Annotated in this window: 48 protein-coding genes, 2 pseudogenes and 1 riboswitch (1 of these 51 running past the window's edge); of the genes and pseudogenes, 25 read left to right on the top strand and 25 right to left on the bottom strand. The window is 58.1% G+C overall.

Annotated elements, in window-relative coordinates; all coding sequences use genetic code 11:
* Positions 1-951: the 5' portion of an alanine--tRNA ligase gene (gene alaS / locus J1G18_RS19130; RefSeq protein WP_223008280.1), read on the bottom strand. 1,668 nt of this gene lie to the left of the window's left edge; the window shows 951 of its 2,619 coding nt (coding positions 1-951); the start codon lies at positions 949-951; the stop codon falls past the left edge of the window.
* A gap of 146 nt (positions 952-1,097) precedes the next feature.
* Positions 1,098-2,102: a low-specificity L-threonine aldolase gene (ltaE, locus tag J1G18_RS19125; RefSeq protein WP_223008279.1), complete on the bottom strand. Its 1,005-nt coding sequence runs from the start codon at positions 2,100-2,102 to the stop codon at positions 1,098-1,100.
* Positions 2,103-2,392: 290 nt separating this feature from the next.
* Positions 2,393-2,564: riboswitch (FMN riboswitch) on the top strand.
* A gap of 101 nt (positions 2,565-2,665) precedes the next feature.
* Between ltaE and J1G18_RS19120 the strand changes: the two genes are divergently transcribed.
* Positions 2,666-3,175 carry a 6,7-dimethyl-8-ribityllumazine synthase gene (locus J1G18_RS19120; RefSeq protein ID WP_041066540.1) on the top strand — a complete coding sequence of 170 codons (510 nt, stop codon included), beginning with the start codon at positions 2,666-2,668 and terminating at the stop codon, positions 3,173-3,175.
* A 155-nt stretch (positions 3,176-3,330) separates the two neighbouring features.
* Here J1G18_RS19120 and astE read toward each other — a convergent pair whose 3' ends face one another.
* The 7 genes from astE to J1G18_RS19085 all read right to left on the bottom strand — a co-directional run bounded on the left by astE (position 3,331) and on the right by J1G18_RS19085 (position 11,235).
* On the bottom strand, positions 3,331-4,341 hold the full coding sequence (gene astE / locus J1G18_RS19115) for a succinylglutamate desuccinylase (RefSeq protein ID WP_223008278.1): 1,011 nt from the start codon (positions 4,339-4,341) through the stop codon (positions 3,331-3,333).
* Between the two features lie 12 nt (positions 4,342-4,353).
* A complete protein-coding gene (locus tag J1G18_RS19110; RefSeq protein ID WP_134787124.1) occupies positions 4,354-4,644 on the bottom strand; it encodes a topoisomerase II in 291 nt (96 codons plus the stop codon).
* Positions 4,645-4,701: 57 nt separating this feature from the next.
* Positions 4,702-6,048: an N-succinylarginine dihydrolase gene (gene astB, locus J1G18_RS19105; RefSeq protein ID WP_115984193.1), complete on the bottom strand. Its 1,347-nt coding sequence runs from the start codon at positions 6,046-6,048 to the stop codon at positions 4,702-4,704.
* A 163-nt stretch (positions 6,049-6,211) separates the two neighbouring features.
* Positions 6,212-7,681, bottom strand: coding sequence for a succinylglutamate-semialdehyde dehydrogenase (astD, locus tag J1G18_RS19100; RefSeq protein ID WP_167797104.1), 1,470 nt, complete (start codon positions 7,679-7,681; stop codon positions 6,212-6,214).
* The gene (gene astA / locus J1G18_RS19095) at positions 7,678-8,703 is read right to left on the bottom strand and encodes an arginine N-succinyltransferase (protein WP_027612638.1); all 1,026 of its coding nucleotides are present in this window, start codon (positions 8,701-8,703) and stop codon (positions 7,678-7,680) included. The genes astD and astA overlap by 4 nt, the downstream gene beginning before the upstream one ends.
* Before the next feature lie 51 nt (positions 8,704-8,754).
* Entirely contained in the window at positions 8,755-9,774 is a 1,020-nt protein-coding gene (gene aruF, locus J1G18_RS19090; RefSeq protein WP_025112905.1) for an arginine/ornithine succinyltransferase subunit alpha, read from the bottom strand.
* Between the two features lie 240 nt (positions 9,775-10,014).
* Positions 10,015-11,235: an aspartate aminotransferase family protein gene (locus tag J1G18_RS19085; RefSeq protein ID WP_097085830.1), complete on the bottom strand. Its 1,221-nt coding sequence runs from the start codon at positions 11,233-11,235 to the stop codon at positions 10,015-10,017.
* A gap of 310 nt (positions 11,236-11,545) precedes the next feature.
* On the opposite strand from J1G18_RS19085, the gene J1G18_RS19080 reads away from it, so the two are divergent.
* Positions 11,546-16,591, top strand: coding sequence for a dermonecrotic toxin domain-containing protein (locus J1G18_RS19080; RefSeq protein ID WP_223008277.1), 5,046 nt, complete (start codon positions 11,546-11,548; stop codon positions 16,589-16,591).
* 26 nt (positions 16,592-16,617) lie between these two features.
* On the opposite strand, the gene argR is transcribed toward J1G18_RS19080, so the two are convergent.
* The 7 genes from argR to acs form a co-directional block, all read right to left on the bottom strand.
* A complete protein-coding gene (gene argR, locus J1G18_RS19075) occupies positions 16,618-17,610 on the bottom strand; it encodes a transcriptional regulator ArgR (protein ID WP_027612635.1) in 993 nt (330 codons plus the stop codon).
* A 231-nt stretch (positions 17,611-17,841) separates the two neighbouring features.
* Positions 17,842-18,606, bottom strand: coding sequence for an ABC transporter ATP-binding protein (locus tag J1G18_RS19070; protein WP_003227281.1), 765 nt, complete (start codon positions 18,604-18,606; stop codon positions 17,842-17,844).
* Between the two features lie 27 nt (positions 18,607-18,633).
* Complete coding sequence (locus J1G18_RS19065; RefSeq protein WP_223008276.1) at positions 18,634-19,746, bottom strand: M14 family metallopeptidase; 1,113 nt, start codon at positions 19,744-19,746, stop codon at positions 18,634-18,636.
* A gap of 1 nt (position 19,747) precedes the next feature.
* Entirely contained in the window at positions 19,748-20,446 is a 699-nt protein-coding gene (locus J1G18_RS19060) for an ABC transporter permease (RefSeq protein ID WP_003227285.1), read from the bottom strand.
* Positions 20,443-21,132: an ABC transporter permease gene (locus J1G18_RS19055; RefSeq protein ID WP_003227287.1), complete on the bottom strand. Its 690-nt coding sequence runs from the start codon at positions 21,130-21,132 to the stop codon at positions 20,443-20,445. The genes J1G18_RS19060 and J1G18_RS19055 overlap by 4 nt, the downstream gene beginning before the upstream one ends.
* A gap of 91 nt (positions 21,133-21,223) precedes the next feature.
* Entirely contained in the window at positions 21,224-21,997 is a 774-nt protein-coding gene (locus J1G18_RS19050; protein WP_027612633.1) for an ABC transporter substrate-binding protein, read from the bottom strand.
* A 709-nt stretch (positions 21,998-22,706) separates the two neighbouring features.
* Positions 22,707-24,662, bottom strand: a complete 1,956-nt coding sequence (acs, locus tag J1G18_RS19045; RefSeq protein WP_047599664.1) for an acetate--CoA ligase — start codon at positions 24,660-24,662, stop codon at positions 22,707-22,709.
* 475 nt (positions 24,663-25,137) lie between these two features.
* Between acs and J1G18_RS19040 the strand changes: the two genes are divergently transcribed.
* The 9 genes from J1G18_RS19040 to J1G18_RS19000 all read left to right on the top strand — a co-directional run bounded on the left by J1G18_RS19040 (position 25,138) and on the right by J1G18_RS19000 (position 35,793).
* A complete protein-coding gene (locus tag J1G18_RS19040) occupies positions 25,138-25,398 on the top strand; it encodes a DUF2790 domain-containing protein (RefSeq protein ID WP_223008275.1) in 261 nt (86 codons plus the stop codon).
* Positions 25,399-25,963: 565 nt separating this feature from the next.
* Positions 25,964-27,214, top strand: coding sequence for a ribonucleotide-diphosphate reductase subunit beta (locus J1G18_RS19035; protein ID WP_003227292.1), 1,251 nt, complete (start codon positions 25,964-25,966; stop codon positions 27,212-27,214).
* Positions 27,215-27,402: 188 nt separating this feature from the next.
* Positions 27,403-28,461 (top strand): DNA cytosine methyltransferase, encoded by a 1,059-nt coding sequence (locus tag J1G18_RS19030; RefSeq protein WP_316851789.1) that lies wholly within the window; start codon positions 27,403-27,405, stop codon positions 28,459-28,461.
* Entirely contained in the window at positions 28,458-29,552 is a 1,095-nt protein-coding gene (locus J1G18_RS19025) for a hypothetical protein (protein ID WP_223008273.1), read from the top strand. Before J1G18_RS19030 ends, J1G18_RS19025 begins: the two co-directional genes overlap by 4 nt.
* Positions 29,542-31,374: a hypothetical protein gene (locus J1G18_RS19020; RefSeq protein ID WP_223008272.1), complete on the top strand. Its 1,833-nt coding sequence runs from the start codon at positions 29,542-29,544 to the stop codon at positions 31,372-31,374. Before J1G18_RS19025 ends, J1G18_RS19020 begins: the two co-directional genes overlap by 11 nt.
* Entirely contained in the window at positions 31,367-32,332 is a 966-nt protein-coding gene (locus tag J1G18_RS19015; protein ID WP_223008271.1) for a hypothetical protein, read from the top strand. The genes J1G18_RS19020 and J1G18_RS19015 overlap by 8 nt, the downstream gene beginning before the upstream one ends.
* Before the next feature lie 864 nt (positions 32,333-33,196).
* Positions 33,197-33,730 (top strand): Bro-N domain-containing protein, encoded by a 534-nt coding sequence (locus J1G18_RS19010; protein ID WP_223008270.1) that lies wholly within the window; start codon positions 33,197-33,199, stop codon positions 33,728-33,730.
* Positions 33,731-33,843: 113 nt separating this feature from the next.
* Positions 33,844-34,557 (top strand): HNH endonuclease signature motif containing protein, encoded by a 714-nt coding sequence (locus J1G18_RS19005; RefSeq protein ID WP_223008269.1) that lies wholly within the window; start codon positions 33,844-33,846, stop codon positions 34,555-34,557.
* A 252-nt stretch (positions 34,558-34,809) separates the two neighbouring features.
* On the top strand, positions 34,810-35,793 hold the full coding sequence (locus J1G18_RS19000; RefSeq protein ID WP_223008268.1) for a hypothetical protein: 984 nt from the start codon (positions 34,810-34,812) through the stop codon (positions 35,791-35,793).
* Between the two features lie 3 nt (positions 35,794-35,796).
* Here J1G18_RS19000 and J1G18_RS18995 read toward each other — a convergent pair whose 3' ends face one another.
* Both J1G18_RS18995 and J1G18_RS18990 read right to left on the bottom strand, forming a co-directional pair.
* Complete coding sequence (locus J1G18_RS18995) at positions 35,797-36,933, bottom strand: hypothetical protein (protein WP_223008267.1); 1,137 nt, start codon at positions 36,931-36,933, stop codon at positions 35,797-35,799.
* Between the two features lie 63 nt (positions 36,934-36,996).
* The gene (locus J1G18_RS18990) at positions 36,997-37,812 is read right to left on the bottom strand and encodes a sulfite exporter TauE/SafE family protein (protein ID WP_223008266.1); all 816 of its coding nucleotides are present in this window, start codon (positions 37,810-37,812) and stop codon (positions 36,997-36,999) included.
* A gap of 112 nt (positions 37,813-37,924) precedes the next feature.
* Here J1G18_RS18990 and J1G18_RS18985 point away from each other — a divergent pair, with 112 nt between their 5' ends.
* The gene (locus tag J1G18_RS18985; protein WP_223008265.1) at positions 37,925-38,692 is read left to right on the top strand and encodes an AraC family transcriptional regulator; all 768 of its coding nucleotides are present in this window, start codon (positions 37,925-37,927) and stop codon (positions 38,690-38,692) included.
* Positions 38,693-38,785: 93 nt separating this feature from the next.
* On the top strand, positions 38,786-39,094 hold the full coding sequence (locus tag J1G18_RS18980; protein WP_027612618.1) for a hypothetical protein: 309 nt from the start codon (positions 38,786-38,788) through the stop codon (positions 39,092-39,094).
* Between the two features lie 9 nt (positions 39,095-39,103).
* Here the strand turns inward: J1G18_RS18980 and J1G18_RS18975 are convergent, their stop codons facing one another.
* Complete coding sequence (locus J1G18_RS18975; protein WP_223008264.1) at positions 39,104-40,621, bottom strand: amidase family protein; 1,518 nt, start codon at positions 40,619-40,621, stop codon at positions 39,104-39,106.
* Positions 40,622-40,733: 112 nt separating this feature from the next.
* Positions 40,734-41,810, bottom strand: a complete 1,077-nt coding sequence (locus tag J1G18_RS18970; protein ID WP_027612616.1) for an MBL fold metallo-hydrolase — start codon at positions 41,808-41,810, stop codon at positions 40,734-40,736.
* A 215-nt stretch (positions 41,811-42,025) separates the two neighbouring features.
* Between J1G18_RS18970 and J1G18_RS18965 the strand changes: the two genes are divergently transcribed.
* The 5 genes and pseudogenes from J1G18_RS18965 to J1G18_RS18950 all read left to right on the top strand — a co-directional run bounded on the left by J1G18_RS18965 (position 42,026) and on the right by J1G18_RS18950 (position 46,079).
* Positions 42,026-42,634 carry a TetR/AcrR family transcriptional regulator gene (locus J1G18_RS18965; RefSeq protein ID WP_027612615.1) on the top strand — a complete coding sequence of 203 codons (609 nt, stop codon included), beginning with the start codon at positions 42,026-42,028 and terminating at the stop codon, positions 42,632-42,634.
* A gap of 156 nt (positions 42,635-42,790) precedes the next feature.
* Entirely contained in the window at positions 42,791-43,840 is a 1,050-nt protein-coding gene (locus J1G18_RS18960; protein WP_135296947.1) for a diguanylate cyclase, read from the top strand.
* A gap of 112 nt (positions 43,841-43,952) precedes the next feature.
* Positions 43,953-44,813 (top strand): annotated as a pseudogene (locus J1G18_RS28485) (PAS domain-containing protein); the annotation flags it as partial.
* A gap of 51 nt (positions 44,814-44,864) precedes the next feature.
* Entirely contained in the window at positions 44,865-45,359 is a 495-nt protein-coding gene (locus J1G18_RS28480; RefSeq protein WP_371260358.1) for a methyl-accepting chemotaxis protein, read from the top strand.
* A gap of 186 nt (positions 45,360-45,545) precedes the next feature.
* Complete coding sequence (locus tag J1G18_RS18950; protein ID WP_223008263.1) at positions 45,546-46,079, top strand: DUF1003 domain-containing protein; 534 nt, start codon at positions 45,546-45,548, stop codon at positions 46,077-46,079.
* On the opposite strand, the gene J1G18_RS18945 is transcribed toward J1G18_RS18950, so the two are convergent.
* Positions 46,080-47,021 (bottom strand): LysR family transcriptional regulator, encoded by a 942-nt coding sequence (locus tag J1G18_RS18945; RefSeq protein WP_115990497.1) that lies wholly within the window; start codon positions 47,019-47,021, stop codon positions 46,080-46,082. It lies immediately after the preceding gene.
* A gap of 52 nt (positions 47,022-47,073) precedes the next feature.
* Here J1G18_RS18945 and J1G18_RS18940 point away from each other — a divergent pair, with 52 nt between their 5' ends.
* Both J1G18_RS18940 and J1G18_RS18935 read left to right on the top strand, forming a co-directional pair.
* Entirely contained in the window at positions 47,074-47,775 is a 702-nt protein-coding gene (locus J1G18_RS18940) for a CTP synthase (RefSeq protein ID WP_098965187.1), read from the top strand.
* A complete protein-coding gene (locus J1G18_RS18935) occupies positions 47,772-48,086 on the top strand; it encodes an antibiotic biosynthesis monooxygenase family protein (RefSeq protein ID WP_027612609.1) in 315 nt (104 codons plus the stop codon). Before J1G18_RS18940 ends, J1G18_RS18935 begins: the two co-directional genes overlap by 4 nt.
* A gap of 204 nt (positions 48,087-48,290) precedes the next feature.
* Here the strand turns inward: J1G18_RS18935 and J1G18_RS18930 are convergent, their stop codons facing one another.
* Positions 48,291-48,617: a DUF2025 family protein gene (locus tag J1G18_RS18930; protein WP_223008262.1), complete on the bottom strand. Its 327-nt coding sequence runs from the start codon at positions 48,615-48,617 to the stop codon at positions 48,291-48,293.
* A 222-nt stretch (positions 48,618-48,839) separates the two neighbouring features.
* Here J1G18_RS18930 and J1G18_RS18925 point away from each other — a divergent pair, with 222 nt between their 5' ends.
* The 3 genes from J1G18_RS18925 (at position 48,840) to J1G18_RS18915 (ending at position 51,745) form a co-directional block, all read left to right on the top strand.
* The gene (locus J1G18_RS18925) at positions 48,840-49,964 is read left to right on the top strand and encodes a glycerophosphodiester phosphodiesterase (protein WP_223008261.1); all 1,125 of its coding nucleotides are present in this window, start codon (positions 48,840-48,842) and stop codon (positions 49,962-49,964) included.
* A 138-nt stretch (positions 49,965-50,102) separates the two neighbouring features.
* Positions 50,103-50,408 (top strand): PepSY domain-containing protein, encoded by a 306-nt coding sequence (locus tag J1G18_RS18920; RefSeq protein ID WP_007917758.1) that lies wholly within the window; start codon positions 50,103-50,105, stop codon positions 50,406-50,408.
* A gap of 161 nt (positions 50,409-50,569) precedes the next feature.
* Positions 50,570-51,745, top strand: coding sequence for a GAF domain-containing sensor histidine kinase (locus J1G18_RS18915; protein WP_223008260.1), 1,176 nt, complete (start codon positions 50,570-50,572; stop codon positions 51,743-51,745).
* A 126-nt stretch (positions 51,746-51,871) separates the two neighbouring features.
* On the opposite strand, the gene J1G18_RS18910 is transcribed toward J1G18_RS18915, so the two are convergent.
* From J1G18_RS18910 to J1G18_RS28470, 3 genes and pseudogenes are all read right to left on the bottom strand, one after another.
* Positions 51,872-52,318, bottom strand: a complete 447-nt coding sequence (locus tag J1G18_RS18910; RefSeq protein WP_096795042.1) for a hypothetical protein — start codon at positions 52,316-52,318, stop codon at positions 51,872-51,874.
* A gap of 110 nt (positions 52,319-52,428) precedes the next feature.
* Positions 52,429-53,133 carry a methyl-accepting chemotaxis protein gene (locus J1G18_RS28475; RefSeq protein ID WP_410477716.1) on the bottom strand — a complete coding sequence of 235 codons (705 nt, stop codon included), beginning with the start codon at positions 53,131-53,133 and terminating at the stop codon, positions 52,429-52,431.
* A gap of 228 nt (positions 53,134-53,361) precedes the next feature.
* Positions 53,362-53,472: pseudogene (locus J1G18_RS28470) on the bottom strand (hypothetical protein); the annotation flags it as partial.
* 992 nt (positions 53,473-54,464) lie between these two features.
* On the opposite strand from J1G18_RS28470, the gene J1G18_RS18900 reads away from it, so the two are divergent.
* Together J1G18_RS18900 and J1G18_RS18895 are read left to right on the top strand one after the other, a co-directional pair.
* A complete protein-coding gene (locus J1G18_RS18900; protein ID WP_183784307.1) occupies positions 54,465-55,487 on the top strand; it encodes a transporter in 1,023 nt (340 codons plus the stop codon).
* Positions 55,488-55,820: 333 nt separating this feature from the next.
* Positions 55,821-57,437 (top strand): inorganic phosphate transporter, encoded by a 1,617-nt coding sequence (locus tag J1G18_RS18895; RefSeq protein WP_115989069.1) that lies wholly within the window; start codon positions 55,821-55,823, stop codon positions 57,435-57,437.
* The last annotated feature ends 234 nt before the right edge of the window (positions 57,438-57,671 follow it).

The raw sequence follows: 57,671 nt of genomic DNA, 5'->3' as shown, positions 1-57,671 counted from the left end.
GCCGTGACGGCAGGCGCGACGAATGATCCGGCGCAGCACGTAGCCGCGGCCTTCGTTGGACGGCAGCACGCCGTCGGCGATCAGGAAACCGCACGAACGAATGTGGTCGGACACCACTTTCAGCGACGACTGATCGCCATTTTCGCAGCCGATGGCTTCAGCCGAGGCCTTCAGCAGGTTCTTGAACAGGTCGATGTCGTAGTTGGAATTGACGTGCTGCATCACCGCACTGATCCGCTCCAGGCCCATGCCGGTGTCGACCGACGGCGCTGGCAACGGATGCAACACACCATCGGCGGTGCGGTTGAACTGCATGAACACGTTGTTCCAGATCTCGATGTAACGGTCGCCGTCTTCTTCCGGCGAACCCGGTGGGCCGCCCCAGATGTGGTCGCCGTGATCGTAGAAAATCTCGGTGCATGGGCCGCACGGGCCGGTATCGCCCATGGTCCAGAAGTTGTCGGAGGCGTAAGGCGCGCCTTTGTTGTCGCCGATGCGGATCATGCGCTCGACCGGCACGCCGATCTGCTTGGTCCAGATGTCATACGCTTCGTCATCGGAGGCGTAGACGGTGACCCAGAGTTTTTCCTTCGGCAGTTTCAGGACGCCGGTCAGGAAGGTCCAGGCGAAGGTAATCGCGTCGTGCTTGAAATAATCACCGAAGCTGAAGTTACCGAGCATTTCGAAGAAGGTGTGGTGACGAGCGGTATAACCGACGTTTTCCAGGTCGCTGTTCTTGCCACCGGCACGCACGCACTTCTGGCTGCTGGTTGCGCGGGTGTACGCGCGCTTTTCCTGGCCCAGGAAGCAGTCCTTGAACTGGTTCATCCCCGCGTTGGTGAACAGCAGGGTTGGGTCGTTGCCCGGAATCAAAGAGCTGGAGGCTACACGGGTGTGGCCTTGCTCTTCGAAGAAGCGAAGGAAGGCTTCACGGATTTCTGCGCTTTTCATTAGGTTCTTCCACGGAGGCTGCGGCCAAAGGCCTGTACGAAACGTCAACAGACGAAACGACGGCAAAGGGCCGCATTATATCGGCCCTTCGCGCGGGGTACAGCGTGTTTATACGATAGTAACGGTCAATTGGACGGCTAACGCTGTCACTTGCGCGAAAACTCGACGAATGTCGCGATCACTTGCTCGATTTGCGAGCGACTGACGTCCATGTGCGTGACCATGCGCAAGCGCGCGGCGGCGCTCAACTTGATCCCGCGTTCGGCGGCAAACACCTTGAGCGCTTCGGCCTGATCGCCCATTTGCACGTAGACCATGTTGGTCTGCACCGGCTCGACGCTGAACCCGGCCTCGCGCAAGCCTTCGGCCAAAAACTGTGCGTTGGCATGGTCATCCGCCAGGCGCTCGACGTGGTGATCCAGCGCATACAGCCCCGCCGCCGCGAGCAACCCGGCCTGACGCATGCCGCCGCCGACCATTTTGCGCAGACGCCGGGCCTTGCCGATCATCTGCTCAGTACCACACAGCACCGAACCGACCGGCGCGCCGAGGCCCTTGGACAGGCACACCGATACCGAATCGAAATGTTGCGTAATCTCGCGGGCATCCACCCCAAGCTTGACTGCCGCGTTGTACAGCCGCGCGCCGTCCAGATGCAGGGCCAGACCGTGCTCCCGCGTGAATTGGCGCGCGCGGGCCAGATACTCCAGCGGTAACACTTTGCCCTGCATGGTGTTTTCCAGCGCCAGCAGCCGGGTACGGGCGAAGTGAAAGTCATCGGGCTTGATCGCCGCTGCTACCTGATCCAGATCCAGCGAACCGTCGGCCTGCACTTCCAGCGGCTGCGGCTGGATCGAGCCGAGTACCGCCGCGCCACCCCCTTCGTACTTATAGGTGTGCGCCTGCTGGCCGACGATGTATTCGTCGCCACGTTCGCAGTGCGCCATCAGGCCCAGCAGATTGCTCATGGTGCCAGTCGGCACAAACAGCGCAGCGGCGAACCCCAGGCGACTTGCCAGTTCCGCCTCCAGACGATTGACCGTCGGATCTTCGCCGTACACATCGTCACCGGTGGCCGCCGCCGTCATCGCGTCGAGCATGGCAGGAGTCGGTTGGGTGACGGTGTCGCTGCGAAGATCGATAACGCTCATGAACCTGGCCTCTGGTCAGCAGGGGAAATCCCTTTTCGAAGGTGAATTACTGCGGTCATGGCGCCGATTAATCAACCCTTGAGTGAGAAAAAGCACATTACTTATTGAAAGGACGCAACCCAATGTGGGAGCGGGCTTGCTCGCGAAAGCGGTGTGTCAACCAATCAATTTGCTGACTGACACACCGCCTTCGTCGGAACGCCGCCCGGAGCAAGCCCGCTCCCACAGGTTCTGTGCAAGGCCGGAAAATATGTGATAAAAACGCTGCGCCGCCCGAGAAAGGGCGGCAAAAACGTTCTCAGGGCGGGGTGCAATTCCCCACCGGCGGTAATTGCGCGCAATGCGCATAGCCCGCGAGCGCTTGGCGACGAACACGGCAAAGGCTGTGATCGGCGGCAAGGTCAGCAGACCCGGTGTGATTCCGGGGCCGACGGTCATAGTCCGGATGAAGAGAGAACGGGATTGACACCAAAGGGCCGCCCGCGCGCTTGTGTGCTCGTGCGTACCCTTGAATCCCTTTCAATTCATAACGCCCTGTTTTTCACACAAACAGGAGTCAGAACATGCAACCCACCGCTATCGACAGCAAAAGCAAACACCCTCACGGCGAGCGCGTTGCGTTCATCCAGGCCTGCTGGCACAAGGAAATCGTCGACCAGAGCCGTAAGGGCTTCGTCGCCGAAATGCTGGTTCAGGGTTATCAGGAATCGGACATCGATTTCTTCGAAGTCGGCGGCGCCTTTGAAATGCCCCTGCACGCCAAGCTGCTGGCCAAAACCGGCCGTTATGCCGGCATCGTCGCGGCCGCTCTGGTGGTGGACGGCGGCATCTACCGTCACGAGTTCGTTGCCCAGTCAGTGGTCAGCGGCCTGATGCAGGTGCAGCTGGAAACCGAAGTGCCAGTGTTCTCGGTGTCCCTGACCCCGCATCACTTCCATGCCGGTGAAGAGCATCAGAAATTCTTCTTCGAGCATTTCGTGCACAAGGGTCAGGAAGCGGCGCGGACTTGCGCGGATACGCTGCAGAAGGTTCGTGCGTTGCGTCGCAGTGAGCCGCGTGCGGTCGCCGTCTGATAGACCATGAGTGAGGCTTTTGGTCTCACTCATTCCCCTGTGGGAGCGAGCTTGCTCGCGAAAGCGGACTGACAGCCAACTCAAATGTTGAATGCCAGATTGCATTCGCGAGCAAGCTCGCTCCCACAGGGTTATATATCAGACCGAAAATTGCGTCAGGCGAGATGTTCGTCGGTGGCCGGCACGATCAGGATGCCCGCACGCAAGCCGTTCTTGACCTTGGGATTAGGGAAGATGATCCGCGCACCCGCTTCCTCGATGACCCAGCGGGTATTGGCCAGATCTTCGGCCAGCACATAACCCACATCCAGTTCGGAAAAGTTTTCGATGTCCGCTGGCAGGTTCAGGCGGAACGCATCGCTGTGCTTGATGATTTCCCGGGCGACGCTGAACAACTGCAAACCATCCAGACCCTCTGCAGCCAGATCCGGCTCATTGCCTTCGATGATCTGCTTCAGACGCGTTTCCAGACGTGAAACATCCACCCCTTCGTTCTGCCCGAACGGCCGCGCCTTGCCCAGTTCGAGGGTGAAAGCCTCGGCACCGAGCTTGTCGTAGGTGTAGGAACTGAACACGATCGACGGCTTGTTCTGCAGCAGCACCGCTTCCATCCCGGCGGCGCGCAGACGCGCCAGTTCGCGGCGCGAATGCTGGCGACCTTCCTTCCACGGATACAGCGCGAACTGCTCGATCTTCGAACCACGAATCGCGGTGTGCAGGTCGTAGTGCAGGCGCTGCCGATCCGGCAGGCTGAAGAAGCTCGCCGCCAGCCGTTCCAGCTCGCAGGCGCGGATGGCTTCGGAACCGCTGGTTTGTTCATGCCGGCCGTTGAACAGCCGATTGACGTCCTGCTCGACGAAGCGCTCGCCCTTGCGGATCGCTTCGGGGTTGCCGAACAGGAACAGAATGCGTGCACGCGGCTTCAGATCGCCGCGAGCGATGTCATGCAGCAGCCGATCGAGCAACTCGATCGGCGCTGTTTCATTGCCGTGGATACCTGCCGACAGCAGCAGGTCCAGGCCATTGTCACGCGCTTCGGGTGGCCGGACTTCCAGCGCACCCTCGCTCAACCAGCGCATGCGCACGCCTTCGACAGTCAGTTGAGTCTTCTCCGCCGGTTCGCGGCCGGCGAGGGTCAGTTCAAGCAGTTTGCCGAGGGCGAGCATAGAGCGGTTTCCTTAGTGATCGTGGTTGCAATCCGGGCCGTGCACGTGGTCTTCGTCGTCGCCGACTTCAGCCGGTTCCATTTCCAGTTGCAGACTTACCAGATTAGTTGCCAATGGGCGCAGCAGCAGGTTGGCGTACTCTTCGTCACCTTCCTCGACGTCCACGCCGATCAGCAGTTGGCCACGGCCGTCCTGCTGGATCCACAGCTCTTTGCCTTGCCACATGACCGCGACGCGGGTGCACGAGGTTTGCAGTTGCGTGCCGTCGGTGTCTTCAAGGATCAGCTGCAGGGAATCGCTCATGTTTTTACTCTCTTGGGGAGACAAGCCGCGCGCCGCGTTCAGGCAACGCGCCGGCCATCAATTGATCTGGAATGGATAAACCGCGCCCAGTTTAAGGATTTGCGTCAGTTCATCCAGTGCCGTCCGGCATTCAAGCAGCAACTGCGGGTCCGCCAGATCGGTTTCGCTCAGGCGGTCGCGGTAGTGCTTTTCAACCCATGCGGTCAACGAACCGTACAACGGGGCCGTCATGATAACCCCTGGGTTGACGGCCGCCAGCTCGGTTTCGTTGAGCGCGACGCGCAGTCGCAGGCACGCCGGGCCACCGCCGTTCTGCATGCTCTGCTTGAGGTCGAAGACTTTGACTTCGCGGATCAGCCCGCCGGAGCTGGTCAGACCTTGCAGGTAGTTCCACACGCGCTCGTTGCCACGGCATTCTTCCGGCACGATCAGCAGCATCGAGCCATCAGGACGCGACAGCAACTGGCTGTTGAACAGGTAGGAGCGCACCGCATCGTCCACGGTGACCGCCGAACGCGGCACGCAGACCGACTGGAACTTGCCGCCGACCTTGGCCAGTTTGCCCTGCAACTCGGCCAGCATCTGTTCGGTGTCGAGGAACGCGTCCTCGTGATAGAACAGCACCTCGCCGTTACCCACCGCGATCACGTCGTTGTGGAATACGCCCTGGTCGATCACCGCCGGGTTCTGCTGCGCGTAAACCACGCCTTCGTCACGCAGACCGTGCAGACGCGCTACCGCTTGCGAGGCTTCCAGAGTCTGGCGCGCCGGGTACTTCTGTGGCGCCGGGTAGCGAGTGTCGAACGCACTGCGACCGAACACGAAGAACTCGACACCGGCCTCGCCGTACTCACGGCAGAAACGCGTGTGGTTGGCCGCGCCTTCGTCACCGAACTGCGCCACCGCCGGCAACGCGGCGTGGTGGGCGAAGTGTTGCTGATCGGCGAACATCGCACCGAGCACGCGGCTAGTGGTCGGGTGTTCGATGCTGCGGTGGTATTTGCAGTTGAGGTTGGCGGCGGTGAAATGCACGCGACCGTCAGCGGTGTCGGCACTCGGGCTGACAGTCGCAGCGTTGGCCACCCACATGCTCGATGCCGAGCAACTGGCGACCAGCAACGGCATGGCTTCCTTCGCTGCACGCTCGATCACTTGCGCGTCGGTGCCGCTGAAACCCAGACGGCGCAACGCGGCCACGTCCGGACGCTCCTGCGGCGCCAGCACGCCTTGCTGAAAGCCCATTTCCATCAGCGCTTTCATTTTCGCCAGACCTTGCAGCGCCGCTTCCTTCGGGTTCGAAGACTGCTGGCTGTTGCTCTGGGACGCGACGTTGCCGTAGGACAGACCACCGTAGTTATGGGTCGGCCCCACTAGACCGTCAAAATTGACTTCATAGGATTTCATCAGCGAGGCTCCACGAGAATCTGTTGTTATAGGCTTCAAGTAACAATTCAGTCAGACCGCGTCGCGGCTATCGCGAGCAGGCTCACTCCTACAGGTTTGGCGGTGTTCACACATGCTATGTTCGACACAAATCCTGTAGGAGTGAGCCTGCTCGCGATGGCCGTTACGCCATCTTCACGCCAGGCGTCAGGGCCGCAGGCAACACCAGGCTCGGTGTTTCCAGCGACGCCACCGGGTACGCGCAGTAATCCGCCGCGTAGTAGGCGCTGGCTCGATGGTTGCCCGAAGCCCCGACACCGCCGAACGGCGCGCTGCTCGCCGCACCGGTCAGCTGTTTGTTCCAGTTGACGATACCGGCGCGGCTTTCCAGCCAGAACTGCTGATAACGATCTTCGGAATCCGACAGCAAACCAGCCGCCAAGCCATAAGCGGTGTCGTTGGCCTCAGCGATCGCCGCAGCGAAATCGGCGTAGCGAATCACCTGCAGCAACGGGCCGAACAGTTCTTCGTCCGGGCGCTTGGCCACGGCGGTCACATCCAGAATGCCCGGAGTCAGCAACGCCGATTGCGCTTGCGGCTGAGTCATCGCCAGCAGCGACACCGCGCCATTGGCCAGCAGGTGTTGCTGGGCATCCATCAGCGCTTTCGCCGCGCCAAGGGAAATCACCGAGCCCATGAACGGCGCGGGTTGCTGATCGAACGCACCGACCTCGATGGTCGCGCTGACTTCCACCAGACGCTTGAGCAGGCTGTCGCCCCACGCGCCTTGCGGCACCAGCAGACGACGGGCGCAGGTGCAACGCTGACCGGCGGAGATGAACGCCGACTGAATGATCGTGTACACCGCCGCGTCCAGATCAGCCACCTGATCGACCACCAGCGGGTTGTTGCCACCCATTTCCAAAGCAAGAATCTTGTCCGGACGCCCGGCGAACTGCTGGTGCAGGTGATTGCCGGTGCGGCTCGAACCGGTGAAGAACAGTCCGTCGATGCCCGGGTTCGCCGCCAGCGCGATACCGGTTTCGCGAGCACCTTGCAGCAGGTTCAACACGCCGGCCGGAAGACCGGCTTCGATCCAGCACTTGACCGTCAGCTCGGCGACTTTCGGCGTCAGCTCGCTTGGCTTGAACAGCACGCTGTTACCGGCCAGCAGCGCCGGCACGATGTGCCCGTTCGGCAAATGACCCGGGAAGTTGTAAGGGCCGAACACCGCCACCACACCGTGTGGCTTGTGGCGCAGCACGGCGGTGGCGTCGCCCAGCGGGCCGCTCTTCTCGCCGGTGCGTTCGCGGTAGCTCTGCACCGAGATCGCGATCTTGTTGACCATGCTGGTGACTTCGGTCGCGGCCTCCCACAGGGGCTTGCCGGTTTCCTCACCGATGGTGCGGGCCAGTTCGTCGCTGTGGTTTTTCAGGGCGGCGGCGAAGGCTTCGAGCACGCTGATGCGCTCGTCCAGCGAACGCCGCGCCCAACCCGGAAAGGCCTGACGCGCTGCCTGCACGGCGGACTCGACCTGAGCGGCGGTAGCGCCCTCCCCCGACCACAGCACCTGCTGGGTCACCGGGTTCAGCGACTGAAAGGCTTCGCCCTGACCGGCGAGCCATTCACCTGCGATGTATAGCGAATTCATTATTTCGACTCCCGAGCAGCAGACAACGCCACGGCGCGCACTTGATCGCCGGCGTTGAGTTGAAGACGTTTGGCGGTCAGCGGATCGACCACCAGCGTGCCAGCGGCCAGACGGGCCGGGGCAGCGGTGATGCGGCAGTCTTCGCGCTTGCGGTTATGGATGATGAACGGCGTGGCGTCATCGCCCGGCGTACCGATCGCCAACACCAGCGCTTCGCTGTCGCGGACTGCGCGGATCTTGCTGGTTTCGCACTCGATGGCCGGGCCGGCGTCGAAGATATCGACGTAACCCTGATAGCTGAAACCTTCGCTCTTGAGCATCGCCAGCGCTGGCTCGGTGTCGGGGTGTACCTGACCGATGACGTTGCGCGCATCCGGCGACAGGAAGCAGGTGTACAGCGGGAATTTCGGCATCAGTTCGGCGATGAACGCCTTGTTGCCAACGCCGGTCAGGTAATCGGCCTGACTGAATTCCATCTTGAAGAAGTGCCGACCGAGGCTCTCCCAGAACGGCGAGCGTCCGGCTTCATCGGAGACGCCGCGCATCTCGGCGATGATCTTGTTGCCGAACAGCTCAGGGAACTCGGCGATGAACAGCATGCGCGCCTTGGACAGCATGCGGCCGTTCAGACCGGTGCGGTAATCGGCATGCAGGAACAGCGAGCACAGCTCGGAGTTGCCGGTCAGGTCGTTGGCGAGGAACAGCGTCGGAATCTCGCGATAGATGTTCAGCTCTTGCGAGGCGCTGACGGTCAGGCCGACGCGGAAGTTGTACCACGGCTCACGCAGACCGACCGCGCCGGCGATAGCGGAAATCCCCACCACGCGACCGTTGTCGTCTTCGAGCACGAACAGGTAGTCCGCATCGCCACGGCCGGCTTCGCCGCGAAAGGTCTTCTCGGCCCAGCCGACCCGATGGGTCAGGCGCTCTTCGTTGGCCGGCAAGGTGGTCAGGCCGGTGCCGGTGCTGCGGGCCAGGTCGATCAGCGCGGATAAATCGCTGCTGCGTACGGGACGAACAATCATGCTATCTCCTCAAACGGGCCGCCTTCGCCACCCGTGAAACTCGCTAAGGCGTTAAACCGCCACCAGGCGCACGCTGGCACCTTCACCGACGCCCAGGGCTTCGGCTGCTTCCAGATCCAGGGTCACCGGTTTGCCCGGCGCGTAATCGAGTTCCAGCAGCACCGCGCGGTAATCCTGCAACTGCGCGTTGGCCACCAGATACTGGCGCCCGGCGCCTTTGACCGGCTCGCCGATCTTCACCGGCACTACACGGCTCTGGGCGATCGAACGGATCCCCGAAACACGCGCATGCAGGGTCGGGCCACCGTCGAAAATGTCGATGTAGTGATCGGTCTCGAAGCCTTCGCGCATCAGGATGTCGAAAGTGATCTGCGCACGCGGGTGCACCTGGCCCATCGCTTCTTGAGCGGAATCCGGCAGCAGCGGCACGTAGATCGGGTAATGCGGCATCAGTTCGGCGAGGAACGTGCGGCTCTTCAGGCCACACAGGCGTTCGGCCTCGGCGTAGTTGAGGTCGAAGAAGTTGCGCCCGATCGCGTCCCAGAATGGCGAGTCACCGTTTTCGTCGCTGTAGCCGACGATCTCGGTCACCACCGAATCGGCGAAACGCTCCGGGTGGCTGGCGACGAACAGCAGGCGGCCACGGGAGTTGAGCTCGGCCCACGGCGACCCCACCAGCTCACGCTGCACGTAGAAACTGGTCAGCAAGCTGTTGCCGGTCAGGTCGTGGCATTGCGAAAGCACGTGGATCTTGTTGTGGATTTTCAGCTCGCGGGACGCGTGGACAAAGGTCTCGTTGCGGAAGCTGTAGAACGGCTCGGAGTAACCGGCCGAGGCAACGATGGCCGAGCAGCCGACCAGTTTGCCGGTGGCGGTGTCTTCGAGGACGAAAAAGTAGCTCTCCTCCCCGTTGAAACTCACTTCGGCAGCGAACGAGGCTTCGCTCGCGGCGATCTTGTCGCTCAGACGTTCCACGTCATCCGGCAAGGAAGTGACACCAATCGGACTGTCCGCAGCCAGACGCTGTACCTCGCCCAGATCAGCCATTTGCGCAGGGCGCATCACCAGCATGGTGTCACTCCTTTCTCTTATAAAAATTTACTGAAGAAATAGCCGGGCCTTGTAGGAGTGAGCCCTGTGGTGAGGGGATTTATCCCCGATGGGTTGCGCAGCAGCCCCAAGATTTTGGGGGCCGCTTCGCTGCCCATCGGGGATAAATCCCCTCACCACTAAGGCTGACTCCGACAGTTAAATCTGTCCGGTATCAAAAATTGGGTTCGACGCCCGAATCCTCAGGCGTCGAAGGGTCTATCAGGCTTGCGTCAGTGCTGCTGCCGCGCGTTCGAAGCGGTCTAGGCCGGCATCGATATCGGCGTCTTCCACCACCAGGCTCGGGGCGAAACGGATCACGTCCGGGCCGGCCTGCAGAATCATCAGGCCTTCTTTTTCAGCGGCGTTGAAGATGTCCTTGGCCTTGCCTTTCCAGGCATCGCTCAGCACGCAGCCGATCAACAGACCGAGGCCACGCACCTGAGTGAACAGGCCGTACTTCTCGCCGATCTGCTGCAGGCGGGTCTTGAACTTGTCGTGCTTGGCGTTGACGCCGCTCAGCACCTCGGGGGTGTTGATCACGTCGATCACTGCTTCGGCGACGGCGCACGCCAGCGGGTTACCACCGTAAGTGGTGCCGTGGGTGCCGACGACCAGATGTTTGGCCAGCGCTTCAGTGGTCAGCATCGCGGCGATCGGGAAACCACCGCCCAGGCTCTTGGCGCTGGTCAGGATGTCCGGGGTTACGCCGTAATGCTGATAGGCGAACAGGTGGCCGGTACGGCCCATGCCGGTTTGCACTTCGTCGAACACCAGCAGCGCGTTGTGCGCGTCGCACAGTTCACGGGCACCTTGCAGGTAAGCCAGTTCGGCCGGCAGTACACCGCCCTCGCCCTGGATAGGTTCGAGCACGACCGCACAGGTCTTGTCGGACACCGCCGCTTTCAGCGCGGCCAGATCGTTGTAAGGAACGTGGGTGATGCCGGTGATTTTCGGACCGAAACCGTCGGAGTACTTCGACTGGCCACCGACGTTAACGGTGAACAGGGTACGACCGTGGAAGCTGTTGAGCGCGGCGATGATCTCGTACTTCTCGCTGCCGAAACGGTCGAACGCCACGCGACGGGCCAGCTTGAACGCGGCCTCGTTGGCTTCGGCGCCCGAGTTGCAGAAGAACACGCGCTCGGCGAACGTGGCGTCGATCAGCTTGTGCGCCAGGCGCAGGGCCGGCTCATTGGTGAACACGTTAGACACGTGCCACAGCTTGTTCGCCTGCTCGGTCAAGGCACCGACCAGCGCCGGATGCGCGTGGCCCAATACGTTTACGGCAATCCCGCCGGCGAAGTCGATCAGCTCGCGACCGCTCTGGTCCCAGACGCGGGAACCGGCGCCACGCACCGGAATGAAAGCGGCAGGCGCGTAGTTGGGAACCATTACCTGGTCGAAATCGGCGCGTTGTACCGCAGCGTGCTCAACGGACATCGGAGTCTCCTGAAGAGGAACACCCGCCTGAAACTGGCGAGCGATGGGGGGATTGTAAGGACAGTTTTCAGCCCGGCCTTGCCGCCAAGCGACAACTTCTTATAGCGCAAACCCCGGATTTTCCCGGGTTTACGGCAATGCGACATATAGCGTCGCAAAGGCGCAGTTTAAACTGCACGCCGCCATTTGCGCAGACGTACCGGGGATCTTAATCAAGAGAGTTTTGTGGCGTGCGGTATATATGTACCGCACATCGAATCAACGGCCGGTGTTTGCTAGGGACCTTTCTCCAGGCAAACGGCCTCACCCCATGATTCAAGAAACCACACCCGCCCTCGCGACTCTGCCCGACCCACTGCTGCTACCCAGGCAGGACGCACACTATCAACCGCTGCTCCAGGCCATCCCGACATGGCTGATTCAGGCTGCGGCACACAAGCGCACGGCATTGAAACGGGCCAGTCCGCTGCTGCCCGCCAACCTCAAACAGGCATCACGCACCGAGCATGCAAAACTGCGCGCGCTTAATGCCTCGCACTGGACCGCACACAACCGCGTCGAACGAAGCCTTGCCCGGTTGCAGGACGCCAAAGCGTTCGCCGAACCGCTGCTGCGCGCCGAGATAGAAAACCGTTTTGGCCTCAAACTGGATGTCAGGCAGACCTTCCTGCGCCTGTACCTGCCCGACCATGTTCCGTGGCTGCGCATCAAATCCGGCGCCGCACGCACCTGGACTGTCTCGCTGCTGGACGCCGCGCTGCACAATTTTGAAAGCAGCGAGACCAGCGCTGACGCCTTTGAGTCCGCCTCGGGTTATGTCAGTCAGCCCTCACCTGACGGCCAGTTCAGCGTGTTGCCGAACATCACCAAGGCGATGCCGATCCCAGCCTTCACCCGCCTGTGTCGCGAGCTGGATATCGGCCGCCGCTACAACACTTATCTGCAAGACAATTTGGGCGTCAGCAATCCGCTGGTCGCAGCCGTGCTGCAACCGCAGGTTTGCACGAGTGACAAAGCCGCACTGGTCGCCGCCCTGCAAATGGCCTACATGCAAAAGCTGCTGGGGGCCGATATCCATCGCCTGATTCTCGGGCTGCTCGATGGCTTGCAGCATTTGCGCCTCAATCGTCAGGCGTGGCATTGCCATGCGCTGACGATGATGAAAGTCAGCCTCACCGGCATCGTACTGTTCGCGCCGAATCTTGAAGCTGCAAACGCAACAGCGAGAGTCGTGGTTTACATTCCCGATGACCCGCAACACCCAGTCAAGGAATACGCCAGTTCCGCTGCCTTCGCTGAGGAGCTGGCGCAACGCCTGCGCGATCCGGACTATCAGGTCTTCTTCAGCCGTTTTATCGACCACGCCGAGCGCGGCGCTTTCTTCGGTCAGTTGCGGGCCTTGCTCAGCCCCGTCACCTGGCAACCCGTACCGGCCGGCGATCCACGCCCCACCTGGCGCGAGCATCCGGCCGTGCGGCCTTTTATGCAGATCGTCGCGACCCCGATCCGGGGTGAGCTGTGGGTTTACCTCTACCAGCGCAAGCTCGACAAGATGCTCAACGATGCCCGCGTCATCGCCGTCTCGACGGCCATGGTCGATCGCAAGGCGCGCTGGGCACTCTGGGATTCCTTCACGGACATCGCACAGTCGTTGATCAACCTCGTCGCGTTTGTCGCCTTGCCATTCGTGCCATTTCTCGGCGAGCTGATGCTTGCCTACACGGCCTACCAACTGCTCGACGAGACGTTCGAAAGCATCGTCGACTGGGCCGAAGGACAACCCCGCGAAGCGTTCGCGCATTTGATCGGCGTCGTGGAGTCCATGGTGCAGGTCGGCACTTTCGCCGCCGGCGGCGCTATCGCCGTCAGCGAGTTTCGCGCGCTGTTGCCTGCCGATGTCGTCCAGTTCATCGACCGCTTCATTCCGGTGAAAACGGCCAATGGCAAGACCCGCTACTGGAAACCCGACCTGCGCCCTTACGAGTGGCCCGGCACGCTGCCCAAAGACATCCGAACCGATGCACTGGGCTTGCAAACCCACCAGGGCAAGAGCCTGCTGGCTCTGGAAGACAAGTTGTATGCCGTCAGCCTTGACCCCGAAACGGGCGCCCATCGCATCGATCATCCGACGCGCGCCGAGGCTTACAAACCCGCACTCAGGCACAACACCGCAGGCGCCTGGCAAACCGAAATTGACCAGCCACTGGCTTGGGATCGCGCCACCGTGCTGAGCCGCAGCAGTGCGCAGATGCAGCGCCTTCCCGCCGCTCTGCGGGAGCGCCTGCTGAATATCAGTGGCTGCGAGGAAAACACCCTGCGCCAGATGCACGTCGAGCGCGATCAATTGCCACCCTTACTCAGTGACACGCTGCAGCGCTGGCAGATCGATCAGGACATTCAATTGTTCATCGAGCAGATCGGCAGCCCGCATGCCGAGGATTACCTCAAGGCTGACCCGGCCACCCAACTGCAACTGCTTTTCGACAACGGCGACTGGCCTGCCGACCGAGGCCTGCAACTGATCGACCGTCAAGGCAGAACCCTGTGGCGCAGCCCCGTCGCCGATGTGCCCTTCATACAAATCGAGGGCTCACGACTGGACGATGGCGACCTGCTCAAGACCTGTCTGCAACGCCTGACAGAATCGCAACGAAGGCGGCTATTGAGCGAAGCCCTGCATACGCCCGCCCCCTCGGCCGAGGCCCGCGCAACTAGCCTGCGGCGCAGCGTCGCCGAGCTGGCAAAGCGCAAACGCCAAAGCCTGTTCGAGGATCGATATCGTCAGTTACAGCGCGGCGCCAGCCCGCTGGTACAGGTACTGATGGATGCCGAACCCGGCCTGCCGAAGGCGTTGGCGCAATCGATACTGGAAACGGCAAGTGATGCTGAATACCTGCAATTACAGCGTGGAACACTCTCCGCAAGACTGGTGGTTCTGACCCAGGAAACGGGTCTGCAAGTGCGCGCAACCCGAGCCTTTGAAGGGCTGGAGCTGCAAGCGACAGTCAATAATCTGGATACGGATCGGCTGGCCCTCCACTCGCTGCCACGCTTGCCGGGCTGGTCGCCGTCGATACGAATGGAGCTCAGGCACTACAGCCATAGCGGGCAACTGATCGACAGCCTCGGCGCGCAGGACGCGCTCATTCGCAAGGTGCTGGTACTGACCGAACAGGGCGACTATCAGCCGTTCGACGCTACCGGTGAGTCACTCAGCGCGCCGGGTTCACTGTATTCAAGCCTGCTGCATGCCCTGCCCGATGTAGAACGTTCGGCGCTGAACATCCACATCACGCAAGACCTGCCGCTCAAGCAGCTGATTCGTGACGACGCGCTCGACCGTCAAGCGTTGCTGAACCTGCTGTCGCAAAATCCGATTCGTAAACCCGCTTACGACCCCACCGTGATGCGCCTGCGTGGCGGTACCAGTGGCTATCGGCGCATGCCTACCAATACGCCGACGCTGCACGCCCATGCCCACTGGCTACTGCCGCACTTGCTGCCCGAGGAACTCAATGCATTCGTCGAGCGCCTGCAACGCCATCCGAACGGCCCGCGAACGGAGCTGAGCCGCTTGATCACTGAACGCAACCGCCTCGACGCGGTGCTGAGTCCGTGGACTGAGGGTATTCCCCTCGTTCATCCGCAGTCCGGCGCCCGCCTCACCACCGAGCAATATGCGATCCAGCGTCATCGCCGACGGCAGATGCGGGTCGACATCCTGGACTGCTGGAAGCAGCAGGTTTCCTTGCCGGAGAACACCGAGCAGACCATCGATCTGCGCCTGTCACAGTCAATCATCGGAGAGCTGCCACAACTTGAGGTGAACTTCAGTCACGTGGACTACCTGACCATCGAGGGGATCGGCAGCACTCAGGGTATACACGGTTTTCTGAACTGCTTCTCCGGCTTGCGTCGCCTAGCGCTGCGCAATTTCCAGCTGGGCAACCTGCCGGAGTCGATCAGCCGTTCGCCACAACTGCGCGAGCTGATTCTCAGCGACTGCAGCATCACCCTGACAGCCGAGAGCCAAACCACACTGGCGGCGTTGACTCAGCTGAGAACCCTGGACCTGTTCAGGAACCCGCTCGGACTCACCCCCAATGTCGAAAAAATGCCCCGACTCAATTACATCGATGTGTCGGAGACCGGCATTTCCGAACTGCCACCCGGCCTGCTCACGCGCCCGCTATTGCGCACTGCGCTGCTCAACGACAACCAGATCCGGTCGTTGTCTCCCGCCCTTTTCGAGCTGCCCAACAATGTTCCGGAAGGCTTCGATCTGAGTGGCAATCCGATTGCCAGCGCAGACCGGGAGCGCATCAAACGCCACTTCAACGACACCCGCCAGGACTTCGGCGTAATGGCCGAACAGGCTGATCTGCTGCGCGTACAGGCGCTGTACACACACATGGATCTGGAACAGGCCAGTGAATTTTTCTATCTGCTACCCGGCACCCTGGCCGAGGGTCGAATCGAACTTGCACGACTCGAGCGTGAATACAGCGACTTGAGTAGCAACCTCGCCCACTGGGCGACCGACCACCCGGCCCTGCACCCGATCAGTGGCGAGCCCTTCACGATTGAGCAAGTGCTGAATGAGCACGCCGCACGTCACGAATTCAAATCGCTCATTGAACAGTGCTGGCGCCGGGAAACCGAGCAAGACGAACCGGATCAGAACCTCCAGCCACTGCATGACTTGAACCTGGCGACGATCATCCGCGGCGACTTGCCCGTACTCAATGCCGATTTCAGCCATGTCACGCATCTGTACCTCAGAAGCCTGCCGGGTCAGACGTTTGGAATCGACAGGTTTGTCGAGACGTTTGCCAGCCTCAGAGGACTGACGATTTATCAATATCGGCTTGAACACATTCCGCCGGCGGTGTTTCGCATGGCCAAGCTGACCTATTTGTCGCTTTCACACTGCGAGCTGACGCTCACGCCGCAAAACGCCCTTGAGCTTGCGCAAATGGAGCGCCTCGATCACCTGGACTTGAGTGACAACCCGTTGGGCGAGACGCCGGATGTCAGCCAGATGACTAATCTGCAAACGCTGATGCTGGACAACAGCGGCATCACCAGCCTGCCGCCGGGCTTGCTGCAACTCGAACACCTGGAAATCGCCGACCTGAGCGACAACGCGATCACCCAGGTTCCCAGCGATATCCTGGAGTTGCCAGAAGAGCGTGCGGACAAATTCAGCCTGCGGAGCAATCCGCTCTCTGAGCTGAGCCTGCAACGGCTGATCGCCTACTTCAGAAAGCACCGCATCGATTTTGGCGTGGAAGCCGTCATCGAACGGGCGGAAATGGAGGTGTCCACGTCTGAAGATTCGGGGGTCGATGAGTGACGCTCAGCGGGTTCTGCCGGGGTGCGTCAACCGCGCTCCGGCGGCACTGACGACAGTTCGAACGGACTGCTGCTGCGCCGCTGGTTGCGATCTTCGCGCGGCGTGGCGCCGAAGAAGTTGCGATAGGCGCTGGAGAAATGCGGCCCCGAGGAGAAACCGCAGGACAGGCCGATCTGGATGATCGACTTGCTGGTTTGCATCAACATCTGCCGGGCCTTGTTCAGGCGCAGTTCCAAGTAGTACTGGCTCGGCACGCGGTTGAGGTATTGCTTGAAGATCCGCTCCAGCTGTCGACGGGACACGCACACGTGCTGGGCGATTTCGTCGGTGGTCAGCGGCTCTTCAATGTTAGCTTCCATCAGCAACACCGCCTGGGTGAGCTTCGGATGGCTGGAACCGAGGCGGTTCTGCAGTGGAATGCGCTGGCGTTCACCGCCCTCGCGGATGCGCTCGACCACCAGTTCTTCGGACACCGCACCGGCCAGTTCTGCCCCATGATCACGGGCCAGCACCGCCAGCAGCAGGTCGAGTACCGACATGCCGCCACACGCGGTCAGGCGATCACGATCCCAGTCGAACAGGTGACTGGTGGCGATGACTTTCGGGAAGCGCTCGGCGAAATCGTCCTGCCAGCGCCAGTGCACAGCCGCGCGATAACCGTCGAGCAGACCGAGCTGCGCCAACGGATAGACACCGGCCGACAGACCACCGATCACGCAACCGGCACGCACCAGTTGCTTGAGCGCGCTGCTGAGGGCCGGGGCCAGAGTGGTCGGTGGCTCGTCGGCGAGCAAAAAGAGTTTCTGGAAGTTTTCCAGCTTGCCGGTCCACGCCTCGCCGGGCAGTTGCCACGCCCCCTCGGCCGCAACGTCTGTCACGGTTTCGGCCTGGAGGAACGACAGTTCGTAAACCACCTCCGGATGCACCCGCTGAGCAACACGCAAGGCCTCCTCCGCCAGCGCCAGCGTCAAAGCTTTAGTGCTGGGCCAAATCAGGAAACCAATTCGATGGGCAGTCATGGGCGGGCAATCCGAAACGAAGAACGGTGATGAAGGCATGGGCCAATGCTAGCCCGTAATCGAAGCTGTCGCAGGTCCATTGTGGGAGCGGGCTTGCTCGCGAATGCGGTAGATCAGACACCAATGATGTCGACTGAAACACCGCTTTCGCGAGCAAGCCCGCTCCCACAGAGGGCCGAGCAAGTCTTCAGGTCGCGAAGCATGACCTAATCTGGTGCATAACGGCAGCGATTACTTGAGGCTACCTGAGAGGAACTGTTGCAAACGCTCCGATTGCGGATTGACCAGCACTTCGCGCGGGTTGCCGCTCTCTTCCACGACACCTTTGTGCAGGAACACCAACTGGTTCGACACTTCACGGGCGAAGCCCATTTCGTGCGTGACCACGACCATGGTGCGGCCTTCCTGAGCGAGGGCCTGCATGACTTTCAGCACGTCACCGACCAGCTCCGGGTCAAGCGCCGAAGTCGGTTCGTCGAACAGCATCACTTCCGGCTCCATCGCCAGCGCACGGGCAATTGCCACACGCTGCTGCTCGCCACCGGACATGTGACCCGGGAACGCGTCTTTGCGATGGGCCACGCCAACCTTGTTCAGGTAATGCTCGGCCTTCTCGCGCGCTTCAGCCTTGGACACGCCCAGTACGTGAACCGGCGCTTCCATGATGTTTTCCAACGCGGTCATGTGCGACCACAGATTGAAATGCTGGAACACCATCGACAGGCGCGAACGCATGCGCTGCAGCTGTTTCGGATCAGCGGCTTTCAGCGCGCCGTCCTTGTTCGCCACCAGTTTCAGCTCTTCGTTGTTGAGCAGGATCTTGCCCGCGTGCGGCTGCTCAAGCAGGTTGATGCAGCGCAGGAAAGTACTTTTGCCGGAGCCACTGGAGCCGATGATGCTGATCACATCGCCGGCTGCCGCTTTCAGGGACACGCCCTTGAGCACTTCGTGACTGCCATAGCGTTTATGCAGGTCTTGGACTTCAAGTTTGTACATGCGGTCGGTTCTCACAAAAACAGTCAGTCAGTCGTTGAGCAAGCGCCCGTGACGCAGCGCTTCGCGCCCCGCCACCTTGGCCAGCCAGAAACCGGGTTGGGCATAGCGCAGCCGTTCAATGGCAAACAGCACCCCGGACGTACCAGCACACACCGTGCTGACCCGATCGGACACAGGGTCGATCACTTCGAAAATCTCATCCCCGGCTTCAACCCACTCGCCGGGTTTACGCAGAAAACTCACCACACCCGGGTGCGGCGCCAACAGTAATTCAGTGCCTTCGAACGGCATGCCTTCGCACGCTTCGTTGGCCGGCTTCGGCCATTCGCCAGTGATCAGGCCCTGCTCGGCGAGGAACGCCAGAATGCCTTCAGCCCAGGCTTGCGCATCAACGCGGTCGGTATTGGCCTGACCGCCGAGCTCGACGGTGGTCGCCAGGCACGCCAGTGGGATCTGCGCGTCCGGAAACTGCCGCGACAGACGCAACCATGGCAACGAGCACGCTTCATCGAAGGAGCTGCCGCCGGAATCTTCCGCCAGCAAACCGACCTTCACATTCAGATGTGCGGCCAGGGAGCGCCACTGCGGCCAGTGCTGCGGCAGTGCATACATGTGCAGCGCGGCTTCGGCGTCGCAGTGCAAGTCAAGCACCACATCGGCAGTGCAGGCGTGGCTGAGCAAAACGCGCTGCATGCCTTGCAACTGGCTGCTCGCCTCGGGCAATGCCGCCAGATGATCCGCCATGGCCTGACGGATCAGGCGAATGTTGGCGTGCGGATCGTCACCAAGACGCTCGGCCAGCGTCGCCGCCACCGGCGCGCTCAGCTCGACGAAATCGCGGTTGAAATTCTTGCCGCTGCCCGCCTCGAAACGCCCCTGATGATTGCCTTGCAGCAATTGGCCGAGGCCCAGCGGGTTGGCGACCGGCACCAGCTCGATCACGCCGTTGAGCAGGCCTTGGGCTTCGAGTTCGCCGAGGCGCTTTTTCAGCTCCCAGGCGGTGCGCATGCCCGGCAGTTCGTCGGCGTGCAGGCTGGCCTGGATGTAAGCCTTGCGCTCGCCGCTGCCGAAGCGGAAGACCGAGATCTTGCGCTCGCTGCCCAGGTGGCTCCACGGCAATACGTGGTCGATGCGTTCCATATCAGTGCTTCCGCGGGGCCAGGTAGCTCAACCAGCGGCGCTCGGCCAGCTTGAACAGCTTCACCAGAATGAAGGTCAGGCACAGGTAGAACACGCCGGCGGTGATGTACGCCTCGAACGGCAGGTAGTACTGCGCGTTGACGGTACGGGCCGCGCCGGTGATGTCGATCAGGGTCACGATGGACGCCAGACTGGTGGTCTGCAGCATCATGATCACTTCGTTGCTGTACTGCGGCAGCGCCCGGCGCAGGGCCGATGGCAACAGGATGCGCTTGTACAGTTTGAAGCGCGACATGCCCATGGCCTTGGCGGCTTCGATCTCGCCGTTCGGCGTGGCCTTGAGGCTGCCGGCAATGATCTCGGCGGTGTAGGCGCTGGTGTTGATCGCGAACGCCAGGCACGCACAGAACGTCGCGCTGGACAGCCACGGCCACAAGAAGCTTTCACGTACTGCTTCGAACTGCGCCAGACCGTAGTAGATCAGGAACAGCTGCACCAGCATCGGCGTGCCGCGGATCACGTAGGTGTAGAGCCACGCGGCGCCGTTGACGATCGGGTTCTTGGAGACGCGCATCAGGCCCAGCGGCAGTGCCGCCAACAGACCGAACAACAGCGACAGCGCGAGCAGTTTGAGGGTGGTCAGCAGGCCGCCGAGGTACAGCGGCATGGCCTCCCAAATGACGTTGTAGTCGAAGATCATAGATCAGCCGCCCTTACGCCTACCGAGTAGCGCTTCTCAAGGTGACGCAGCGCCAGCAACGAGACACTGGTGATCACCAGGTACATCGCCGCCACTGCGAGGAAGAAGGTGAAAGGCTCGCGGGTGGCATCCGCCGCCTGCTTGGCCTTGAACATCATGTCTTGCAGACCGACCACCGAAATCAGCGCGGTGGCCTTGGTCAGCACCAGCCAGTTGTTGGTGAAGCCAGGAATCGCCAGGCGAATCATCTGCGGCACCATCACCCGGAAGAACACCTGAAAACTGCTCATGCCGTACGCCATGCCCGCTTCGGCCTGGCCCTTGGGGATCGCCATGAACGCGCCACGGAAGGTTTCCGAAAGGTACGCACCGAAGATGAAACCGAGGGTGCCGATACCGGCGGCCAGCGGGTTCAGGTCGATGTAGTCGTCATAGCCGAGCATCGGCGCGACGCGGTTGAGCAAGTCCTGACCGCCGTAGAAGATCAGCAGGATCAACACCAGGTCGGGAATCCCGCGGATCACCGTGGAATACAGATCGCCCAGCCACGCCAGCCAGCGAATCGGCGACAGGCGCAACGCGACCCCGATCAGCCCGAGAACGATGGCCAGGGCCATGGACGACAAGGCGAGCTGAAGCGTCAGCCATGCGCCATCGAGGATGACAGCCCCGTAGCCTTTCAACATGATTCAGGTCCTCGAAAGTTGGGATGAAAAAATGGCGCAAACCGCAGAGATCCTGTTGCTTGCGCCATTTCTGACTTGTCGCAGAGACGTGTTACTTGCCGTAGATATCGAAGGCGAAGTACTTGTCCTGGATAGCTTTGTATTTACCGTTTTCACGGATGGCCGCGATGGCCGCGTTGATCTTGTCTTTCAGCGCGTCACCCTTGCGCACCGCGATGCCTACGCCGTCGCCGAAGTATTTGACGTCGGTGAACTGCGGGCCAACGAAGGCGAAGCCTTTGCCGGAATCAGTGTTCAGGAAGCCGTCCTGCAGCAGGGTGGCGTCAGCCACGGTACCGTCGAGGCGACCAGCGGCCACGTCGAGGTAGATTTCGTTCTGCGAGCCGTATGGCTTGATCTCGGCACCCAGCGGGGCCAGGACTTCGCGGGCGAAACGCTCGTGGATCGAACCACGTTGTACACCGATGTTTTTGCCCTTGAGCTCAGACAGGTTGTCGCTGACAACGGTGCCCTGCTTCATGACCAGACGGGCCGGGGTGTTGTAGTACTTGTTGGTGAAGTCCACGGATTTCTTGCGGTCTTCAGTGATCGACATCGACGACAGGATCGCGTCGATCTTGCGCACTTTCAGTGCCGGGATCAGACCGTCGAACTCTTGCTCGACCCACTGGCACTTGACCTTCATTTCTTCACACAGGGCATTGCCGATGTCGTAGTCGAAACCAACGATGCTGCCATCCGGCGCTTTCGAAGCGAACGGAGGGTACGCCGCTTCGATACCGATCTTCAGAGGTTTTTCATCAGCGAAGGAATTCAGCGACAGCACGGACAGTGCCAGGGCGCCAAGCAGCACAAGTTTCTTCATCTTGGGACTCCATCGGTAAAGGGCAAAAACGGCAGAGTGAGCGACAGCCCAATATGCGAATGGGTGAATCGGGAAAGCGGCGCAGCATCGGTGGGAAATTTCCCATTGAAACCCTCGGAGGTTTCAACGTCAGCCACGATGAGCGAGTGATCGGCATTCTAACGACAGGCCCGAAGCCGATATTTCTTCAATGCGACAACTAATTACAGATGCACAGAGAAACCCGCTTGAGCGCATTGACAGCCTTGCAAATTCATGCAAGAGCGAAAGACAGTGAACCGATCTATGCTGCAAATTGCGGGCCTATTATTCGCAAACCCTTCTAATCCGGCAAGCGCAGCGTTGTGTCTTATTTTTCACCGGGGGGTTTAAGGCTCTAAAACGGGGCATTGCGTTTCCCTTCGCCCCGCGGCGGGGCGGGCGGTTACACATTTGGTTACTCGGGTAGGCATGGGTAACAGCGGGAAGGGGCTTACGCGGGAAATCGATAATTATTGGTTGGGTGGGTTTTCATTCCGACAGCGAAGTACACCGGTGTCTGACAGATGGCTATCGCGAGCAGGCTCACTCCTACAGTGATCGCGCTCCAATCAACTGTAGGAGTGAGCCTGCTCGCGATGAGGCCAGCAAAACCACCCCAAAACCTCCAGACACAAAAAAGCCCCACCCGGCAAACACCGGACAGGGCTTTTCAATGCATCAGACAGACTTAAGCCACATTCATCGTCTTGTGCGTATCAATCAAATGCTGCACCACACCCGGATCCGCCAGGGTCGAGATATCCCCCAACCCATCGTACTCAGCCGTAGCAATCTTGCGCAGAATCCGCCGCATGATCTTGCCCGAACGGGTCTTCGGCAGCCCCGGCGCCCACTGGATCACGTCCGGCGAAGCAATCGGGCCGATCTCTTTGCGCACCCAGTTCTTAAGTTCCAGACGCAGTTGCTCGCTCGGCTCTTCGCCATTTTTCAGGGTGACGTAGACATAAATGCCCTGCCCCTTGATGTCGTGCGGCACACCAACCACAGCCGCTTCGGCGACTTTCGGGTGGGCGACCATCGCGCTTTCGATCTCGGCGGTGCCCATGCGGTGGCCGGAGACGTTGAGCACGTCGTCGACACGCCCGGTGATCCAGTAGTAACCATCGGCATCACGCCGCGCACCGTCACCGGTGAAGTACATGCCCCGGAAGGTCTTGAAGTAGGTGTCGACGAAGCGGTCGTGATCGCCATACAACGTGCGCGCCTGACCCGGCCACGAATCGAGAATCACCAGATTGCCCTCGGCCTCGCCCTCGATGATGTTGCCGAGGTTGTCGACCAGCGCCGGCACCACACCGAAGAACGGACGTGCCGCCGAACCCGGCTTCAGCGCATGCGCCCCCGGCAGCGGGCTCATCATGTTGCCGCCGGTTTCGGTCTGCCACCAGGTATCGACGATCGGGCAACGGGACTTGCCGACATTCTTGTAGTACCAGTCCCAGGCTTCCGGGTTGATCGGCTCGCCCACCGAACCGAGCAGACGCAGGCTGCTGCCATCCGCGCCCTCAACGGCAGCGGTGCCGGACGCCATCATCGCGCGGATCGCGGTCGGCGCGGTGTAGAGGATGTTGACCTTGTGCTTGTCGACGATCTTCGCCACCCGGGTGATGTCCGGGTAGTTCGGCACGCCTTCGAACAGCAGCGTGGTCGCGCCATTGGCCAGCGGGCCGTAGACGATGTAGCTGTGGCCGGTGACCCAGCCGACGTCGGCGGTGCACCAGTAGATTTCGCCCGGACGGTAGTCGAAGACGCGCTCGTGGGTCATCGCCGCATACAGCAGATAACCGCCGGTGGTGTGCTGCACGCCCTTCGGCTTGCCGGTCGAGCCGGAGGTATAAAGGATGAACAGCGCTTCTTCGGCGCCCATCTCTTTTGGCGCGCAGACGGTGCCCGCCACTTTCATCAGGTCTTCGTACCAGATGTCGCGATGCTGGTTCCACTTGATGTCGCCACCGGTACGCTTGCACACGATGACTTTCTGGATGCTGCTGGTTTCCGGGTTGGTCAGCGCGTCGTCGACGTTGGCCTTCAGCGAGATCTTCTTGCCGGCACGGATGCCTTCGTCAGCGGTGATCACCACTTTCGATTTGCAGTCGATGATCCGCCCCGCCAGGGCTTCCGGCGAGAAACCACCGAACACCACCGAGTGAATCGCGCCGATCCGGGTACAGGCCAGCATGGCGACCACGGCTTCGGGGATCATCGGCATATAAATAGTCACCACGTCGCCGCGGTGCACGTCCTGACCACGCAGGGCGTTGGCCAGTTTGCACACTTGTTCGTGCAGTTCGCGGTAAGTGATGTTGCGGCTTTCGGAAGGATCGTCGCCTTCCCAGATGATTGCGATCTGATCGCCGCGCTCGGCCAGATGCCGGTCGAGGCAGTTGTAGGAAACGTTCAGGGTGCCGTCGGCGAACCATTTGATGTCGACATGGTGATCGTCGAAGGAAGTCTGCTTCACCGTGGTGAAAGGCTTGATCCAGTCGAGGCGCTTGGCTTGCTCGCGCCAGAAACCGTCAGGGTTGACGACCGACTGCTGGTACATGGCTTTGTAGGTCGCCTCGTCAGTCAGCGTATTGGCCAGAACCTCGGGACGAACGGGATACAGAGAAGCCGCACTCATCTTTCTTACCTCGGTGGAATAGTTGTTTTTGTATGACCCCGTTGTAGCCGGGCCGGGCCCATAGAACCATTCGACGATGGTAGTAACAAGCCCCTACAAAACATCCAGTTACCCCTGACGCAAGCCCAGCGCTGCTTGTTCCAATACCCCTCAACCCCTGTGGGAGCTGGCTTGCCAGCGATTCAGGCGACTCGGTTATTCAGGCAAAACACATCACCGGCAAACCTGGCCCCAGGCAATTTCGACCGATTGTTACCAAATCTGCCAAAAGTGTTTATCAAAACCCCACCTGTTTACCCCCACCCCTCCTCCCTAAAATCCACCTCGCCGACAAGGCAAACGCGATTAACAACGTTACAGCCCCCACGAAGGCCGTTAATCCAGCTCTCAAGTAATAACTGCAAATGATGAAGTTCCACACGCAACCCTAAAAAGGTTGCGTGACCCCACTCGACCTCAAAAAGGTAAATCTGAAATGAAAGCTTTATTGGTTCTGGCCCTCAGCAGTCTGTGCGCAACCGCCATGGCAGACGAGGTCCCGACTGATGTCGCACAGCAACAACCGGTGATCGAGGAATACACTTACTCCACTCACCTGGACATCGCCAAAATTGTATCGATGAGCGAAGTTCCGAATGTCTGCGAAGTGGTACCGGCCAAAATGGAGTACGACGACTCCAAGGGTCAGCGCCACATCCTGCGTTACAGCGTCATGGGCAACGGCTGCACCAATTGATGATTGAGACTGCACCGAATCAGACCGCTCAGCGCCTCATTTGAGGGTCGATTCCAGCCCGGCTTCGGTCGGGCTCAGTTGTGTCTGGAGTCGCTCAAAAGGGTTGCAAAACACAAGATATAGTGAAAAACCCGGTTTTTTGCTCATTTCTTGAGCAACCGAAGCCTCGCAAAAAAATTAATGAAAAAAAATTCTCGCCGGCCAATCCCAGCGAAAGCCCTGTAAACCCTCGCTCCGATCGAAATCACCCGGCCAATCGAACGCCCTGCGGTGTTTCGCCCTCCCCCACGCCCGTGTTTTTTTCCCTATAATGCCGCCCTAATCGGGTCAGCAATATTCCCTTACAGGGAGCAAAAGCCATTCTGAAGCCCCGCAGCAGCGTCAACGCTGATCTGCGCCCGTCAGAGGCTCTCGGAAACCCGTACAAAATTCTGTTTTATTGCCTGCCTTGGCTGCCGCAAAAAACGATTCCTTAAGATCCAACGCGGTCTGTACGACCGTGTGAACAACCAACCAATCAGGTTTCACACGGGGCGACAGGCCCTCACGCAGGAGACGACACGTCATGCTGAGCTGGGACGAATTCGACAAAGAAGACAGTGAAGTAGCAACCGTGAAAGGCGCCAACGCCGGCCACGCTACTGAAGCCAACATGGACCGCCTCGACAGCGCCGGCGGTGCAGCAGCGCTGGAAGCCCGCGCCGTGACCGCCGACGACTCGGCCGCCGTGGCCCGCGCCAAGGCCGCACTGGATTCCCTCGACGTCGCCGAAGGCCTCGCCGAACTCGAAGGCGCCTCCGCCCGTGTCGCCGTTGACGAAAAGCGCATGATCAACTGCCGCGCCGACCTCAACCAACTCGTACCCTTCAAGTACGACTGGGCCTGGCAGAAGTACCTGGACGGCTGCGCAAACCACTGGATGCCGCAAGAAGTCAACATGACCGCCGACATCGCCCTCTGGAAAAACCCGGAAGGCCTGACCGACGACGAGCGCCGCATCGTGATGCGCAACCTCGGCTTCTTCTCCACCGCCGACTCCCTGGTTGCCAACAACCTGGTCCTGGCCGTGTACCGCCTGATCACCAACCCGGAATGCCGCCAGTACATCCTGCGCCAGGCCTTCGAAGAGGCGATCCACACCCACGCCTACCAGTACTGCATCGAATCGCTGGCCATGGATGAAGGCGAGATCTTCAACATGTACCACGAGATCCCATCGGTCGCGAAAAAGGCAGCCTGGGGCCTGAAGTACACCCGCTCGATCTCCGATCCGAAGTTCGAAACCGGCACCCCGGACACCGACAAAGAACTGCTGCGCAACCTGATCGCCTACTACTGCGTTCTGGAAGGCATCTTCTTCTACTGCGGCTTCACCCAGATCCTCTCCATGGGCCGCCGCAACAAAATGACCGGCGTCGCCGAGCAGTTCCAATACATCCTGCGCGACGAATCCATGCACCTGAACTTCGGCATCGACGTGATCAACCAGATCAAAATCGAAAACCCACACCTGTGGGACGCCGAAATGAAGGAAGAAGCGACCCAGATGATCCTGCAGGGTACGCAGCTGGAAATCGAATACGCCCGCGACACCATGCCTCGCGGCGTACTGGGCATGAACGCGGCGATGATGGAGGACTACCTCAAGTTCATCGCTAACCGTCGTTTGTCGCAGATTGGTTTGAAGGAAGAGTACCCAGGGACCACTAACCCGTTCCCTTGGATGAGCGAGATTATGGACTTGAAGAAAGAGAAGAATTTCTTTGAGACGAGAGTTATTGAGTATCAGACTGGTGGGGCGTTGAGCTGGGATTGATTCCGCTGGAATTTTTCCTGTTACTGATCTGCACCATAGGAAAAGCCCCGTAAATCGGGGCTTTTTCTATGTCTAAACCAAGAAAATACTAGCTTGACTTTTAAGATTTATAACGCTATTAGAAATTTAAATAGAATTTTCTTAATTGCCTTTTGGCAACCTATCAATTTTTCGAGAAGTGACAGGAAGTGCTAGGAATCGATTTGTTCTGCGGTGCTGGTGGCATGTCCGTCGGCGCCGAAATGAGCGGCGTAAAGGTGAAATTCGCAGTCGAATCTGACCCGAATGCAGCAAAAACCTTTCGTGAAAACCATACTGAAACGTGTCTATTGCAGGCCAATGTAAAGGATATTCGCGCTAGAGAGCACATGGTTCTTAAAACTGAAGAACCAGTAGTTCTTTTCGGGGGGCCTCCATGCCAAGGCTTCTCAACATCTAATCAAAAAAATAGAAATGTTGAGAACCCGAACAACTGGCTTTTTCGAGAGTATTTGAGACTGGTTCAAGAAAGCAGGCCAGACTGGATAGTATTCGAAAACGTAAAGGGTCTGTTAGAAACAGAAAGCGGCTACTTTTTAGATGAGGTATTGAAAGGCTTTTCCAAAATAGGATACACCACAAGCACTTTCATACTTAACTCCGCAGATTATGGCGTGCCGCAGAAAAGAAATCGTTTATTCATAATCGGCTCTCTTCACGGAATCAATGTACCTCCCCCTCCAAAAACCGCAAAAAAGCATATTACAGTCAAAGATGCAATTGCAGATCTACCTCTGTTAAAAAATGGAGACAAGCGAGATCACTCCGAATATGCAATGAAAGCCAACACAGCATATGCCAAAAAAATTCGCGGAAGAAGCAAAGCCTGCTGGAATAATATCGTTACAAATAACGCACCATATATAATTGAACGGTATGAGCACATCCCGGAGGGCGGCAACTGGGAAAACATCCCCGTACACTTAATGGAAAATTATAAAGATGCATCCCGCTGCCACACAGGGATTTACAGACGACTGAAATCTGATGAACCTTCTGTAGTAATAGGTAATTTCAGAAAAAACATGCTGATACATCCTTGGGAAAATCGAGGTCTATCTGTCAGGGAAGCGGCTAGACTACAATCTTTCCCGGACTCGTTTAGATTTTATGGTTCTATCGGATTTCAACAGCAACAAGTAGGCAATGCAGTTCCCCCACTGCTCGCTAAAGCTGTGTTTGACATGATAATGAGTACAACAAAATGACTGAACTGAACACTATGCAGGCCTTAGAAGTGATTCTTAAGGAAAAATGCAAGGAAGCTACAAAATTTCCTAGAATGCATAATGATTACTTCATTCAATACTGTAGCTTTTTGAATAAATTACGTGTGGATATCTACCCACAAATTGATACCGGCCTTGGGGTAAATTCAAAAAACCCAGGATACTACACAGCCCATAATGCAGAACATTTCGATGAAGTTGTTCGATATGCTGGCGACCTATTAAATGCCAATATAGAAGACATCGCAAATTGGAAAATCCTGCAGCCCTACGAGTTATATATATTATTAGTAGCCATACGAATTCATGATGTCGGTAACATTCACGGGCGTGACGATCATGAGAAAAAATGCTTTCAGTTCTTACGTGAGCATAGCGAGTTACTAGGGGGAGATACTTCCGAACTAAAAATCATAGCGCGTATAGCAGAGGCACATGGCGGTAAAGTTAACGGTAGCCGCGACACTATTGGCACATTAAACACCAATGATTTGGTAGGAACAATTAGAATAAGGTCGCGCTTACTGGCTGCAATTGTTCGTTTTGCTGATGAGATTTGTGAAAACAGCGGAAGAGCGGCTAAGTATCTACTGAAACATGGCAACCTACCCGCACACAATTTAATTTATCACAAATACGCCGCCTCAATACTTGGCTCGGTTTACGGATCCGATGATAAAAGGGTTAACATTCAGTTTGTACTCACAACTGATGACGTATCGCAAAGTTGGGGATGCGAAGATCGAAAGCAAGAAGATGGATCCTTCATCAACTCAGTTTATTTAATAGACGAAATTTTAGATCGTCTTGAGAAAATGGATCGTGAAAGAAAATATTGCAACATCCATACCAGAGGAACTTACGCAGTAGAGTCGATACGCGCAAGTATAGAGATCGTAGACGCAAAAACTCACGAAACACTGGAAAAAATCCCTGTACCTGAATTAATGGACGAAGGGTACCCGGAGAACGTACATTCAAGCTTAAAAGTCCAACTTAAAGCTTATTGCGGTTCCGATTATGCTGCCAAGTACATTACAACCATCTCAGGAGAGAGCAATGGAAAGTAATATAATTTCAGAGCTAAAAGTTAATCCATTCTCTGTAAAGACTCCGGAAAATCTTAGCTCGGAAGAACTTGTCGACTTATTCGTTCCATATCCAGAATATGACAACCTTCAATTGAGCGGTCATCAATTTTTACACGGCCATAGGGGCAGTGGAAAAAGTATGATGCTAAAAATGATGACCCCGGGAGCTCAATGTCTCGCTAGAGGCTGCCCATTACAAGATCTTCCATTCTATGGCGCGTACCTTTCAATTAAAGCAACCGAAGTAAACTCAGCCGAATATTCAAGAATAGAAAGCGAGCCAAGTGGGTTTATTTTATCTGAACATGTTCTTGTAACAAAAATATTAAGCTCACTATTCGTCTCTATCTCCGCACATCATACATTCTTCAGCGCCAACTCTGAATTAAACACAAAGCTATCCAACTTTGCGTTATCCGTACTTTACAAGAGGTTAGAGTACGTTGGATGGGACGCAAAAAAACATATCGCGGAGAACAACACATCACTCTCTGCGATAATTGACATATTCGACTCTTTGCAAGCAGAAACTGTTGGCTATATAAAGCGCCGAGCATTCTCTAAAGACTACTTTCCTTACTCGGGGTCGTTACTCGGATTCCAGGATGTACTGCTCCCTGTAATTCGGGCTCTTCGGGATAACCAAATACTCCCAGATTGCCCTGTATTTTTTCTATTGGATGATGCTGACAACTTAACACTACAACAAACAAAAGTTTTAAATACATGGGTTTCTTATAGAAGCACGGATGTAGTATCTTTAAAAATATCTACTCAAATGGGATACAAAACATTCACAACATCGTCAGGAATTAAGATTGAAGCACCCCATGACTACTCAGAGATAAACTTCACTTCCGTATATACAGGCTCCCTAAAGGAAAACTATCCTAAGCTTGTAGAGCAGATAGTTAAAAAACGTTTGCGGCGTTTCGGATTTGGAGATGTAAATCCCACAGATTTTTTCCCTGTAGACATAGACCAAGAAAACGACATACGTGCTATCTCGGAGGAAATTAAGGAGCGGTGGACTAGTTCTACTACTGGCGGTTATCGCGCTGGCGATGACGCATACAGATTTGCTAGACCAGAATATATCAGGCGCCTTTCTGGAACCTCAAAGCAAGGCGCGCGATATAAATATGCCGGCTTTGAGCAATTGGTTCATATCTCCTCAGGAATAATAAGATTCTTTCTAGAGCCAGCTGCGAGAATGTTCGCAGACCAGATAAAGGCCAACAACGGCAAAACGATTAGCTTTATTTCTGCAATCATTCAAGACGATGAAATCCGGCAACAATCCGATGAACTTTTGATTTCAAAATTTGACGAAATAAAAGGAGATGCACAAAATGATCCCGACATCTCCAGCAACTTAGGAAACATCGAAAAGCTAAAAAATTTGATACAAGGCATAGGTTCACTTTTTCAAGCTCATATCATGGATGAACGAGCATCTCAACGCCGTGTCTTCTCCTTTGTAATCAGTGACCACCCTCCTAAAGATCTAGAAGAAATATTAAAAATGGGTGTGAAGTTCGGTTATCTATATGAAGATGCTACAGGCAATAAAACTGGAATGGGTAGAACCAAACTTTACGTACTATCCAGAAGATTGGCGCCGGCCTTCAGACTAGACCCAATGGGCTTCTCTAATTACCTATCACTAAAAAGCAGCTTTCTACTTGAAGTTTCCGAAAACCCAAGCAAGTTCGTTAATCGGTTACGCAAATATGGTCCGGAGAAGGTATTGATTGAATCGCCACAAATGTCTCTACTTGGAGAAATTGACCATGAGTAAAATCCCTCTTTCAGAGCTAAACAGCGAGCTTCTGAATAAGGACTTTGTTCTTTTCTTAGGTTTGGGATTCGACCAGAGAAGCTTGTGTGCGTTACAAAATATAGAGCCATCAACCCCACAAAAAACCATAGGACTGCTTAACCCTCCACGACCAGGAACACCTCAAACTAATTATGGAGAGGATTTCACTTCTTCTGCAGGTCCGAATTCAGAAATTTTAGGTGCAGAGTCAAAATCGCTAATAGAAACAATTGATTTGATTCAGGAAAAACTTGAAGAACCTGAAATAAAGGGCAAAGAAATTGTAGTAGACATTACTTCCCTCTCGCACGAAATGCTAGTTGCCTTTATGGGTTTACTCCAAAGTAAAAACCTATTAAAGGGTACAACCCTTTTGTACACAGGTGCGGACGACTACAGTTTCAACACCCCTAAAGACCAAAAATGGCTTAGTCATGGAGTTGTAGACATTCGCTCCATCCTTGGCTTTCCAGGGACAATGTTACCTTCGAAAAAACTTCACTTAATAGTTATGGTAGGTTTTGAAACTGAGCGTGCTACGGAAGTCATAAACAGATATGAGCCATCTAGACTGACAATTGCCTATGGGGCCAAGGATCATTCCGTAACCGAAGAGCATCACCTAACAAACATTGGTTTTGCTAATAATATTCTCAATAGCTTTCTGGAAAACTCCAGATCAGTAGATAGCTCTCAAAATTTAGAATTTTCGTGCACTGACCCTTTCTTCACCAAATCTTCCTTAGAGAACTACATAACCCAGTTCCCGAATGAGAATATAGTTATATGCCCTTTAAACACAAAAATATCTACAGTAGGGGCGGCTCTCGCCGCTCTGGAGATGCCAGACATTCAGATATGCTACGCTCAACCAGCCGAATATAATATTGCGGGGTACGCATCCCCTGGAAAAGAAATTACCATCATAAAATTGTGACAATTCTATCAATCGCAGCTCAGCTAACTTGGCAAACGAATGCATGTCAGCCCCCCCATCCGGGGGCTGCCGCTCACATCCACTTATAACCTAAGAAGCCAAAATTCAGACTGCATATCAACATATCACACCGAACAAATCCTTCTATTCCCGCAGTCTAACAAACAGAAAAATCTGACATAGCACTCGCCACCACCCTACATTGCTTTAAGCAAACTTTTCTATTTCTCTAAACATTGAAAAACTCTTAACTTTACAACGGACACCTAAGAAACACTCAACGTAGAAAGTTTGGCTAATTCCACGAACGCGAATAACGACCGAGGTAATTACCCTGCGCTGGGACTTTTTAGATCCTCCTACATTAGGGGCACGCCCTCAAAATTTTAAACGTAGAGATCATGGAGATGCCTAAATACACCCACTCCATACTCTCCGAATTGTGGAGGTTGACTATGTATCCTCAACTCGTCTACACCTCCCCGTTTGCCAAACAGAGTTCCAGCCTTTAATAAGACATAATGTTGCTCAGCGGAATTTAACGATTGCGATCTGAGTCGCCATGTCGACAAGCAAAAAGCCCCAATCTGATCGGTTTTTTTGTGGGAGGTAGGTAGAACTTTTTACGCCTACGTCACAGCGCTCAATCTCCTACAGCACTTACAGTCGCTTCCCATTGAAGCCTGCTGCGAGCACTACTAACCTCTATCGCAGGTGCCTAAGAAACGCCCAACGTAGAAAGCTTGGTCAGTGACACGGACGTGTAATTTGTCGGTGGCAACTGTTCTGCTCGTTGGGACTTCTTAAGTCCGCTCTACGTTGGGTTCAGGCCCTCCCAAAATCCATAACGTAGAGGTCATAGATATGTCTGATCCATACTCGGTAACCGTCTTCTCTCGCCACAATCTTTCTCTGCATGCCCTTCTATTAGAGAACCAGCCTTGGTTCTCCGCCCGCGATGTCGGCCGCTTGATGGGTTTCCATCTGAATGATCGGGTGGTCAACAAGCTAGATAGCGATCAGCGCCGCGTCATGTGGATTGAGTACTTTCGAGAACCAGAACAGCATCTGATGCTCAGTGAGTCTGGGGTGTACGCGCTGTTGGTCTATCACTACGTTCCGGGTAATCGGTTGTTGCGGGAATGGCTGACCAATGAGGTGGTGCCGACATTGCGCGATGCTGCAGATTCGGGAGATTCAAATCGGCCAATGTTGAGCTTATTGGATTGGCCGGAGATGTCATTGAGTTTGCTACATTGGCAGGATGAGGGCTGGATTCGGCTTCGAGATATGCCTTACCTGTTGAACGATCAAAATCCACGACGAGCATCTTTAGAGAAACCCTGGTGGCGAAGAGTTACACAGGTGTTTCAGTCCTCGAAGCACTCGATGGGCTAGGCATGGGCTTGTAGGATCGCGCGGGATCCGTCGCTATTTTCTGTAGGAATTTTCGTAGACAGCAGTGATGGCCACTCAGTATCGTCCGAGGGTTTTCAACCCTCGGCGATTGTATGGACACGGAAAAAAGTAATAACGATTGGAGTGACGTAGAGATTCAGGCGGCGGTCGACGCCTATCTCAAAATGCTGGCACGCGAGCAGAGCGGCCAGAAATTCGTCAAGACTGAGGAAAATCGGATCTTACGTGACGGTCCCTTAGCCGGTCGGACTAAAGGCTCAGTCGAGTTTCGGATGCAGAACATCTCTACCGTGCTGGTAGAAATGGGTCGAACGCGTATTGAAGGCTACAAACCTGCCAAGAATGTTGGCGCAAATGTAGCGCGCAGCATCCGTAAGGCACTTGATGCTTCTACTGTTCTGACACTTGAAGATTCTGATCCAACGGCGGACGAAGCATTGCTCGAGCAACGCGCGGCTAAATTTGAGCGAAAGCAATTTGATTACGTTCCCAAAGGGATAAAAACACCAATCCAAACGACTTCCACTAGAAAGGTTTACTTTCGCGATCCTGAATTGAGGGGCTGGGTTCGTCAGCAAGCCAATGGAAAGTGCGAAGGTTGTGGCAAAGCAGCGCCATTTGAAAAGGATGGGAAACCGTTTTTAGAAGTACATCACGTCAAGCACATGTCGCAAAAGGGTTCGGACCTTGAGACTAATGTTGTGGCGTTGTGTCCCAACTGTCACCAACGTTGCCACCATTCGGACGACAGAGAGGCTTTCACTGCTTGGCTGTATGACAACGTTGGAAGACTCGAAAAGGAATAATCGCGGTTTATCTGAATAACCGTATTGGCTGATCTTGGGGCTGCTTCGCAGCCCAGCGGGAGCAAGCTCCCTCACCACAGGGTTGATGTGCTGCCCGCAGTGGCGGGGGTGAGGATTGAAATCTGGTTGATGCCTGGAATCGCCAGCAGGCTGGCTCCCACAGATTCCGCATCATCCTGAAAACAATCAGTGCAACGCGCGCCGCCTCCCGCTATTAATACCCCTCCCCCACTCAAGGATCCGAGCCCCACCATGAAATTCGATCTCGCCTACTGCCTCAGCCTCGACGACAAGTTGTCGATCTATGACGTGCGCGATCTCAATTTCGATGAGACGGTGGCGTTCGATTCGGCCAGGGAACATTTCCAGTGCCCCAACGATGCCTGTCGTTCGGCGTTCGATGCGTCGAACGAGTTGGGCACGTTCAACGCCAAGAACGTGAATTATGTGCGCACGCCGCACTTCAAGAACTTGCCCGGTACGCAGCATGTGGCGGGTTGTCCGTATGTGAGTTTGAAGGCGTCGGCGTCGGGAGTTGAGGCGGCGGATGGTGAGGTGGATGACGGGCGGGAGGAGCATTTTCCGTCGGAGTTGTTGCTGACGCGGCGTGATTATGTGCGCAAGCCAGCTGCGCCGGCAGGGGCGGCGGATGTGTTGCGGGATGATCCGGTGCGGGTGGCGCAGGTGAATTCCAATGAGTCGCCGGGGCGTGAGACGGCGCCGGACAAGACCAGTGTGTTTGCGCATCCGGTGGAGTGTTTTGTGTCGAACTTCGCCGACAAGGAGTTGCTCAAGCGCATGCCGTTGAAGATCGGCGAGCACACGGCGCCTTATGGCTCGTTCTTCAAGAAGATCGAGTATCTGACGGACAACAAGGGGCTGATTTACTGGGGCAAGATCAAGGAGATCAAGGATTACACCCAGAGTTTTCGCATCGATTTCGAGCAGAAGGTCTGGTTCAAGCAGGCGGGTGAGGCGAAGAAAAAGCCGTATTCGGTGAACGTTTACTTGAGCAAGAAGTTGATCGACAACTACCGCAAGCGCAAGGCGTTTCTGGAAGAGATCAAGCATGCGATCGACAGCGACAAGGAGTTGTTCTGTTTCTTCTATGGCGTGACGCCGGAGTTGAAGCAGGTGCCGAGCAAGAAGAACCCCGAACAGACGTTCGGGGTGTTCACTGCCAACATCGAGAACCTGGATCACTTCATTGTGCGGGAAGCGCCGGGACTGGCGTGACGGTCAGCCTTTGGGCAATTGCAGTTTGGCTTCGCCACGGTGCTGGTTGACCAGCGAGTAAGGCAGCACCGACCAGTCGGGGTTATCGCAATTACGTTGGTAACGGGCGAAGTAAGCACCCAGGTAAATCCCCTTCGGCGTGAAGTGCCAGTTGGAATAACCCCAGACACTTTCATCGGTGTAATCGCAACTGCCGTCGTCTTCGGCAGGCTTCTTCATTTCTTCGGGGTACAGCGTGGTGAACTGTTTGACCAGCCACGGCGCCATGACTTTCATCTGATCGTATTCGGTGGCTGCGCTATTCGGTTCACCGATCCACAGCACATCTTTTAGTTTCAACAATTCGCCGGTGTGGACGTCCAGGTTGATCGGCGAACTACCGAAGTCCGGGTGGGCGCCGCCGCAGCTGTAACCAGTGGAGATGTCCAGGCTGACCACGTCGGGCGAGAGAAACTCCGGGGCAGCTCCTTGATCAAACTCGGCGTATTCCCCGCCATCCATCATGCAACGGTGATAGTCGATAACTTCAGTCCATAGCCGTCCGAGCAAGTGGTTGTTAATCCGCTCCTGCTCTTCTTTCGTATAGCCAGATTCAACACTGAACAACGAAACCTTCGACTCAGGCTCCGTCCACCACTGCAGCTCGTAGCCCATGAAGTTTTCTTTCTTCTCCGGCTTGAGCTTGAGCCCCTGTAAGCGCAAATACTCGTAAGGATCGTCCTTCGGCAACGTGGCAATAAAGGGCAGCGTGGTAGCAGTTGGCGCAGGAAGCTTGGCTTCGGTCAGTTGCACCGGGAGCTTCTTGCCCTTGGGGTTTTGCCATTCGCCCTGCCAACCGTTGGCGGTGGTTTTCAGCTTCAAGGTTGGCAACGGTTTGTCGTCGCCATAGCGGTTGTTGCCTTCAACCAGGTTCAACGTGCTGTCCTGCAGCGAGCCACTGAGCTCCAGGTCGCGGTGATACTTCTCATAGAAGTAGCGGCCGGTAACTTCGTCCTGCTGCGTGGTGTTGAGCTCCACCACAATCGGCATCTTGCCCAGCGTACCGGTGAACACGCGTCGGCCATCTTCGGCATGGGCGGTGGAAATCAGTGTGAACAGCGCCGCAGCGTATGGCGCCAGGCGCAGCAGTCCCTTGAGCATGGATCGATCCCTGAATGAATGAGGCTGCGAAGTATGCAGAGGATGCGCGCAGGAATCGAGGCTCTACTTGAGCAGCATGCCCAGCATCACGACGATTAACAGACCGATATACACCCACGCATGCACCCGATCCGGTATCCGCCCGATCCACGGCGTGGCCATTCGAATCCCGACCAACGACCCCAGCGTCAGCACTGCAAACGCCAGCAAATCCACATACCCGACAAACCAAGCGCCCAGATCCGTCTCGCTGAAACCGGCCAGTGCCATGTAGGTCAGCGTCCCGGCCACCGCCACCGGCACGCTCAGCGGATTGGCCATGGACGTGGCCTGGGACATGCTCAGTCCGCAGCGGCGCAGGAGCGGCACGGTCATGACGCTTCCTCCTACGCCGAGGAACGTGGCGATGGCGCCGATGCCTACACCGCCGGCGGATATTTCCTTGCGATCCAATCGGCGTGGAATGACACCTTCGCTGCGGGTGAGGAAGCCGCGTCTGAGCAGGCAGTCGATGATGGTCACGCCGAGGTAGGCGATGAAGGCGTAGCGGATGACCTCGCCGCTGACCCACACCGCGGCGATCGCGCCGATGATCGCGCCCAGGGCGATGAAGCCGCCGAGGGGCCACAGGTAATGGCGGATCAGGTTGCCGGCGCGGCGGTGTTTGTCGGTGGCGATCAGGGCGTTGACGATCATCACGCAGGTCGAGGTGGCGACGGCGATGTGCATGGCCGATTGGCCTATGGGGTCGTCGGCGCCGTGGCTGGCGGTGAGCATGCGGTAGAGCAGCGGCACGACGACGAAGCCGCCGCCGAAGCCGAACAGGACGGCGGTGATGCCGGTCAGGCAGCCGAAGAGAGTCAGCAGGAGGTAAAACATGGCGCGTCTTCCGGTGGTGGCGAGCGGTCGACGATAGAACGACGCGGCTTGGCCTGCTTCAGCAACTCAGACAATAATGTTTGCGTTTACGCCAACTACCGGGAAACGCTCGATGCGCAATGTTTCGATCAATCAGCTGGATGACACGCCGCGCCCGGTGGTGGCGATCGGTACGGATTATTCCCACGGTCATCTGTTGCCGTTTCATACGCATCGACGGGCGCAATTGCTGTACGGCGCGACCGGGGTGATGCAGGTTCGCACCCATGACGGCAATTGGGTGGTGCCGCCGCAACGGGCAGTGTGGATTCCGCCGGGAGTGGCGCATGAGGTGCTGATGCTCGGCGTGAGTACGCGCAGTTTGTACATCGAGCCGGGGGCGGTGGACTTGGGTGGGCGCTGCCAGGTGATCAGCGTTTCGCCGTTGATGCGGCACTTGTTGATGGAAGCGGTGGAAGTGCCACTGACTTATGACCTCGAAGGACGCGACGGCGTATTGATCGACCTGCTGCTGCATGAACTGGCGCGCAGTGCGCCCCTGCCCTTGCACATTCCGCTGCCGACTGACGGAAAGCTCCTGGCTTTGTGTCAGACCTTTCTGCATCAACCCAACGCTCATCAGTCGCCGCAACACTGGGCCGAGCAGTTGCACATAAGCTTGCGCACCTTCAACAGACTGTTTCGGCAGCAGACCGGGTTGAGCTTCAGCCAATGGCGGCAACAGGCCTGCGTCGTGCTGGCGCTGGCACGGCTGGCGGCCGGTGAATCGGTGACGCGGATCGCCCTGGACTTCGGTTATGAGAGCCCGGCAGCGTTCTCGACGATGTTCCGGCGCATCCTCGGACAGGCACCGTCCGTCTGGTTGGAGGCGGCGAACTAGGGCAAATCAAAAAATGCGTTTGATCCCGGCCGAAAACAACTGTACAAAAACACAGTACATTTTCAATCAGCACTCTTGAGCCCGGAGCACACCATGGCCTCTCTTGCGATGAACCACATCCTTGAACGCATTGCCCTTTTCCAGTTCACCCCGACGCACTGCGTCCAGGCCCGAGCGATGCTGGGCTGGAGCGTGGAACAACTGTCGCGCGAGGCGGAGGTTGCGGTGGATGATATCCAGCGGTTTGAAGCGCAGCAGGACGTGGCGGATGCGACGCGGCTGGCGTTGGCTTATCGGTTTGAGGCACAGGGGTTGGTGTTCTTTCCCGGGTTTGCGCCGGGTCGCAAATTGAATCCCCAGGCCATGCAACAGAACGTTGCAGAGCGTGGGGATTTTGCTTAGGTGGAATGATTACTTGAACGCAGGGTGCCGCAGCTCGGCCGAGGCTTGTTCATAGCTGTAGGCCATGGCGAACAATTGCGGCTCGCTCCATGCTTTGCCGAAAAAGAACACGGACGTGGGTATACCGTTAGCGCTCATGCCCGATGGCAGGGTTACCGCCGGATAACCAGCCACTGCGGCAGAAAATTGCGAGTAACCATCCGCTTCGGCAACCATTGCGTCGAGGTTGTGTTCGCGCAGTTGCTCGTCAATGGCGTCCTTGAAGTTTTTGCTGATGCTCAAGATCAATCCGCTGGCCTGTTCGTGAGTCATGTCCAACGCATTCATCGCTTCGAGCGTGGCCTGCCCATAGCCCTCCTTGCCGGGATTGAGCTGATTGAAGTCGATCAGGTCCTGCAACGACTGAATCGGCAGACCGGAACGGCTGACGAGATATTCAGGCAATTCGTATTTCATCGCGCCCATCAGACCGGGTACGAAATTATCGATATCAGGTAACCGAACGGTCACTGGCACGAGCGTCGCACCTTGTTTCTCGAGTGTGATCATTGCCTTCTGAAACTCCACTCCGGGAGTCAGGGCCACGCCGCCCGTCCCCTCGTAAGCGGCGGGATAACCGATACGCTTGCCTTGCAGGGCATCGTTTGCCAGCAGCGCCGTGTAGTCGATTCCTGTCGGGGCGATCGATGTCGCGGAGTCTTCCGCATCCGTGCCTTGCAACACGTTGAACATCATCGCCGCGTCACGGACAGTACGTGTCAAAGTGCCTGGGGTGTCTTGCAGACGGGTGATTGGCACCACCCCGGTGCGACTGAACAGACCCAGGGTGGGTTTGACGCCGATTACGCCATTGGCCGATGCCGGGCAAGTGATCGAACCGTTGGTTTCCGTGCCCAAGGAGATCGGCGCGAAACCGGCAGCCACGGCAGCGGCCGATCCAGAACTGGAACCGCAGATTTCCTCGCTCAGTGCATGTGGGTTTTTCCCTTGCCCACCACGTCCGCTCCAACCATGGGGCAAACCCATTTCCCGCACATAAGCCCATTCACTCATGTTGGCTTTACCCAGAATAATCGCGCCGGCATCCCGCAGCTGTTTAACCACAAAAGCATCGTTGGCTGCCGGCTGGCCGACCATGGCCAAGGAGCCGGCGCTGGTTTGCAGGCTGTCGGCGGTATCAAAATTGTCTTTGAGCAGTACCGGAATACCATGCAACGGGCCACGCGACTGTCCCTCGTTACGCTCATTATCCAGCTCGGTAGCTATTTCGATGGCTTGTGAATTCAGTTCGACGATGGCGTGGATAGCAGGGCCTTGCTTGTCCAGCTCGGCAATTCGCTGGTGGAAGTGTTCAACCAGTTCAACAGCAGTGAGCTCATTGTCGGCCATCATTTTGCTGAGTTCACTGACGCTGGCGTAATGAAGATCAGTGGCCGAATGGGCGGTGGCAGCGACACCTGTCGCTGCCAGTGCGACCAATATGGATTTCGTCAGCGTATTCACGCGACGTTTGAAGAAATGCGTCATGTCTATCGTCCTTGTTTAGGCTAATCACGAGTGATTCATTCACTCGCGACCAAGCCTACCGAGGACATAGGAAAGAGCTGTCAGCCAGCTGGACTACCGACAGTAGGAAAAGTCATCCCGACTTGTAGCCGCTACCAGCAATTGGGGCGTTTTCCGACACATCCTGCTCCATATTCAGCCACCACGTGTGCCCCCGCTGCGGCTGCATCAAATTAAACGCCTCGCCCATTCGCGGCGTGGTAATCGAAACACTACGCTCCCAGGCCAGCGCCAGAATCCGGTCAAACGGCTCATGCCAGGCGTGCATTGCCAGGTCGAAGGTGCCGTTGTGGATCGGAAACAGCCAGCGGCCCTTGAGGTCGAGGTGCGCTTGCAGGGTTTCTTCGGGTTGCATGTGCACGTGTGGCCATTCGACGTTGTAGGCGCCGGTTTCCATCAGGGTCAGGTCGAACGGGCCGTATTGTTCGCCGATGCGTTTGAAGCCGTCGAAGTAGCCGCTGTCGCCGCTGAAGAAGATCCGCGTGTCGCCGTCGATCATCACCCACGAGGCCCACAGGGTGCTGTTGCTGTCGAACAGGCTGCGGCCGGAGAAGTGCTGCGAGGGAGTGGCAACGAAGCGGATGCCGGCGATTTCGGTGCCCTGCCACCAGTCGTACTGGCGAACTTTACTGGCGTCGATGCCCCATTTGATCAGGGTGTCGCCGACGCCCAGCGGGGTCAGGAAATAGTTGGTTTTGGCCGCCAGTTGCAGTACCGCCTGGTAATCGAGGTGGTCGTAATGGTTGTGCGACAGGATCACCGCTTCGATCGGCGGCAACTGGTCGATGCTGATCGGCGGCTGGTGAAAACGTTTCGGGCCGGCCCATTGCACGGGCGACGCACGCTCGGCGAAGACCGGGTCAGTGATCCAGAATTTGTCGCGCATTTTCAGCAGCAGGGTCGAGTGACCGAGGCGATAGACGCTGTGATTCGGTGCTGCCAACAGGTCTTCACGGGTCAGCGGTTGCACCGGGATCGCGGCGGCCGGTCGGGTATTGCGCGGCTTGTTGAAAATCATGTTCCACATGATCCGCAGCATCTTGCGCCCACCTTCGCGCTGCACCGGCGCATGGTTACGGAACAGCCCTTGATCCTGGCGAGAGGCTTCAGGCGTGGAAGTTTGATCCGCAGAAAAATCTGGATTGGCCATGACTGAGAGACTCCAGAAAAACCGTGCAATTCACGGTTTTTCACGGTGGGACGATAAATGGCCAAGGCACGCACGCATCAGCCGAACTGTCTGTTTTTAGGTTGCGCGGATTAACGCAACATTACACTGGGCGGTGTAGTTTCTAGGTTGCATGAAACGTGATGACAAGTAAACTGCCAAGTGTAATTCCACCCCTTCTCTGCCGAAGCGTACTTATGACAGCTCCACAACGCCTCACCGACCGCAAACGCGAAGCCATCATCCAGGCGGCAATTGCCGAATTCCGTGCCAACGGGTTCGAGGTCACCAGCATGGACAAGATCGCGGCCACCGCCGGGGTGTCGAAGCGCACGGTGTACAACCACTTTCCCAGCAAGGAAGAGCTGTTCGCCGAAATTCTCAACCAACTCTGGGCACGCATCACCGACGAGCAAGCCGTGACCTATCGCGCGGATCAGCCGCTGCGCGAGCAACTGCTGCCCATGTTGCTGGCTAAGCTGCAGATGATGGCCGATGACAATTTTCTCGGACTGGCACGGGTGGCGATCGCTGCCACCATCCATTCCCCGGAGCGCGCGCAGGACATGGTGGCGCGCATGGGCGAGCGCGAAGAAGGCCTGACGGTGTGGATTCGCGCTGCGCTGGCGGATGGTCGGCTGAAAACCGTGAACGCAGAATTCGCCGCGCAGCAGGTGCAAGGGCTGTTGAAGTCGTTCGGTTTCTGGCCGCAGATTTCCATGGGCCTGCCGCCGCTGGATGCAGACACGCAAAAAGCCGTGGCCGAGTCGGCCATGGAGATGTTTCTGGCCAGATACCAGCTCTAAACCGGCCCTCTCCTGCGCCCCGCCACGATTAAATGGCTCGGAAGGACACTGATTATTCCCGTTGGAATAAATGACAATGTCCGACAATTGACCGACGAACGGTCAACCTGAAAAAACACTTCAAAGTATTTCAGGATGAATCTGGCGCAGGACATCATGGAAAATCAACGCGGCAAAGGCTTGTCATTCGCCAGACGCATTTATCTGCCCAGGATCATCGGTCTGGGTGTCGGCTTTTTCAGCGTCGCGGCCGCGCTGTATCCGTTGCACATGCCGAACTGGCTCTGGGCGCTGCTGGTGTTTAACGGTTTTATCTGGCCGCATCTGGCCTACCAGATTTCGACCCGCTCGACCTTCCCCTACCATGCCGAACGCCGCAACCTGTTGTACGACTCGTTGTGCGGGGGCTTCTGGACCGCGTGCTTTCAGTTCAATCCGCTGACCACCGTGACCATCCTGTCGATGATGACCATGAACAATGTCGCCGCCGGTGGACGACGTCTGTTCCTGCTCGGTGCCCTGGCCCAAGTGGCCGGCGTACTGCTGGGCTGTTTACTGTTCGGCTTCAAGTTCAGCCTGACGATGACGCAAATCGAGGTTTGGGCCTGCCTGCCGATGCTGACCTTGTACCCCTTGGCCCTGGGCATGGTCAGTTACCAACTGGCGATCAAACTTGCACAACACAAACGTGCACTCAGAGACCTGAGCCGCACCGACAGCCTCACCGGGCTGCTCAATCACGGCGCCTGGAAGGATCTGCTCCATACGCGTTTCACCCGGTGCCGAGATAACAACACCCAGGACATTCTGGCGCTGATCGACATCGATCATTTCAAGACCATCAACGACAACTATGGGCACATCGTTGGCGACGCCGTGCTGCGCGAGTTGAGCCAGGCACTCAAAGGGCTGCTGGCCGAAGGTGAACGGGCCGGTCGTTATGGCGGCGACGAGTTTTGCCTGATCCTGCCCGACCAGCCACTCAATAAAGCCGAGGCGCAAATGGAACGATTGCGTCAGGCGATGGATCAATATCGGCACCCGGATGTGCCAGAGCTGCGCGTCAGCCTGAGTATCGGTCTGGCCCGGTTTCAGCCGTCGTACAGCGACGCGGTTGCCTGGCTGGATGACGCCGACAAAGCGCTGTACACCGCCAAACACACGGGACGTAACACCATCAGCGTGGCGCTGAGCAGTCCGGGCTAAGAAGACGCCCGCGCCCTCAGCCTTGAAAAAACTGATTCGCAATTTCTTGTACAACTCAAAGCAGTTTGTATAAGATCGGCTCGTCAGCCTGGATGCTGGCACTTTGCAGTCAATGGCAAATGCTCATCCAGCATTTGCTCTGCCAGCGCGGAAACAGGGACACAAACCTCGTCTTTCCCTACTTCCAGGTACTGCCCCTATGTTTTTCAAACGCCACCAGTCCGAACTCAACGACCTTCAACACACCATCACCGAACAGAACGGCCTGCTTGAAGCGATCAATCGCTCCATGGCGGTGATCGAGTTCGACCTTGAAGGCGTAGTGTTAAAGGCCAATGACAACTTCCTCAAAACCATGGGTTACCGCGCCGAACAGGTGATCGGCCAGCCGCATCGCTTGTTCTGCACCGCGGAGTTTGGCCGCAGCGCGCAATACACCGAACTGTGGTCGCGCCTGAAAAACGGCCAGTTCCAGTCCGGTACCTTCGAGCGGATCAACAGCCAGGGCCAGCCGGTCTGGCTGGAAGCCAATTACAACCCGATCAAGGATGCGTCGGGACGCGTGGTCAAAGTGGTCAAGTTCGCCATGGACGTGACGACCAAGGTTCAGCAGGAAAGCGAGGCCAATGCCAAGCTGCAGGCGATCGACCGGGCAATGGCGGTGATCGAATTCGACCTCAACGGCGGCATTCTCACCGCCAACCAGAATTTTCTGACGCGCATGGGTTACACGCTCGCTGAACTGAAGGGTAAACATCACCGCTTGTTCTGCCGCGCGGAGCTGGTCAACAGCAGCGCCTACGAGGATTTCTGGCGGCGGTTGAATCAGGGTGAGCTGTTTCAGGGTCAGTTCGAACGCGTCGACAAGCGCGGCCAGAGTGTGTGGCTGGAGGCCAACTACAACCCGGTATACGACGCTGCCGGGCGGTTGTGCAAAGTGGTGAAATTCGCCACGGACGTCACCGCCCGCGTCGAGCAGCACGAGCACGATGCGCGCAGCGCCAGCGCTGCTTATCACATCTCGGTGGAAACCCGGAAAGTCGCCGAGCAAGGCACTCAGGTGATCCAGCAGGCGGCCAGTGAGATGCGCGAAATCGCTGACGATATCGCGCAGTCATCAACGCTGATCGCGCAACTTGGCGAACGCTCGGAGCAGATCACGGCGATCGTCAACACCATCCGTGCGATTGCCGACCAGACCAATCTGCTGGCGCTCAACGCAGCGATTGAAGCGGCGCGTGCCGGTGATCAGGGTCGCGGGTTCGCCGTTGTAGCGGACGAAGTGCGGCAACTGGCAGCGCGCACCAGCGGTTCGACGGCGGAGATTTCCAACATGATCGGCCTGATCCAGAGCGAAACGCGGCAGGCGATCAAGAGCATGGAAGGCACTCGCGGGCGGGCGGCGCAAGGCGTTGAACTGGCGGATCAGGCTGGCAGCGTGATTCTGCAGATCCGCGATGGCGCCAGTGAAGCGGTGCAGGCGGTGAGCATGTTTGCCAATGAGCGGGCGCCGGGCTGATCGATATGTCGGGCCGTTGGACCGCGTCGCGGCTTTCGCGAGCAAGCTCGCTCCCACAGGTTCTGGGTTGATCACAAGTTAAGTGATCGACTCAATCCCTGTAGGAGCGAGCCTGCTCGCGAAAGGGCCATAAGCCTCGATGCAGGACTATAGTGACCTTCAGTCCCAAGTCCTGCCGAGCCCATCATGACCACAGAAAAACCCGACGTCCCCGCGCCCGCCCCCGTCGACCACTTGCGCTTCCACCGCCCCCACGCCCACCTCAACACCACCTTCGGCAACGACATGTTCGCCTTGCGCGCTGAGGCCTTCGCGCGATTCTTCGGCACGCCGCTGTTCCTCGGTGCGCAAACCGTAATCGTCGCGGTGTGGATCGGCCTCAACGTGTCGGGCGTGACGCAGTTCGACGTCTACCCGTTCATCCTGCTCAACCTGGCGTTCAGCCTGCAAGCCGCCTACGCCGCGCCGTTGATCCTGCTGGCACAAACCCGGCAAGCCGCGCGGGACAAGGCGCAATCGGACGCCGACGCACAACATCGTGAAGCGCTGGCGGTGGCCAACAGTGAGCGCCAGGCGCAGGCCGCGCAGACCACCGCGCAACTGCTCGAACTGCTGGAGCAGAACACCCGCCTCACCGAAATGACCAAGAGCCTGACCGAACGCATCGAAGGCCTGACCCGCGAACTGCATGCGCACATCTGCCAGAACTCGCAACGCTGATCACGGCAACCGCAGTGCCCGCCCCAGTTCATCGAACAGCGTGACCACCGAGCGCAACGCCCGGCAGTCCGGGCGGGTCAGCAGCCACAGCGCGGTGTCGTAACCGTGCAACGGTTCGCTGAGAGCCTGTAAACCTTCGGTAATGAGAAAGTCCGGCAACGCCGCCACCCCGAGTCCGCCGCGCACCAGCTCAGTCACCGAGAGCATGCTGTTGCAGCGATAAGCCGGGGTCACGCCGGGCAACTGCTGGCGACGCCAGGCAACGGTCGGGTGATCCGGCAGAAACTCGTCCGGGGCGATCCAGGTCAGCGCCGCCAGATCCGTCGCATCGACGTTTTGCAGATAACGCGCACTGGCGCAGACCCGGTAGGAAATCTTCGCCAGTTGCCGTCCGACCAGATGCTCTGGCGGCGTACGCGTCAGGCGCAGGGCGATGTCGGCATCGCGGCGGTTGAGGTTGGCGAAATCGTTGGAGGTGCTCAGCTCGAGAGTCAACGCCGGATAGTTCGGCATGAACTGCGCCAGCGCCGGCAACAGCAGGCCTTGCAGCACCGAGTCGGTGCAGGTCAGGCGCACCGTGCCGCTGACCACTTCACCGCCCTGCTCGACACCGATCCGCGCCGCTTCCAGTGCCTGCTCGGCGCGTTCGGCTTGCTCGGCGAGAGTCTGCGCGAGGGTGGTTGGCAGGTACCCGGCGCGGCTCTTTTCGAACAATTGCTGACCCAGCGCTGACTCCAGACGACGCACCGCGCGAAACACCGTCGACACGTCAACTTTGAGCAGCTGCGAAGCCCGGGCCAGAGAGCCGCCGCGCACCAACGCAAGGATCAGCGCCAGATCCGGGTAATCGAGTCGATAGTGCGTCGCTGCATTGATCACTTGGGGAAACGCCAATATTGAGTGCGTGAACGCCAATCTATAGTGAGCCCCGGTGATCGACAACTGCACACCCTCACCACAGAGGTTCATCACTCACTCAAATCAAGGAAATCCCATGGACGCCATTTCCATCGCCCTGATCGGCGATCACGATCCGCAAGTCACCGCCCACCAGGCGATCCCCGTTGCCCTTGGCCTGATCGCCGAACAGAGCGGCCGCGATGTGCAATTCGCATGGCTGCCCACCGAGCAGATACACGCCGACACTGCGCTGTATCACTTCGACGGGTTCTGGTGCGTCCCGGCCAGCCCCTACAAAAGTGAGGCCGGTGCACTCAGGGCCATCCGTTTTGCCCGCGAACAACAGCGCCCTTTCCTCGGCACCTGCGGTGGTTTTCAGCATGCGCTGCTGGAGTTTTCCCGCAATGTGCTGGGCTGGGCCGATGCCGAGCATGGCGAAACATCGCCGGATTCACCGCGAGCCGTGCTCACACCGCTGACCTGTTCGTTGGTGGAGGCGGTGGACAGCATTCATCTGGTCGCCGGTTCGTTGATCGCCAAGGCGTACGAAACGTCCGAAATTCTTGAAGGCTATCGCTGCCGCTTCGGGGTGAATCCGCAGTTCCAACAAGAATTGCTGAGCCATCAGCTACGCGCCGTGGGGCATGATTCGGCAGGTGACTTGCGCGCGATCGAATTGACTGACCATGTGTTTTTTGTCGCCACGCTGTTTCAACCGGAACGCGCAGCGCTCAAGGGCAACATCCCGCCACTGGTGCGGGCGTTTGTCGAAGCGTGTACGGAGCGACGTCCATGAAGCCGAACGAGCCTTGCTTCGCGGTGATTTTCACCTCGACCCGCACCGAGGGTGACAACGGTTATGCGGCGGCGTCGGAACGGATGATGGAACTGGTCAGCCAGCAACCGGGGTTTCTCGGCATTGATTCGATTCGTGGGGAAGACGGGGTCGGGATCACCATTTCCTACTGGCAGAGCGAAGCGGCGATTCTGGCCTGGCGCGAGCATCCCGAGCACCGGGTGATCCAGGCGCGCGGCCGGGCGCAGTGGTATTCGAAGTTTCAGACCCGGGTGTGTCGGGTGGAGCGCGAGTATCGATTTGGGCAGTGACTTTGACGGCGCGCTGACTGGCCTCTTCGCGAGCAAGCTCGCTCCCACAGGTACCGCGTTTGGGCTTTGAATTGGGTGGTGTTCTCACCGACCTCATCGCTGGCAAGCCAGCTCCCACAGGTACAGCGTGATCTTCAGAACAACTCAAAACCTGTGGGAGCGTGGCTTGCCCGCGAAGAGGCCAGTACCGTCAATACAAAAACTTCAACCCTGCACCAGACTGCGCACCGCCACAATCTCCGGCACCTCAACCTTGCTCATGTACACCCGCAACGGCTCACTGATGTTGATCCGGTCATCGATGTTCTGGTCCAGCAACAACTGAATCAGCTCTCGCTTCAAGGTCATGGTCGTCTCAGAGGCCGGCGCCCAGACGAATTCATTCACAGGAATGATGCCGTCATCGGCGACGTCCATGCCGAACGAATCTTCGCTGAAACGCACGATGTACTGGCCGGTCTTGCGGTTGAGACCGACGAAACCTTTGAGGTCATCGGCGGCCTGACAGATGAGTTGGGAAGTGATGCGCATGGTAAACCTCACGAAAAATCATCGATGGTTTACACGCAGGGCAACGAAATCGGCGCGCCCTCTGCCGGGGCGTCTGCCGAGGGCAAGCGTACTGCAAACCGCGCCACAAAAGTGCAGGAAAAATCGCTTTTAATACGTTTATGTCGGTCTGGCGATAGCACCCAATCGATTCAGTTGTTAAAAGGTACGTCTTTGAAAATGCCCTGCGAAAGGAACTCGAACATGCCCGCCACTTTCACCAAAAGCGCCCTCATGCTGAGCCTGATGCTCGGTCTCGGCCAGGCCCACGCCGCCCAGACTGACGTCAACGCGCTTGCCGCCGCCCATGGCATCCCGCATCCAGCCGTGATCGCTCACCGTGGCGCGTCCTTTGATGCACCGGAGTCCACCGCCGCCTCCTACAAACTGGCCCGCGACCTCGGTGCCGACTACCTGGAAATGGATTTGCAGCGCAGCAAGGACGGCGTGCTGTTCGCCCTGCACGACAACAACCTGCAACGCACCACCGACGTCGCGACCAAATTCCCGGAGCGTAAAGACAGCCCGGCCACCGCCTTCACCATGGCCGAACTGAAAACCCTCGACGCCGGCAGTTGGTACAACAAGGCTTACCCGGATCGCGCGCGTCCGTCCTACGCCGGGCTGAAAATCCTCACCCTCGATGAAATCATCGACATCGCCCAGGCCAACCCGAAACACAAGCCGGGTCTTTACATCGAAACCAAGGAGCCGCAGCTGTTTCCGGGCATCGAGCATGACCTGAAAGAGAAGCTGCAAGATCGCGGCTGGCTGAGCCCGGCCGGTTCGAAACTGGCGAAAAGCGAGTTGGCCGTCGGCCAGGGCAAAGGCAAGGTGATCCTGCAGACTTTCGAGAAGAACAGCCTCGAACTGCTGCAAAAGGAAATGCCGCAAGTGCCGAAAATCCTGCTGCTGTGGGTCGGCGAAGGCAGCATCGAGCCGAAATCGAAGGTGACCTTTGCCGAGTCCGGCGAGAAGGACAAGAACGTGTTCTACGGCAAGCAGGAGCCGAAGTCCGAAGCCGAATTCAAGCAATGGGTTGATTTCGCCAAGTCGCAGGGCGCCATCGGCACCGGCCCTTCGGCCAGGCTGACCAAGGGCGGCGACCAGAGCTATTCGGATCTGGTGCAACCGTGGATGAACCAGTACACCCACGATCAGGGCATGCTGGTGCACGTCTACACCGTCGATGAGCCGGTGGATTTCGAGAAAGTCATGGCGGCCGGCGTTGATGGCATCTTCACCAACCGCGCCAGCGAACTGTTGAAGTTCTACAAGCGCCCGGCCAGTGCCAGTGTTGATCAGGTGTTGAAGAACAACGGGTTCTGATCAGCAGGCCGGGTTGTCCGCATCGCGAGCAGGCTCGCTCCCACAAGAGCGCTGCACGCGATGTGGGGTTTTAAGGGTGAATTAAGTTGCGGTGGTTAACCTGAGCCCACTTCAACGAACAACCCAAGGAATGACCCGATGAAAACTTTGACTGCCCTGTTTACCGCCGCTGCCCTGACCCTCACCGCTGGCCTGGCCCAAGCCGATGTGCGTGTCGACCAGATCCCTGAGTTGGTCAAATCCGGCAAGATCAAGTCGCTGGAGTCGATGAACGCCGAAGCACTGAAACTGCACCCGGGTGCGACCATCACCGACACAGATCTGGATAATCACTTCAACGGTTACGAGTACGAAGTCGAGCTGAAAACCGCCGATGGCAAAGAGTTCGACGTCGACTTCGACGCCACCACCGGCAAAGTGCTGAGCAACAAGCAAGACACCTGATACACCGCCAAAGCAAAGCCGCACGATCAGCGATCGTGCGGCTTTTTTGCGTCCGTTGCCCGGCGAATCACGCGGATGCAGCCTGAAGGGATGCCAAAACCGCCATCAGACCGCTAGTATGGCGACCATCAGATAAACGATTGCAGCCGAGAGCGATGGGCATGGGGCAGACAGCGGCAGCAGACATCGCGACAATCGGACGGATCAGCGCGGTTCCGGCGATCCTTCAGGTGATCCGCGAACTGACCGGCCTGCGGTTTGCCGCCGTAGCGCGGGTTACCGAGGATTCGTGGACAGCCTGCGCCGTCCTCGATCAGCTGGATTTCGGCCTGCAGGTTGGTGGCGAGCTGGATGTGGTCACCACGCTGTGCCACGAAATCCGTGCTGCGCACACCTCGGTGGTGATCGACAAGGCCAGCGAAGACCCGCTCTACCGCGATCATCACACCCCGCGCCTGTACAAGTTCGAGAGCTACATCTCGGTGCCGGTGTTCCGCACTGACGGACGGTTTTTCGGCACGATCTGCGCGCTCGATCCGAACCCCGCGCAACTCAAGTCCAGCAGCATCCAGAGCACCATGGAGTCGTTCGCGCGGATGCTCGCGTTGCAGATCGAAGCCGAGGAAAACGCGCAGCGCACCGAAACCGCGTTGTTGCAGGAGCGCGAAACCGCCGAGTTGCGCGAACAGTTCATCGCCGTGCTCGGCCATGACTTGCGCAACCCGTTGTTCGCCATCAGCGCTGGCGCCGAAATGCTTCTGCGCAAGCATCCGGATCCGGCCATCGAGGTGCGGTTACGCAATATCCTTGGCAGTGCGCAAAGGGCGACGCGGTTGGTGGATGACGTGCTCGACTTTGCACGCGGACGGTTGGGCAAAGGCATTCCGGTGGATATCCAGCCCTGCGCGGATTTGACCGAAGCCGTGCAACAGGTGGTGACGGAGATTCGCAACGTGCATCCGCAGCGCACGATTCGTGCGTCCATCGGCGACTTGCAGGGCTTGCCCTGTGACCGCGCGAGAATTGCTCAACTGCTGTCGAACCTGTTGGCCAATGCAGTGGCCCATGGCGACCTGGAGGGCGACATTGAGGTCATCGCGCAGCTCGAGCACGGCGCGTTAATGCTGGCGGTAAAGAATCAGGGGCATATTCCCGAGGCGATCCTGCCGCACCTGTTCCAGCCTTACTCGCGCCCGACCGGCAGCGCGCCCCAGGCCGGGCTCGGTCTGGGGCTGTATATCGCCAGCCAGATCGCCCAGTCCCACGGCGGGCAATTGCATGTGGCGTCCACCGCACAGAGCGGCACGCTGTTCACCTTCAGCCTGCCCACAATCTGAGACACACCACAAATCCCCTGTGGGAGCGGGCTTGCTCGCGAAGGCGTCGTGTCAGTCAATATTTTCGGTGACTGAAACACCGCATTCGCGAGCAAGCCCGCTCCCACAAAAGTATTGCGGTGATGCTTAAGCCGAAGTGCTGACCAACGACCCCGAGCTGCTCGACCCGGAATCCTGCAACGCCTGCAACAACGCCGCCGTGGCCGTCTGCAACGAAGCCGAAGTGCTGGAGATTTGCGACTCGGCGGACGCCACGTCGGCAGCCTTGGCATCAGCGTCTTCCTGCTTGGCCTGAGCCGCTTGCAGCGCTTGCTGCTGTTCCTGCAATTGCTTTTGCAGCTCGGCGATCTGCTTGCGCAATTCTTTCACCGAATCCGACTCACCGCTGCTGTCGGAACTGCTGTCGCCTGCCGGAGCCGCGCCCCCGCCAGCCGCCACTTTGCTGGTATCGGCGCTGACGCCCGCGCTGCTGGTTGCAGGGGTCGAGGTGTCGTCACTCGCGTCGCTGATCCTGGTTTTGCTGGTGGCGGTGCTGACGGTCTGATTGATCGAAACGGAGGTGATGCTGACCATGGGATGGCTCCAATGCCGGTTTTAGATAACCGGCCATCGGCGGCAGTCGTACGGATTTGAGATCGACTGTGTACCGACTCGGTAACCGAACCGGTACACGTCGGCTGACGTCAGGCGCTCAGGCGTGCGGTGACTTCGTTGAGTTGCCCGGACAGGCCGTGCAGGTTCTGGCTGGCGCTTTCGGTGCGCTGCACGCTGTTGAGGTTGGTGCTGGCGATCGAGGTAATCTCGGTCAGGTTGCGCGAGATGTCTTCGGCCACCGAGGTCTGCTCTTCGGCGGCGGTAGCGATCTGGCGGTTCATGTCGCGGATCGCTTCCACGGCGTGGGTGATGCGCTCCAGCATCGCACCGGCCTGAGTCACTTGCTCGACGCTTTCGTCGCTGCGCGCCTGACCGCTTTCGATCGCTTGCGCAGCATCCACGGCACCGGTCTGCACGTTCTGAATGATCTGATTGATCTCGATGATCGACTCGGCCGTACGCTGCGCCAGATTGCGCACCTCGTCGGCGACCACCGCAAAGCCGCGTCCGGCTTCACCGGCCCGCGCCGCTTCAATCGCCGCGTTAAGCGCCAGCAGGTTGGTCTGCTCGGCGATGCCGCGAATCACTTCCAGTACCTTGCCGATGCGGCCGCTGTCGCTTTCCAGACGACGAATCACTTCAGCGGTGTTGGCAATTTCGCCACGCATCTTAGTGATGGTGTGGATGGTGCCCTGCATGACCTTTTCACCCTGCTGGGCAGACTGGTCGGCATCGTCGGCAGCGCGCGCCGCATCCGCCGCGTGACGGGCGACTTCCTGGGCAGTGGCAGACATTTCGTTCATCGCCGTGGCCACCTGATCGGTGCGGTTGAACTGCTCGTTGGTGCCGCCGGCCATGGTCGTGGCGATCGCATTCAGTTCGCCGCTGGCGCTGTCCAGATCACTGGCGCTGCGTTGCAGATGAGTGAAGGTTTCGGCGAGGAAATCACGCAGGGTATTGGCCGCGGCGGCAAGGTTGCCCAACTCGTCCTGACGGTCGTTGGCAACGCGTTCGGCTAGGCGCCCACGGCTCAACTGGGTGACGTAGTCGATCAGCTTGCGGATCGGCTCGATCAGGTTGCGGTTGACCAGCCACAGGCTCAGCAAACCGATCAGCAGACCCGAGCCGAGCATCACCAGAATCCCCAGCAGCACGGTGCTGTCAGCACTGGCGCTGATTTGCGCCGACTGTTCGGTGCCCTGCTTGCGCAGCTCGGCGACCAGTTCGCTCATCTGATCGCTGGTGGCGCGGTCGACGCCTTTGACGGCGCTGTCGCCAGCCGTTGGATCGGCACCGGCAGCGACATAGGCATCGCGGCCCTTCTGGTAAGCGCTGCCGAGTTGGCGGTGCTCATCACGCAAGCGTTCGATGCGGGATTTCAGCGCCGGCTCAAGGCCTTTCTGCCCGGCCAGTTCACCGAGAATGTTCTGCACATCGCGCTGACGATCTTCGAACTGGCTCCAGTACTTGGCCAGGTCCGCCGGTTGCTTGCCGCGCAGCAAGACGTTTTTCCACTCCTGCACCTGCACCTTGAATTGCAGGTTGGCCTCGTCAATCAATTGTGAGGTGTGCAAGGGGCCGGCGATCAACTGGCTGTAGTTCTGCACGCCGTTGGACAGGAAATGAAAGCAGGCCAGTGCGATCAACAGCATCGCCAGCAGGCTGCCGCCCAGCAGGGCGAGAATTTGTGCTCTCAAGGATTTTTGCAGCATCGCGAGATACTCAGGACAGGGATGAGGCACGCCCGGTAAGGCGTGGAATTTTGCCGGACATCCGTGTCGGCGAGCCTTGGCTCATGGCCAAGCGCGCGCAACGTAGCCCAAGCGTGATCGGCGTACCAGAGCGCTTCTTGAAGAAAATCCGACCATTGGTAGGTGAATTAAGAGACTGTGATCGACCATGGCCCAGGGGTGGGAGCGGGCTTGCTCGCGAAAGCGGCGTGTCATCCACATCATCACTCAATGATCATCCGCATTCGGGAGCAAGCCCCCTCCCACAGGATTGCCGGTAATGATCACGATCACTGTCATTTTGCAGTCACACAAGTGTCATGTGCGGTTGCGATGATGCGGCTCAGTGAACCTGCCATTCCGCGACCGACGCGCCCTCCTCGCAGCGAGCCTCCATGAACCACAGCCTTGATCTCAGTCATCGCGATCCTGATTTGTTCGGTTTGCTTTACGGCTTCCGTTTTCGTCCCGGTGAACGTGGCCGCGAAGTCGATTCGGCGACCGCCCTGCGTTGTCTGCAAGACGACAGCGACAGTGATGAATTCCTCTGGCTGCACCTGAACCTGGCGCACGCCGCGTGCGAGCGCTGGATGAAAAGTCATCTGCAATTGCCCGAAGAGTTTTTCGAGGCGCTGCACGAAGGTTCGCGCTCGACGCGCATCGAACACGTTGATTCGGCGTTGCTGGCAGTGGTCAACGACGTGGTGTTCAACCTCAGCAGCATGGTTTCCTCAGACGTGTCGACGCTGTGGGTCTGCGTGCGCAGCAAACTGATCGTCAGCGCACGCCTGCAACCGTTGCACTCGGTGGACAAATTGCGTTCATCGGTGAAGGCCGGCGAATGCTTTCGCTCGCCGTCGGAACTGCTGGTGCACTTGCTGCGTGATCAGGGCGAAGTGCTGACGCAGATCGTGCGCAAGACCAGCATGAGCGTCGATCAGGTCGAGGACGAATTGCTCTCCTCACGGCTGTCGACCAACCGCGCCGAACTCGGCGCCAATCGCCGGGTACTGGTGCGCCTGCAACGGCTGCTGGCGCTGGAGCCGGGTTCGCTGCTGCGCCTGCTCAACCGTCCGCCGCCGTGGCTGCAGAAGGAGGACGTCAAGGAGCTGCGCAAATCCACCGAGGAGTTCGCGCTGATCATCAACGACCTCACCGCCCTCGGCGAGCGGATCAAACTGCTCCAGGAAGAAATCGCCGCCAACCTCAACGAACAGAGCAACCGCACACTATTCACCCTGACCGTGGTCACGGTGCTGGCGCTGCCGATCAACATCATTGCCGGTTTCTTCGGCATGAACGTGGGGGGAGTGCCACTGGCGACGGATCCCGAGGGGTTCTGGATATTGGTGGCGCTGGTCGCGACGTTTACCGTGATTGCCGGGCGCTGGGCGTTTCGCAAGCGTGGGGATTACTGACCCTTGCCCACCACAGATCCATTGTGGTGACAGAGGTCCTGTGGCGAGGGGATTTATCCCCGATCGGCTGCGTAGCAGTCGTATATCCGGTGGACGCGTTTTAGCTGATAAACCGAGATGAATGGTTTTTGGGGCTGCTTCGCAACCCATCGGGGATAAATCCCCTCACCACAAACAGCTCACCTTAAATCAACTTCCCCTCCTGCACTCAGGAATGGGCTCAACAGATCAGCGGTGAGCTAATCCGCCAAACACTGACCTGCCGCAGTCTCTCTGTAATATTTAGCAACGATCATGACCGACACTCCTTCCCTCGCTCAGGATTGTCCGCTCATGGCTACTCCCTCCCTGACCGCCGCCCGCCCCACGTCCGCCCACGGCGGCCGGCCGGCACTTGATAAAAAACCCGGGCCGTTCACTTACGTGGTGTTCTTCGCGGTGCTCGCGATGGGGATGCTGTTCACCGCTTACAGCCTGATGCACGACATGCATGAGCTGGGCACCACCGTCACCACCTGGACCCCGTTTTTGCTGCTCGGCGTGGCGCTGCTGATTGCGCTGGGCTTTGAGTTCGTCAACGGTTTCCACGACACCGCCAACGCGGTCGCGACGGTGATCTACACCCACTCGCTGCCGCCGAATGTGGCGGTGGTCTGGTCGGGCTTCTTCAACTTCCTCGGGGTGTTGCTGTCCAGTGGCGCGGTGGCGTTCGGCATCATCGCCCTGCTGCCGGTGGAGCTGATTCTGCAGGTCGGTTCGTCCGCCGGTTTCGCGATGATCTTCGCCCTGTTGATCGCGGCGATCCTGTGGAACCTCGGCACCTGGTGGCTGGGCCTGCCGGCCTCCTCTTCCCACACGCTGATCGGTTCGATCATCGGCGTCGGCGTGGCCAATGCCTTGATGCACGGACGCGACGGCACCAGCGGCGTGGACTGGGCGCAGGCGACCAAGATCGGTTACGCCCTGCTGCTGTCGCCGCTGGTGGGCTTCGGCTGCGCGGCGCTGTTGCTGCTGGCCATGCGCGCCTTCATCAAGAATCGCGCGCTGTACAAGGCACCGGAAGGCAACAACCCGCCACCGTGGTGGATTCGCGGTTTGCTGATCGCCACCTGCACCGGTGTGTCTTTCGCCCACGGCTCCAACGACGGGCAGAAAGGCATGGGCCTGATCATGCTGATTCTGGTTGGCACCTTGCCGATGGCTTACGCGTTGAACCGCACCATGCCCGCCGATCAGGCGCTGCAGTTCGCTGCCGTCGCCGAGGTCACCCAGCAAGCGCTGGTGAAAAACACCCCGCTGCCAGCCCCGGTGGATCCGCGTCCGGTGCTGTCCGATTACGTGCGCAGCAAGCAAGCCACGCCGCAACTGATCCCCGCCCTCGCCGCTCTCACCGGACACATTGGCGAAGAGGTCAAAGGCTATGGCTCGCTGTCGAAAGTCCCGGCCGAGGCCATGGGCAACGTACGTAACGACATGTACCTGGCCAGCGAAAGCATTCGCCTGATGGACAAGAACAAGGTCGGCAATTTCGACGCCGACACCACTGACAAACTGCAACTGTTCAAGCAGCAGATCGACAACGCCACGCGCTTTATCCCGCTGTGGGTGAAGATCGCCGTGGCCATTGCCCTGGGCCTCGGCACCATGGTTGGCTGGAAACGGATTGTGGTGACGGTCGGCGAGAAGATCGGCAAAACCCACCTGACCTACGCCCAGGGCGCCTCGGCGGAAACCGTGGCGATGCTGACCATCGGCGCGGCGGACATGTTCGGTTTGCCGGTCTCGACCACCCATGTGCTGTCATCGGGTGTGGCCGGCACCATGGTCGCCAATGGCGGTGGTTTGCAGATGAAGACCATCCGCAATCTGCTGATGGCGTGGGTGCTGACCTTGCCGGCGGCGATTCTGCTGTCGGGCAGCCTGTACTGGCTGTTCACCCAGATCTTCTGATCGACTTAGATCCCTGTGGGAGCTGGCTTGCTCGTGAAAGCGTCAGGTCAGTCAACAATGATGCTGAATGGGCCGGCCTCTTCGTGAGCAAGCCCACTCCCACCCTGGATCGCGACCAGCCCCAAATACTTCACCCACCGCCCCCCCTGTGGGAGCGGGCTTGCTCGCGAAGGCGTCAGATCAGTCAACATCGATGCTGAATGGGCCGGCCTCTTCGTGGGCAAGCCCACTCCC

The sequence above is a fragment of the Pseudomonas sp. MIS38 genome (assembly GCF_019891575.1).
GTDB classification, from domain to species: domain Bacteria; phylum Pseudomonadota; class Gammaproteobacteria; order Pseudomonadales; family Pseudomonadaceae; genus Aquipseudomonas; species Aquipseudomonas putida_A.
Note: the sequence above shows the minus strand (reverse complement) of the source record. Positions and strands in the feature narration are given on the sequence as shown.

Coding starts and splice junctions, on each gene's coding strand:
- ltaE (WP_223008279.1), bottom strand. CDS start 2,102: ATGAGCGTTATCGATCTTCGCAGCGACACCGTCACCCAACCGACTCCT.
- J1G18_RS19120 (WP_041066540.1), top strand. CDS start 2,666: ATGCAACCCACCGCTATCGACAGCAAAAGCAAACACCCTCACGGCGAG.
- astE (WP_223008278.1), bottom strand. CDS start 4,341: ATGCTCGCCCTCGGCAAACTGCTTGAACTGACCCTCGCCGGCCGCGAA.
- J1G18_RS19110 (WP_134787124.1), bottom strand. CDS start 4,644: ATGAGCGATTCCCTGCAGCTGATCCTTGAAGACACCGACGGCACGCAA.
- astB (WP_115984193.1), bottom strand. CDS start 6,048: ATGAAATCCTATGAAGTCAATTTTGACGGTCTAGTGGGGCCGACCCAT.
- astA (WP_027612638.1), bottom strand. CDS start 8,703: ATGATTGTTCGTCCCGTACGCAGCAGCGATTTATCCGCGCTGATCGAC.
- aruF (WP_025112905.1), bottom strand. CDS start 9,774: ATGCTGGTGATGCGCCCTGCGCAAATGGCTGATCTGGGCGAGGTACAG.
- J1G18_RS19085 (WP_097085830.1), bottom strand. CDS start 11,235: ATGTCCGTTGAGCACGCTGCGGTACAACGCGCCGATTTCGACCAGGTA.
- J1G18_RS19080 (WP_223008277.1), top strand. CDS start 11,546: ATGATTCAAGAAACCACACCCGCCCTCGCGACTCTGCCCGACCCACTG.
- argR (WP_027612635.1), bottom strand. CDS start 17,610: ATGACTGCCCATCGAATTGGTTTCCTGATTTGGCCCAGCACTAAAGCT.
- J1G18_RS19070 (WP_003227281.1), bottom strand. CDS start 18,606: ATGTACAAACTTGAAGTCCAAGACCTGCATAAACGCTATGGCAGTCAC.
- J1G18_RS19065 (WP_223008276.1), bottom strand. CDS start 19,746: ATGGAACGCATCGACCACGTATTGCCGTGGAGCCACCTGGGCAGCGAG.
- J1G18_RS19060 (WP_003227285.1), bottom strand. CDS start 20,446: ATGATCTTCGACTACAACGTCATTTGGGAGGCCATGCCGCTGTACCTC.
- J1G18_RS19055 (WP_003227287.1), bottom strand. CDS start 21,132: ATGTTGAAAGGCTACGGGGCTGTCATCCTCGATGGCGCATGGCTGACG.
- J1G18_RS19050 (WP_027612633.1), bottom strand. CDS start 21,997: ATGAAGAAACTTGTGCTGCTTGGCGCCCTGGCACTGTCCGTGCTGTCG.
- acs (WP_047599664.1), bottom strand. CDS start 24,662: ATGAGTGCGGCTTCTCTGTATCCCGTTCGTCCCGAGGTTCTGGCCAAT.
- J1G18_RS19040 (WP_223008275.1), top strand. CDS start 25,138: ATGAAAGCTTTATTGGTTCTGGCCCTCAGCAGTCTGTGCGCAACCGCC.
- J1G18_RS19035 (WP_003227292.1), top strand. CDS start 25,964: ATGCTGAGCTGGGACGAATTCGACAAAGAAGACAGTGAAGTAGCAACC.
- J1G18_RS19025 (WP_223008273.1), top strand. CDS start 28,458: ATGACTGAACTGAACACTATGCAGGCCTTAGAAGTGATTCTTAAGGAA.
- J1G18_RS19020 (WP_223008272.1), top strand. CDS start 29,542: ATGGAAAGTAATATAATTTCAGAGCTAAAAGTTAATCCATTCTCTGTA.
- J1G18_RS19015 (WP_223008271.1), top strand. CDS start 31,367: ATGAGTAAAATCCCTCTTTCAGAGCTAAACAGCGAGCTTCTGAATAAG.
- J1G18_RS19010 (WP_223008270.1), top strand. CDS start 33,197: ATGTCTGATCCATACTCGGTAACCGTCTTCTCTCGCCACAATCTTTCT.
- J1G18_RS19005 (WP_223008269.1), top strand. CDS start 33,844: ATGGACACGGAAAAAAGTAATAACGATTGGAGTGACGTAGAGATTCAG.
- J1G18_RS19000 (WP_223008268.1), top strand. CDS start 34,810: ATGAAATTCGATCTCGCCTACTGCCTCAGCCTCGACGACAAGTTGTCG.
- J1G18_RS18995 (WP_223008267.1), bottom strand. CDS start 36,933: ATGCTCAAGGGACTGCTGCGCCTGGCGCCATACGCTGCGGCGCTGTTC.
- J1G18_RS18990 (WP_223008266.1), bottom strand. CDS start 37,812: ATGTTTTACCTCCTGCTGACTCTCTTCGGCTGCCTGACCGGCATCACC.
- J1G18_RS18985 (WP_223008265.1), top strand. CDS start 37,925: ATGCGCAATGTTTCGATCAATCAGCTGGATGACACGCCGCGCCCGGTG.
- J1G18_RS18980 (WP_027612618.1), top strand. CDS start 38,786: ATGGCCTCTCTTGCGATGAACCACATCCTTGAACGCATTGCCCTTTTC.
- J1G18_RS18975 (WP_223008264.1), bottom strand. CDS start 40,621: ATGACGCATTTCTTCAAACGTCGCGTGAATACGCTGACGAAATCCATA.
- J1G18_RS18970 (WP_027612616.1), bottom strand. CDS start 41,810: ATGGCCAATCCAGATTTTTCTGCGGATCAAACTTCCACGCCTGAAGCC.
- J1G18_RS18965 (WP_027612615.1), top strand. CDS start 42,026: ATGACAGCTCCACAACGCCTCACCGACCGCAAACGCGAAGCCATCATC.
- J1G18_RS18960 (WP_135296947.1), top strand. CDS start 42,791: ATGGAAAATCAACGCGGCAAAGGCTTGTCATTCGCCAGACGCATTTAT.
- J1G18_RS18950 (WP_223008263.1), top strand. CDS start 45,546: ATGACCACAGAAAAACCCGACGTCCCCGCGCCCGCCCCCGTCGACCAC.
- J1G18_RS18940 (WP_098965187.1), top strand. CDS start 47,074: ATGGACGCCATTTCCATCGCCCTGATCGGCGATCACGATCCGCAAGTC.
- J1G18_RS18935 (WP_027612609.1), top strand. CDS start 47,772: ATGAAGCCGAACGAGCCTTGCTTCGCGGTGATTTTCACCTCGACCCGC.
- J1G18_RS18930 (WP_223008262.1), bottom strand. CDS start 48,617: ATGCGCATCACTTCCCAACTCATCTGTCAGGCCGCCGATGACCTCAAA.
- J1G18_RS18925 (WP_223008261.1), top strand. CDS start 48,840: ATGCCCGCCACTTTCACCAAAAGCGCCCTCATGCTGAGCCTGATGCTC.
- J1G18_RS18920 (WP_007917758.1), top strand. CDS start 50,103: ATGAAAACTTTGACTGCCCTGTTTACCGCCGCTGCCCTGACCCTCACC.
- J1G18_RS18915 (WP_223008260.1), top strand. CDS start 50,570: ATGGGGCAGACAGCGGCAGCAGACATCGCGACAATCGGACGGATCAGC.
- J1G18_RS18910 (WP_096795042.1), bottom strand. CDS start 52,318: ATGGTCAGCATCACCTCCGTTTCGATCAATCAGACCGTCAGCACCGCC.
- J1G18_RS28475 (WP_410477716.1), bottom strand. CDS start 53,133: ATGTCTGCCACTGCCCAGGAAGTCGCCCGTCACGCGGCGGATGCGGCG.
- J1G18_RS18900 (WP_183784307.1), top strand. CDS start 54,465: ATGAACCACAGCCTTGATCTCAGTCATCGCGATCCTGATTTGTTCGGT.
- J1G18_RS18895 (WP_115989069.1), top strand. CDS start 55,821: ATGGCTACTCCCTCCCTGACCGCCGCCCGCCCCACGTCCGCCCACGGC.